The sequence below is a fragment of the Marinobacter sp. SS21 genome, from assembly GCF_028369065.1.
GTDB lineage: Bacteria > Pseudomonadota > Gammaproteobacteria > Pseudomonadales > Oleiphilaceae > Marinobacter.
In genome coordinates this window covers 285,011-341,834 of record NZ_JAQNDA010000003.1, presented here as the reverse complement: position 1 = coordinate 341,834, position 56,824 = coordinate 285,011, and the positions used below count along the sequence as shown (strand labels likewise).

The window sequence follows — 56,824 nt, the reverse complement described above, 5'->3', positions numbered from 1 at the left end:
ATGGTCGAATTCAATCCCGCGCTGAGGGCGTTAAGATTCCGTCGGCTGATCGATCTCTCCGAGAAGCGATGGTTGCCTCGCCACCTGACGCGGCGGGAGCATATCCGGCTCTACCTTATTTACATGCTGGAGTCTGAGAAAGCGTACAATCGGTTGCAGAAAGCCTTTTTCGAAGGCAACCAACAGGCAATCGACGAGGGCTGGGAAACGGTTGCCGCAGAGCCCGAGCCGAGACCTTGACAAGCGCTGGACTCAAACGTATGTTTCAAACAGACGTTTGTTTTGAACTTGGGATTCACATGGCGCAGTCTGATACGGTTGATCGCATCCTCGATGCGGCAGAGGAACTTTTCGCTGAACGGGGGTTTTCCGAAACGTCCCTCAGGATGATCACTAGCAAGGCGGGAGTCAACCTGGCGGCGGTGAATTATCATTTTGGTTCCAAGAATGCGCTGATACAAGCGGTGTTTGCCCGTTTCCTGACTCCCTTCTGCCAAACCCTGGAGACGGCCTTCGATGACCTGGAAGCCAGTTGTCGGGATACCCCGCCCAGTCTTGACCAATCCCTCTGGGCGTTGACTGAAAGTGCTGTGCGTATGCCGCAACGCAATGAGAAGGGCATTTCCATTTTTATGCGCCTGCTGGGGCTGGCCTATACCCAATCCCAGGGGCACTTGCGGAAATTTCTCGAACAAGAGTACAGCGAGGCCTTTGGCCGCTTCATGGCGCTGCTGAAGGGCGCCACGCCGCAGCTGTCGGCGGTCGACCGTTACTGGCGCATCCAGTTCATGCTGGGCGCCACCGCGTTCACCATGTCCAGCAGCGATGCCCTGCGGGACATTCTGCAAAACAAACTCGGTGTCGAAACCACGGTGCAGGAGATCGCCGCCCGTCTGGTGCCCTTCCTTGCCGCCGGGTTACAGGCCGATGCGGCGGTACCAACGCTCATTTCAAAACCTTCAGTTGCCTGATTCCCTGGCTGTCAGTTACGCTCCCGGGTGTCCCGTCGGGTTAATTCGCTGACCTACTGCTTGGCTCAGAACCCTCTGGGACAAACCTTTCGGAAACTCAGTAGGTCAGCGAATTAACCAGATGGAACACTGGCATTTCCAGGAAAGATAACCCAGCGAGCAATTATCGTGGCAGCAGCTACCCTACCGCGCCTGGAGATAGATCTTGGCGCCCAGACCCTGACGCTGTTTGACGTTGCCGACAGGCCTGCAGCGGTCTATCCCATTTCAACCGCCCTTAACGGTGCCGGAGAACGGCAGGATTCCGGTTGCACGCCACGGGGTGAGCATTATGTGCGGGCCTGCATTGGTGCTGGTCAGCCGATAAATGCGGTTTTCTCAGCGCGTCGACCGACCGGTGAAGTCTATTCAGCGCAGTTAGCGGCGCGTTTTCCCGAGCGGGACTGGATCCTCACCCGGATTCTCTGGCTCTGTGGCCGGGAGTGGGGTCGGAATCGTGGTCCTGGGGTCGATAGTTTCAGACGCTTCATATACATTCACGGCACGCCGGATAGCGAGCCCATGGGGCTGCCGCGCTCCCATGGCTGTGTGCGCATGCGCAATGAAGACCTGGTGCAGCTGTTCGCACGGGTGACGCCCGGTACGCCGGTTTTGATTCAATAGCTGATTCAATAGTTGATCCAATAGCCGTCGACCGGTGCTTGCTTCGCCAGACCCAAAGTCTGGCTCGATTCAGCATACTCTGAAGGAAAAGTGATGTGATGGAAGAAGACGTTCCAGGATTGATGGTCAACTGGGTGGACAGCTGGCAGACGCTGTCTGAAACCTGGCGGGTGACCCTGGCGGTGTTTGCCATGGTCCTGTTCACGGCGGTGGTGGCCTATCTGGTTAGTAAGGTCATTCTATTCATGGAGCGGCGTTTTTCGGCCACCCGCAATCTGTGGGATGACGCCTTCCTGCACGCGGTTCGTAAGCCGGCGGTCGGGTTTGTCTGGCTGCAGGGCATATACTGGTCAGCGGAGTTGGCCTACCACTACTCCCAGGCTGAGATCTTCACAGCCAATGATGACCTGTTAAGCCTGGGCTTTATCTGGTTGCTGGTATGGACGCTGTTGGGATTGATCCGCCAGGGCGAAATCATGCTGGCGTCGCCCGAACGGGTGCAGCGGCCGATGGATTACACGACGCTGACCACCATCAGCAAGTTACTCCGGGCGGTGGTCATCATCACCGCCGCGCTGATCGTGATGCAGTCGCTGGGCTACAGCATCTCCGGTGTATTGGCATTCGGCGGCGTTGGCGGTATCGCCATTGGCTTTGCCGCAAAGGATCTGCTCGCCAATTTTTTTGGCGGTTTCATCATTCAGCTGGATCGCCCCTTCAAAGTGGGTGACTGGATTCGCTCCCCGGACCGCAACATCGAAGGTACCGTCGAGCAGATTGGTTGGCGGTTGACCACCATTCGTACCTTCGACAAGCGTCCGCTCTATGTGCCAAATGCCGCTTTCACCACCATCGCGGTGGAGAACCCCTCCCGCATGAATAATCGCCGGATATCGGAGACCGTGGGCATCCGGTACGCCGACGTGAGCCAGATGGCGCCGATCGTATCGGAGATCCGTTCCATGCTGGAATCTCACGACGAGATTGATACCAGTCAGACCTTGATCGTAAACTTCCTCGCCTTCAATGCGTCGTCGCTGGATATCATGATCTATACCTTTACCAAGACCACGGAGTGGGTGAAATTCCACGCCATCAAGCAGGATGTGTTGCTGAAAATCAGTCAGATCATCGAGAGCCACGGCGCTGAAGTCGCCTTCCCGACGCGCACTTTGCATCTGCCGGACACTCTCCGTTTGGCCGCCGCTGACGACCTGATGACAGCGGGCGCAGCCGCCGCCCACCAGGCCGAAGGAGGCCACGTATCATGACCGTATCGAGTTCCGCCAGTCCGTGCCGTGTCGGCATCATCGGGGGCACTGGCCTGACCCAATTAAGCGGCTTGTCCATCTCCGGTGAGCGGGAAGTGGACACGCCCTGGGGCGAACCCTCGGCGCCTTTGGTGTTTGGCACGCTCGACGGCCAGGGTGTGGTGTTTCTGGCTCGCCATGGCGACCCACACCGGATACCGCCGCATCAGGTGAATTACCGCGCCAATCTGTGGGCACTCCGGGAAGCGGGCGTGGAAACCGTGGTCGGCGTTAATGCGGTAGGCGGCATTCATTCGGAAATGGGGCCCGCCCGAGTGGTGGTACCCGACCAGTTGATCGACTACACCTGGGGCCGTCCCAGCACCTATTTCGAGGGTGAGCTGGAGTCTACCACCCACATCGACTTCACCCATCCCTATACCCCGAAGGCGCGGGAGATTCTGATTGAAAAAGCCCGGGCGGCCGGTCTCGGCTGTTCGGATTTCGGCGTGTACGCCGCCACCCAGGGTCCGCGACTGGAAACCGCTGCCGAGATCCGGCGGCTGGAACGGGACGGCTGTGATCTGGTGGGTATGACGGGTATGCCGGAAGCGGTCCTGGCGATGGAGTTGAAGATGAACTACGTCTGCCTCGCCCTGGTGGTGAACTGGGCTGCGGGCAAGACCGATCACATCATCACCATGGAAGAGATTGACGCGGCGATCGATCAGGGCATGTCTGGGGTCAAACGGATTCTGGCGGATTCGGTGGCCGAGCTGGGGAGCCTCTGAACAACTTCGGATCATCTCTGGCGTTCAGGGTATCTAGAGACGATTTGGTGCTGTTCAGGGGCTCGCCAGGCCGGCTCGACACCGAGTTGGCGGGCGGCTAGCTCTCGATTTTCCGGAAAAAGACCAGTACGCCAATGGTGGGGGAGTCCAGGAAGTGGATTTCCTCACTGCGCATGCGCCGGGTTTCCCGTATCCAGGTCAGCAGTTCCGCTTTGGGTGTCGCCAAGGCCGCGCCTTGGATCTCACCGCCCTGGGCCATGGCTGCGACCGAGTCGTCCGCAGGAGCGCTGGCGTCGATGCTGGGCGTCGCTGCCGCCACCGGCTCAGGCGCTGGTCGCCAGTGATTCAGGGCCACGTTGACGTGCAGGAAGCGTTGACGGTCGATGGTAATGGTGCCCTCAATTTCCCGGTGACCGGCTTCCGCGAGCCAGTCACCGAGTGCGACTTGCAGGGGCTCGCCCTCGTAGTCGGGGGGGAATGCCTGATACCAGCCCGCAGTCAGCAGCACCCGATAGCGGCCGCTGTTGACCAGTCGGTTGGCCGCGCTACCCAAGCGCATTTCATTGGGCGCCACCAGGTTCAGTGTGGTGTGTGCATTGCCGGCGTAATCCTTGACCAGCAGCTTGCCGGGCAAATCCGGCGTCATCTCCACCGCTCGGCCTGCCATGCGTTCGGTCACCTGAACCGGATCGACAACTCTTTCCAGCAGGACGATTTCGGCTCGGTAGGCGTTATCGGCCTGAACCTGCTGGCTCTCCTGGGCGAGTGCCTGTGACGCCAGTAGCAGGGCAGCTGCAACCGTCAGTAGGGGGCGGACAAGCGGGTGAACGATCAGTCGCACTGGGGGGTCTCCATCATTAATGGTGTTTAGCCTGGGCGACGGTATTTGGCGCCAGCTGGTTGAGCATCTCCGAAACGCCAGAGAGTTTACCATCGGTTGTACCGTCCTTCAGCCTGAACGCAAAGCAACTGGCACCCTCGAGGCGGAATTGATCGGGCGACTGTTGCACTTTTTTAACCAGGACCAGGGGGTCCACCGGCGTGCTAGCGCCAAACTCCAGGCGCACCCATTCCTTGCCGGCGTCGATTTTGACGATCCCCAGCGCGTCTGCCTGCAAGCGGAGTTCCGTTTGTCGCACCAGGTTCTTGGCAGGGTCCGGCAGCAATCCAAAGCGGTCAATCATTTCTACCTGAAGGTCTTTTAATGCTTCTTTGTTGGTCACACTGGCGATTCGCTTATACAGCAGTAGCCGGTTGTGTACATCGGGCAGGTAATCGTCCGGAATCAGGGCGGGAATTCGCAGATTGATGTCGGTGCCGTGACTCAGGGGCAATTCCGCGTTGGGGGTTCGGCCTTCCCGGATGGCTTTGACCGCTTCGTCCAGCAATTGCATGTAGAGGGTAAAGCCAATGCTTTCGATCTGACCGCTTTGCTCCTCCCCCAGCAGTTCGCCGGCGCCACGAATTTCCAGGTCATGGGTGGCGAGCATGAAGCCCGCGCCCAGGTCCTGGGCCTCGGAGATGGCCTCAAGACGTTTCCTGGCATCGCTGGTAATGGCCTTTGGCGGCGGTGTGAGCAGGTAGGCGTAGGCCTGGTGGTGGGATCGCCCCACGCGCCCCCGGAGCTGATGCAGCTGGGCCAGGCCAAATTTGTCGGCCCGTTCGATAATGATGGTGTTGGCGCTGGGGATGTCGATGCCGGTCTCGATGATGGTGGTGCACACCAGCACGTTAAATCGCTTGTGGTAGAAGTCGGACATCACCTGCTCCAGCTCCCGCTCCCGCATTTGACCATGGGCGATGCCAACACGGGCTTCGGGGATAAGCTGGCGCAGGTCTTCCGCCACTTTCTGGATGGTATTCACTTCATTATGCAGGAAATAGACCTGGCCACCCCGTAGGATTTCCCGAAGAATGGCTTCCTTCACCATGGCATCATCCCGCTGTCGGACAAAGGTTTTCACCGACAGGCGTCGGGCAGGGGGGGTGGCAATGATGGAAAGGTCCCGGAGATGACCCATGGCCATATTCAGGGTGCGTGGAATGGGGGTGGCGGTGAGGTTGAGCATGTCCACCTCGGCCCGCAGTGATTTCAGCTTCTCTTTTTGCTGCACCCCGAACCGGTGCTCCTCGTCAATAATGACCAGGCCCAGATTCTTGAAGCGGATGTCCCCCTGCAGCAGCTTGTGGGTGCCGATGACGATGTCGGCCGTTCCGGTCTCAACGTTGGTCATGGTCTTGCTGGTCTGGGTGCCGGTGCGAAAACGGCTCAGTAACTCCACGTTGACCGGGGTGTCCACGAAGCGATCACGAAACGATTCGTAATGCTGCTGGGCCAGTAGTGTGGTGGGCACGAGCACCGCGACCTGTTTGCCTGAGTGGGTGGCGATGAAGGCGGCGCGCATGGCGACTTCGGTCTTGCCGAAGCCGACATCACCGCAGACCAGGCGGTCCATCGGGCGTGGGTTGGTCATATCGCCAATCACCGCCTCGATGGCAGTCTGCTGATCGGCGGTCTCCTCGAAGGGAAAGCCGGCGGCAAAGGCGCGGTAGGCTTCGGCGGGGTGGTCGAAGGCGACCCCTTCACGGGCTTCGCGGCGGGCATAGACATCCAGCAGCTCCGCTGCGGTATCTCGGATTTTTTCCAGGGCCTTCTGTTTGGCCTGGCTCCAGCGTTCGGTGCCAAGCTTGTGCAGCGGTGCGTGCTCGGTGTCGGCGCCGCTGTAGCGGGAAATAAGGTGAAGGCTGGCGACCGGGACGTAGAGTTTGGAGCCTCCGGCGTACTCCAGCATGAGGAATTCGGTGGCATCGCCGTCGACGTGGATGGTTTCCAGGCCCAGATAACGACCCACGCCGTGATCGATGTGAACGACTGGTGCGCCGATCCTCAGTTCGGATAGGTCGCGATAGCCGGCGTCGTCGGCGTCGGTGGGTTTTTGTCGGCGTCGGCGCTGCAGGACCCGCTCTCCGAACAGCGCCGCCTCGGTAATCACCGCCAGTCCCCGCTTGGGGAGGATCAGGCCGTCTTCCATCGGCGCGACTGTTATCGCGAGGGCGTCGGTGCCGTCACGGAAGGCCTGCCAATCGCCCAACGTCATCGGCTGTAGGCCATATTCGTTGAGATTCTCGATCAGCGCTTCCCGCCGGCCCGAGGATTCCGCACAGATCAGGATCCTGCCACCAAATTCCGCGACGAACTGCTTGAGGCGGACGGCCGGGTCGCTGCTGCGGCCGTCCATGGCGACGTTGGGAAGTGCTTCGCAGGCGCAGCGTACGGTCTGGGTGCTGGCCTGTGTCGCCGGCTCGGCGATGGCGGTCACCCTGGGGTAGGCCTTGAGGGCGGCAAACAGCTCCTCGGTGCGCAGGAATAACTCTGCGGGAGGCAGAATCGGGCGCAACCGATCGTGCCGCCGGTCCTCATAGCGGGCGAGGGTGTCGTGCTGGAACTGCTCGACCGCCTCGTTGAGCCCATCGGCGGTAAACACCCGGGTCTTTGGTGGCAGGTAGTCGAAGAGGGTGGCGGTATGGTCAAAAAACAGCGGCAGGTAATACTCAATGCCCGGCGGGGTGATGCCCTGGGTTACGTCCTGATAGATGGGAGCGTCCTTGTCGCCGTAAGGGAACTGCTCGAACCAGCGATTGCGGAATCCGGATCGGGCCTGCTTGTGCCATGGAAACTCATTGGCGGGCAACAGTTCGATGCGTTCGATGCGGTCGATGGAGCGCTGCGTCTCTGGATCGAAGGTCCGCAGAGTCTCGACCTCATTGTCGAACAGGTCAATCCGATAGGGCAGGTTGGCGCCCATGGGGTAGATGTCGAGAATGGCGCCGCGAACGGCGTAGTCGCCATGCTCGTAGACGTTTTCCGCATGGCGGTAGCCTGCGGCCTCAAGGGCCAGCCGCCAGGCGTCGATATCCAGGGTCTGGCCGACCTCCAGCAGCAGGGTGTTGCCTTGCAGGTAATTGGCTGGGGCGAGCCGGTGCATCAGTGTGCGCGCCGGCACCACCAGAATGCCATGGTGAGTGGCTGGCAGGCGGTGCAGGGTGCGAATCCGCCGTGACGTTATGTCCTGGTGGGGCGAAAACTGGTCGTAGGGCAGGGTTTCCCAGTCCGGCAGGGCGAGCAGCTCAAGGCCGTCGTCGGCAATCGCCGCCAGCTCATCCTCGAAGCCGAGGCCGAGGAAAAAGCGGATGGCTTGTTCCAGCACCTGTGCTTCGTCGGTGGTGCGGGTGATCACCAGGGTAAGGCCCCGGTGTTCCCGGGCGCTTTCACAGATGGCCAGTGCACAGCGGCTGCCGGCAAGGCCTGTCCAAAGGCGGTGATCCGCCGCCTGGGTCGGAAACTCGGGGGCCACCAAACGGCCATCGCTAGATCGGGGGTGTGCGCCTTGTGTCATGGCTATCGGGGTGCTCCTGCCGGCCGGTTCTCAACATCCGAAGTGGCGAGCTATTCTACCGGCCGTGGCTGACGCTGTCATGGCCGAGCGCGGTTGCGACTAGTTGCGACTAGACTGGTTGCGACTACATGGTACGGAGCAGCGACTTCGGGTGTGACCGAAAAGTCCGAGAGCCCCCATAGGCGGGGCCATTTGCGCTGGGCGCCATTCCATTGGATAATATGCCCCCAATTTCCAGGAGCCTCTGAATAACTCCTGAAGCTCCCAAGTGCTAACTGCAGAGGTTTAAGCGTGAGTCACGAACAGATTAACCAGCACCTGTCTAACTGGACGGAAAGGGAATCCACCGCCGAGGCGATGATCCCCCTGATCGGTCGCCTGTACCGCAAGAACAATGTGGTCACTTCCGTATACGGTCGCGCCATCATCAACCAGTCAGTCATCGGTATCCTTCGTGCTCACCGGTACGTTCGCCAGGTCGAAGACAGTGAGCTGTCTGTTCACGACACCCTGCCCATCCTCGAAGCGCTGGATGGCCTGGAGCTGGGTTGTGCCCACATCGATATCGGCAAGCTGGCGGTCAAGTATCGCGCCGAAGGTGGTTCCGAGTCTGTGGAAGAGTTCCTGAAGCGTGAAATTGCCCCGGTGGTTGGTCAGTACAGCGCTCAGTCCCAGGAAAATGCCGAAAACGGCACCAAGGATGTGGTCCTGTACGGCTTTGGTCGTATCGGTCGTCTGCTGGCCCGCATCCTGATCGAGAAGGCCGGTGGCGGTAACAATCTGCGCCTGCGGGCCATCGTGGTGCGTCAGGGCGGTGCCGAAAACGATCTCGAGAAGCGTGCCAGTCTGCTGCGCCGTGACTCGGTCCATGGTCCTTTCAATGGCACCATCTCCATCGATGAAGAGAACTCCGCCATCGTCGCCAACGGCAACTTCGTCAAGGTGATCTACTCCGACGGCCCGGACAAGGTGGATTACACCGAGTACGGTATCGACAACGCCATCGTGATTGACAACACCGGTAAGTGGCGTGATGAGGAAGGCCTGGGTCTGCACCTGAAATCAAAAGGTGTTAGCCGGGTTATCCTGACGGCGCCGGGCAAGGGCGACATCAAGAACATTGTCTACGGCATCAATAACGACTGGATCACCGAAGACGACAAGATTCTGTCTGCGGCGTCTTGCACCACCAACGCCATCACGCCGGTGCTGAAGGCGATCTATGACGAATATGGCATTGAGGATGGTCATGTCGAGACCGTTCACTCCTACACCAACGACCAGAATCTGATCGACAACTATCACAAGGGTAGTCGTCGTGGTCGCAGTGCGCCGCTGAACATGGTGATCACTGAGACTGGTGCCGCCAAGGCCGTATCTAAGGCGCTGCCGGAGTTGAAGGGCAAGCTGACGGGTAACGCCATCCGGGTGCCGACACCGAACGTGTCCATGGCAATTCTCAATCTTAACCTCCAGAAGGAAGTGACGGTCGAGAGCGTTAACGAGTACCTGCGTGAAATGGCGTTGCATTCCGAGTTGCAAAAGCAAATCGACTTTGTTAACTCTCCGGAGGTGGTGTCCACAGACTTCGTGGGCTCTCGCCACGCTGGCGTTGTTGATGCTCAGGCGACCATTGCCGGTGGCAAGCGGCTGATCCTGTATGTATGGTATGACAACGAGTTTGGCTACAGCGCCCAGGTTGTTCGTGTCGTCAATCAGATGGCCGGCGTGACCTATCCGGTGTTCCCCAAGCGCGCACGCTAAAGGCTGGGTGGCCTGTACTGACAGGCTGACCTTTGCTCCAGGAAACCCTCGCTGACTCAGGTCATCGAGGGTTTTCTTTTTGGTGGCAGCTCCTTAAGCCGTTGGCGTTTTAGGTGCAAAGTCGGAGTAGTTCCGGTGGAAAAGCCGTCGCCGAGTCTCTATAATTGGCGCGATTTTGGGTACGTCTGACACAGAAATCTTTTCAGTTCCTGCTGGCGACGAAGTCTGGCATTTATATGCCACTGGTGCGTCCGCCGCTTTGGTTTTTCCGATTTGGCGCAAGCCGCGGGAGAAGCCTGAGCCGCAGGGGTCAGGCGTGGCAAATCCATCGAAAAGTTTCTGATGATTGGACGAGGCTAATGATCAAGATCAAGAAAGGCCTGGATCTTCCCATCAGTGGCGCTCCCGAACAGACCATTACCGATGGCAAGCCCGTACGCCACGTGGCATTGATCGGTTTTGACTATAACGGCATGAAGCCGACAATGGCTGTTAAAGAGGGAGACCGCGTCAAGCGCGGTACGCTGCTGTTTACGGATAAGAAGACCGAGGGCGTGCGTTATACGTCACCCGCCGCAGGTGTGGTGAAAGAAGTTAACCGGGGTGAACGCCGCGTATTCCAGTCGATTGTCATCGAAATAGAAGGTGATGAGGCTGAAAGCTTTGCTCGATACGGCGATGCCGATATCGCTGGGCTTGAGCGGCAACAGGTTGTCGACAATCTGGTGCAGTCGGGCCTGTGGACGGCTTTTCGTACTCGCCCCTACAGCAAAGTTCCCGAGCTCGACGCGACGCCGAACTCCATCTTCGTGTCCGTGATGGATACCAACCCCCTGGCAGCTGATCCCACCGTGATCATTGGCGAAAACGGTGCGGCCTTCGAGAAGGGCTTAAAGCTGCTGGCCAAGTTGACCAACGGCAAGGTCTTTGTGACCGGCAAGCCAGGCTCCAATGTGCCAGTGCCGCAGTCTGACAAGGTAGAAGTCCACCAGTTTGACGGGGTCCATCCTGCTGGCAATGTCGGTACCCATATCCACTTCCTCGATCCCGTCAGTGTTCACAAGTCCGTCTGGAGCATCGGCTACCAGGATGTGATTGATATTGGCGAACTGTTTGAGACTGGTGAGCTGCGGGTTGAGCGCGTGGTTGCCCTGGCGGGTCCGAAAGCCGCCAAGCCTCGCCTGATTCGCACCCGTGTCGGCGCCAGCCTGGTCGAACTGACCGAAGGCGAGCTGGTCACCGCAGAGGAAGAGGTGCGCCTGATCTCCGGCTCCGTGTTCGGCGGTCGTCGTGGCACTGGCCCCTGTGCTTACCTGGGACGTTTCGCCAATCAGGTCTCGCTGCTTGAAGAAGGTTACAAGCGCGAGTTCATGGGTTGGCTGTCGCCGGGTACCAACAAGTTCTCCACCTTAAACATCTACCTGTCCAAGCTGTTAGGTGGCAAGAAGTTCGACTTCACCACCACCACCAACGGCAGTGAGCGGGCGATGGTTCCTGTCGGCTCTTATGAAGAGGTGATGCCTCTGGACATCCTGCCGACCCAGCTGCTGCGCTCCATTATTGTCGGTGATACGGAGACAGCGCAGAAGCTTGGCGTTCTGGAACTGGACGAGGAAGATCTGGCTCTGTGTACCTTCGTGTGCCCGGGTAAATATGAATACGGTCCGATTCTCCGTGAGAACCTGACCCGAATCGAGATCGAGGGCTAAGGCGATATGGGTATTCGTACGTATCTCGATGGCATCGAGCATCACTTTGAAAAGGGCGGCAAGTACGAGCGCTGGTATGCGCTGTACGAAGCCGTTGACACCATTTTCTACAGTCCTGGCAAGGTAACCTCCACCACGGCTCACGTTCGTGACGGAGTAGACCTGAAGCGACTGATGATCACCGTGTGGCTGTGTACTTTCCCGGCCATGTTCTTTGGCATGTGGAACATCGGTTTCCAGGCCAACAGCTACCTCGCGACCAACCCGGATGCCCTGATGGGCGACGGCGGTTTGCGCACGGCCTTTATCCAGGCCCTGGCCGGTAACGATGCCGCCAGCATCTGGGATAACTTCGTTTACGGCATGGCCTACTTCCTCCCCATTTACTTCGTCACCTTCGCGGTGGGTGGTTTCTGGGAAGTGCTGTTCGCCACGGTCCGCCGTCACGAAGTCAATGAAGGTTTCTTCGTGACGTCCGTTCTGTTCGCGCTGATCTGCCCGCCCACCATTCCGCTGTGGCAGGTGGCTCTGGGCATCACCTTTGGTGTAGTGATCGGCAAGGAAGTGTTCGGCGGTACTGGCAAGAACTTCCTGAATCCAGCCCTGACCGGCCGTGCTTTCCTGTACTTTGCCTACCCGGCTCAGATCTCAGGCGACACGGTCTGGAATGCAGTGGACGGCTTCAGTGGTGCGACAGCCTTGAGCTGGGCTGCCAGCGGCGGTGTCGAAGCGCTGGAACAGCAGATCGGCTGGATGAGCGCGTTTCTGGGGACCATCCAGGGCTCCATGGGTGAAACCTCCACGCTGGCTGTCCTCATTGGCGGCCTGATCCTGCTGATCATGAAAATCGCCTCCTACCGCATTGTTGGTGGGGTGTTGATCGGCATGATTGCGATGAGCCTGTTGCTCAACGCAGTGGGTTCCGATACCAACCCGATGTTTGATGTGCCAGCTCATTGGCACTTGGTGATCGGCGGTTTTGCCTTCGGCATGATGTTCATGGCGACGGACCCGGTTTCCGCGGCAATGACCAATACCGGCCGCTGGTGCTTCGGTATTCTCGTGGGTGTGATGACGGTGCTGATTCGCGTCATCAACCCGGCGTTCCCGGAAGGCATCATGCTGGCGATTCTGTTCGCCAACCTGTTCGCTCCGCTGATGGACCACTATGTGGTTCAGGCCAACATCAAACGGAGGCTTGCCCGTGTCTAAAGCCAAGGAAACCGTCTCCAGAACCCTGATCGTTGCGCTGGCATTGTGCATCGTCTGCTCAGTGGTGGTGTCCACCGCTGCGGTTATGCTCAAGCCTGCCCAGGTGACGAACCAGAACCTGGATATCAAGTCCAACATCCTGGCAGCTGCCGGCATGCTGCCCGCTGGCGCCAGCGCGGCCGAGATCGAAGAACAGTTCCAGCGCTTCGATGTGCGCCTGCTGGATCTCGATACTGGCGAGTACGTGGAGCCTCAAGCCGTTGGTTTCGAAGACGCCATGAAGTATGACATGTACCGGGCTGCTTCCGATCCCGCCTTGTCCGAGACCTTGGCGTCAGGTGAGGATCCCGCAGGAATCAAGCGTCGCCCGAATGTCGCCAAGATCTTCACCCTGAGTGAGAACGGCGAGTTGCAGCGGGTTGTGCTGCCGGTACACGGTTATGGCCTGTGGTCCACCCTGTACGGGTTCGTCTCGCTCGAAGGCGACGCCAACACCATCGAAGGCCTGGGTTTCTACGCACACGCGGAAACGCCGGGCCTGGGTGGCGAGGTCGACAATCCGCGCTGGAAACAACAGTGGGTCGGTAAGACCGTCTACGACGTCGACAACCTGATCCAGCCGCAGATTCGTCTCGTGAAAGGCGGCGTTGATCCTAACGATCAAAACAAGGAACACAAAGTCGATGCCCTGTCGGGTGCTACCCTGACCAGTCGTGGCGTTGAGCAGCTGCTCAACTACTGGATGGGTGAAAACGGCTATGCGACGTTCCTGAAAAAACTGCGTCAAGGGGAGGTCTGATCATGGCCGATACTTCAGCCAAGCAGGTTCTGCTCGAACCGATCTTCAGTAACAACCCGATTGCACTGCAGATCCTTGGTATCTGTTCAGCGCTGGCGGTGACCACGAGCCTGAACGTCACCATCGTCATGTGTATTTCGGTGATTGCCGTAACCGCGTTCTCCAACCTGGCGGTTTCGCTGGTCCGCACCCAGATCCCGAACAGTATCCGGATCATCGTGCAGATGACCATCATTGCCTCCCTGGTTATAGTGGTTGACCAGGTGCTCAAGGCTTACGCCTACGAAATCAGCAAGCAGCTGTCTGTGTTCGTTGGTCTGATCATCACCAACTGTATCGTGATGGGTCGCGCCGAGGGCTTCGCCATGAAGAACGGCCCCTGGCTGAGCTTCCTCGATGGGATCGGTAACGGTCTGGGCTACTCGGTGCTGCTGCTGTTCGTGGCGTTCTTCCGTGAGCTATTGGGCGCCGGTTCCCTGTTCGGTGTGTCGCTGATGCCGGTAGTTAACGAGGGCGGCTGGTACATCCCGAATGGTCTGCTGCTGCTGCCGCCGAGTGCGTTCTTCATCATTGGTCTGGCGATCTGGGGCCTGCGCGCCTGGAAGCCTGAGCAGGTGGAAGTGCCTGAGTACAAGATGTCTCGCCATAAAGCCAAGGAGGCCTTCTGATGGAACACTATATCAGTCTGATTCTGAAGGCCGTATTCGTTGAAAACATGGCGTTGGCGTTCTTCCTGGGGATGTGTACCTTCCTGGCCATCTCCAAGAAAATCGAAGCCGCTGTCGGTCTCGGCATCGCCGTGGTCGTTGTGCTGACCCTGACAGTGCCGGTCAACAACCTGATCTACAACAACATCCTGCGTGAAGGCGCGTTGGGCTGGGCGGGTCTGCCGAATATCGACCTGAGCTTCCTGGGGCTGCTGACCTATATCGGTGTTATCGCCGCGATGGTGCAGATCATGGAGATGGTGCTGGACAAGTACATTCCGGCGCTGTATTCGGCGTTGGGGGTGTTCCTGCCGCTGATCACCGTTAACTGCGCCATCATGGGTGCGTCCCTGTTCATGGTGGAGCGGGACTACACCTTCGGCGAGAGTGTGGTGTACGGCTTTGGCGCAGGCCTGGGCTGGGCCCTGGCGATTGTCGCGCTGGCCGGTATCCGTGAAAAACTCAAGTACAGCGACGTTCCGGAAGGCCTCCGTGGCCTGGGCATCACCTTCATTACCGTGGGTCTGATGTCGTTGGGCTTTATGTCGTTCTCTGGTATTTCACTGTAATCAATCCGGTGATTCGGTTTAACGAAAAGGCGAGACCATGAATACAGAAATTATTCTCGGCGTGGTCATGTTCACCGTTATCGTGCTGTCGCTTGTGGCGATTATCCTGGCGGCACGCTCGAAGCTGGTCAGCACCGGTGATGTGACTATTGAAATTAACGATGACCCAGAGCACATGCTGACCACCGAAGCCGGTGGAAAGCTGCTTGGGACACTGGCGGGCAGCGGTATCTTCCTGTCCTCCGCCTGCGGTGGCGGTGGTACCTGTGCCCAGTGTAAATGTAAGGTTCTGGAAGGTGGCGGTGCGATGCTGCCCACTGAAAAGACCCACTTCACCAACCGCGAGGAAAAAGAAGGCTGGCGCCTTTCCTGCCAGGTTCCGGTGAAGCAGAACATGAAGATCGAAGTGCCGGAAGAGTTCTTTGGCGTCAAGAAGTGGGAGTGTGAGGTTGTCTCCAACCACAACGTTGCCACTTTCATCAAGGAATTGGTGCTGAAGTTGCCCGAGGGTGAGGAAGTCGACTTCCGTGCCGGCGGCTACGTCCAGCTGGAGTGTCCTCCGTACGAAATCAACTTCAAGGATTTCGTCATCGAAGAGGAGTTCCACGAGGATTGGGACAAGCACGACATCTGGCGATACAAGGCGATCAACAAGGAAGAAACCATCCGCGCCTACTCCATGGCCAACTATCCGGAAGAGAAGGGTGTTCTCAAGTTCAATATCCGGATTGCCACGCCGCCTCCTGGCAGCGACCACCCGCCGGGCATCATGTCCAGCTACGTGTTCAACCTGAAGCCGGGTGACAAGGTAACGGTGATGGGGCCGTTTGGTGAGTTCTTCGCCAAGAAAACCGATGCCGAGATGGTGTTCATTGGTGGTGGTGCCGGTATGGCGCCCATGCGTTCGCACATCTTCGATCAGCTCAAGCGTTTGAACTCCGACCGGAAGATTACGTTCTGGTACGGTGCGCGCAGCGTGCGCGAGATGTTCTACGTCGAAGATTTCGACGGCCTGGCCTCTGAGAACGACAACTTCCAGTGGCACGTCGCGTTGTCTGATGCATTGCCAGAAGACAACTGGACCGGCTACACCGGTTTTATCCACAACGTGTTGTATGAGAACTATCTGAAGGACCACCCGGCTCCTGAAGATTGTGAGTTCTACATGTGTGGACCCCCAATCATGAACGCGTCCGTCATCAAGATGCTGAAGGATCTGGGTGTTGAGGACGAGAACATCATGCTGGATGACTTCGGGGGTTAAGCAAGCCTGATGACATTCCGCATGATCCGGCCCGTCAGGGGTGTGTTTGCCAGCGTCGTCCTGACGCTGGCGCTCGCGGCCCTGGCGGGTTGCTCGTTTCAGGAAGAGCCAAGAATCTGGGAGCTTTCAGGCCCTGTTTTTGGCACTCGTTATCATATCAACGTCGTATTGACCGAAGACCCGGATCGTCTGGAGAATCTGGGCCAGGGTATCGTCGAGGTACTGGCGCAAGTAGACGCTTCCATGTCCACCTGGCGGAGCGATTCGGAACTGTCGACGTTCAACCGCGCCCCGAACCAGCAGGCCTGGCATCCCATTTCTGCGGACTTGCACACGGTGTTGGCCGCGTCGCGTCAGATTTCCGAGTTCAGTGGGGGTGCCTTCGATATCACCGTTGGTCCAGTGGTCAACCTGTGGGGCTTCGGTCCAGAGGCTCGCCCGGAGACGGTGCCTGAGCCGGAAGTTCTGGCCCAACGCCTGGCTCAGATCGGCTACCGAAATATCGAACTGCAGGAAGCACCGCCGGCACTGCGCACACGCCGTTCGCAATATTTGGATCTTTCGGCCATCGCCAAAGGCTATGGCGTGGATGCGGTAGCCCGCTACCTGACTGAGCAGGGCATATCCGCGTTTCTGGTGGAAATCGGGGGCGAGGTTCGGGTTCAGGGCCGTAAGCCGGGTGGCGATGCCTGGCGGTTGGCCATCGAGGAACCGGTGTCTGAGCGCCGGATGATCAACCGGATTGTTGCCCTGGAACGCCATGGCATGGCGACCTCAGGCGATTATCGCAATTATTACGAAGCCAATGGCAAGCGTTTTTCCCATACCATTGACCCGCTTACTGGCCAGCCCATCAGCCATAACCTGGCGTCTGTGACGGTTATCGCAGAAAACTGTATGCTGGCAGATGGGATAGCGACTGCCTTTAATGTCATGGGTTATCAGAAAGCCCGCGAACTGGCAGTGCGTGAGAATATTGCCGCTTACTTTATCATTCGCGGAGAAGGTGGTTTCGAATCACATTTTACCCCGGCATTTTCCGCCTATCTGGTGGAATGACCGGGCTGAGAGGGTAGGACAATGGGTACGTTTCTGCTGGTTTTTGTCATCGTTGGTATTTTGCTGGTGGCGATGTCCATCGGGGTTATTCTCGGGCGCAAACCCATCAGCGGCACCTGCGGGGGAATTGGCGCGCTGGGCATCGATGGTGCCTGTGAAATCTGTGGTGGCAACACCAAGAAGTGCAAGGAAGAAAATGATCGCCTGGCCAGTGAAGGCAAGACCGCCGAAGCCTTGGCCTATGATGCAAGCAAAACCAAACAATAATTGGTACAAGGCCGAATAGCCCCCCGGCGCTCTGCGATTCGCTGGGAGAACCCAACACACAAGGTGTATTCGGTGTTGGCCTGGGAAACGATGTAGATAGGGAGTAACTGCAAGCATGGCAGAGCATCATTACGACGTCGTCGTTATCGGCGCGGGCCCTTCCGGGGAGGGCGCGGCGATGAATGCGGCGAAGAATGGCAAACGGGTCGCAATCATAGAAGACAAGCCGACGGTGGGTGGCAACTGTACGCATTGGGGCACCATTCCATCCAAGGCGCTTCGGCATTCCGTCAAGCAGATCATCACCTTCAACACCAATCAGATGTTCCGGGATATCGGCGAACCGCGTTGGTTTTCCTTTCCCCGGGTATTGCAAAATGCCCAGCGGGTGATTGGCAAGCAGGTCAAACTGCGCACTCAGTTCTATGCCCGTAACAAGATTGACCTGATCAGCGGCAAAGCCCGGTTTCTCGATGCCAATCGGGTGGAGGTGCGTGGCAGTCAGAGCGGTGACATTCTTCACGCCGAGACCATTGTTATTGCCACGGGGTCGCGGCCCTATCTGCCGCCAGATGTGAATTTCCGCCATCGCCGCATTTATAACAGCGACACCATTCTTAAGCTTTCCCACACCCCCCGCACGCTGATCATCTATGGCGCCGGTGTTATCGGCTCGGAGTACGCGTCCATCTTCGCTGGGCTGGGGGTCAAGGTGGATCTGATCAACCCGGGCAGCCGGCTGTTGACGTTTCTGGATGACGAGATATCGGACGCGCTCAGTTACCACCTGCGCAACAACGGGGTGTTGGTGCGACACAACGAGCAGTATGAATCGGTGGAAGGCGACGATCACGGCGTGGTGCTGTCGTTGCAGTCCGGCAAAAAAATTCGTGCCGATGCGTTTTTGTGGTGCAACGGCCGTACCGGAAACACCGACAAGCTGGGCCTGGAAAATGTTGGTCTGGAAGCCAATGGGCGCGGTCAATTGACGGTCGATGAGCATTACCGAACCGAGGTGCCTCACATCTATGCCGCCGGGGACGTGATCGGCTGGCCCAGTCTGGCTAGTGCGGCCTACGATCAGGGCCGGTCAGCGGCCTCGGACATCGTACACGACCAGTATTTCCGCTACGTATCGGATGTGCCTACGGGGATCTATACCATTCCCGAGATCAGCTCGGTTGGCAAGACCGAGAGAGAGCTGACTGAAGCCAAAGTGCCGTACGAGGTTGGCCAGGCGTTTTTCAAGGATTTGGCCAGAGCCCAGATTACCGGCGAAGCGGTCGGCATGCTGAAGATTCTGTTCCACCGCGAAAGCCGGGAAATTTTGGGCATTCACTGTTTCGGGGACCAGGCGGCAGAGATCGTTCATATCGGGCAAGCCATTATGAATCAGCCCGGTGACGCCAATTCGCTCGACTATTTCATCAACACCACCTTCAATTACCCAACCATGGCCGAAGCCTATCGGGTTGCGGCACTTAATGGCCTGAACCGGATCTTCTGATCCCGCCGCGGTGGCCTGCGGTGATTCACCGCCGGGCCACCCACTTCGACGAAAAATCTCTGCCAGGGCCGAGGTTACTCACTGACCGATAGCGACGGCCGTTCCGCATCATTGTCGCCATGGGACGCGGCTTGCAGTGTCAGGTGCGGCAAGGCGCCGGTGCGGTTGTCGAAGAAAATTCGGGTACTGGTGGGAAAATCCGTGATGATGCTGTCGACGCCCTGGGATTCCAGCGCCACCATGTCGTGAATGCGGTTGACGGTCCAGGTTGACACGTGCAGGTCATGGCGATGGGCCTCGGCCACCAGTGTATCGCTGCAGAGCTTCCAGTTCAGGATCAGATAATTGCAGTTCAGCCGCTTGGCCACGCTGATGGGCTTGGGAAATCGTCGATCGATGACCACACCAATCTGGATGCGCCGATCCCGCCGGTGAACTTCCTGAAGGAACCAGGTGTCGGCAGAGGTGATCACCACGCGTTGGTACAGGTGCTGGCGTTGGATCAGCTCGGTGAGCCGATTACCCAGCACATTGAGGCGCTGGCGTTTGTCGCTCTTGACCTCGAGTTGCAAGTGTTTGAACTCGGGAATGGCGGCCAGCACATCCTCCAGTGAAGGGATGCCCGTTGGTGTCGGCCACTTGGCGGCATGATGGCGGGCATCCATCCGGCGGAGTTCATCGGCGGGGTGGTCGGCAACCTTGCCGGGCTTTCCGGTGGTGCGTTCCAGGCACAGATCGTGAATTACCATGGGTAGGCCGTCACTGGACAGCACCAGGTCAAATTCGAAGTGGCGAATACCCTGCCGATAGGCATGCACGAAGCCGGCGAGAGTGTTTTCTGGCGCCTCTCCCTTGGCGCCCCGATGGCCGTAGACAATCATAATACCGCTTTACCCACCTAAGCCGTTGAGTTGTATCTTGCCGTGCAGCACCTGGCGTTTTTTCCAGGTCTCATGGCACAGCTGTATGTCTTCCAGGTACGCCGGCAGTTCTTCCAGCAACAGCGCTTGAGGGCCGTCCACCAGCGCCTTTTCCGGCATCGGGTGGAAGTCCACCAGTACCATGTTGGCGCCGGCGATGACGCCCTGCGCGGTCACATGCATCAGGTCGAGGATGCCATCCGGCGCGTGCTCCCGGCTGCCTACCGAGTGTGAAGGGTCTATGCATACCGGCATTCGGGTGAGACGTTTTACCACCGGCACGTGGGCGAAGTCCACCATGTTTCGGTGTGGGTTGCCGGCTTCGGTCTTCATGCCCCGGAGGCAGAACACGACCTTGGCATTACCTTCGCTGGCGAGGTATTCGGCGGCATTGAGCGACTCGTCGAGGGTGATCCCAAAGCCACGTTTGAGCAGCACCGGGTAGGTGCTCTGGCGGCCAATGGCCTTAAGCAATTCGAAATTCTGAGTGTTGCGAGTGCCCACCTGAAGCATCACACCGGTAGGGCGGCCAAGTTTTTCCAGGCAGGTGTCGATCTCCTCAATATGGCTTTCGTGGGTAATCTCCATGGCGATGACCTTGATGCCATGTTTGCCGGCCTTCTCGAACACCCAGGGCAAGCAGCCCTTACCATGGCCCTGGAACGAATAGGGATTGGTGCGGGGCTTGTAGGCGCCCATGCGGGTACACAGCTGGCCGTGTGCCTCCAGGGTCTGCATCATGATCTCGACATGGTCGGGGGTGTCGACGGCGCACAGGCCGGCAAAGACGTTGAGGCTGTCCTGATCGAAGGTGACGTCATTATAGGTAAAGCCACTGAGCCGATGGTCATCGCGGTGGCGACCGAGGATGCGGTATTCATCGGAGATGCGAATGACCCGTTCCACCGCCGGCAGTGCCATGATGTCTTCCTGGTTCAATGACTTGGTGTCGCCGAGCAGATAGATTTCGGTGAGTCGCTGCTTGGCCCCTTGAACCTCATGAACCCGTACGGAGATCCCGGGCAGGTTCTCCAGAAAGTGCAGGGTTTGCCGATATTCCTCGCTGTCGAGCTGTGTATCCGGGTGAAGAATGGCCAGCATAGCGGCCTCCTTATCCTCGTGCTGCGTGAGCCTGCTCGGCGTTGTGCTTCGCCTGGATGTACTCACGATGGTTAAGATGGAGCAGGTCGGCCATGCGGCGAATCAGGTGTTCTTCGTAGTGGTCGATGTGTCCATCGGCGAAGGCCACTAGCCAGATACTTTGCAGCAGTGCCTGCTTGGCGACCTGGTCGAGTTGGGCATTGATCAGGCCGGTAAACTGATACAGCGACGTCGCGTCATCGGCTTGGGCCAGGGCATCGTCCAGTATGTCCTGTGCTTCCTTGGGACTGACTTCGTGTGCCTTTATCGCGCTGTCCAGCATGGCCTGGAGCTCACGGTCGTCCTGCTGGCGATCGGCACGCGCCACCTGCACCATCAGGGCGGTGGCGGCCACCGCTAACTGGTGCTGGCTGGGCGACGACTCGGCGCTGGCGGTCGCAAAAAATTGTTTCAACTTGTCGATCATTGAGTGCTAACCCATCTCTCTGCCGGCGCGATCAATCGAAAGTGCCCGCCGGGGCTCAGGCGGCCGCGGCCAGGCGGCGGACACGGTTTTCCAGTTCAACCTGGTCGGCAGCAAACCGGCGAATGCCGTCGGCGAGTTTCTCCGTGGCCATGGCATCTTCATTGGACTCCCAGCGGAACATGGCTTCGGTCATGTTAACGGGGCGATCACCGTTTCGGGCCGCCTCGCTGGATAGCCGGCGTGTCAACTGGCCGGAATCTTCCGCCAGCTCCTGAAGCAGGGGAGGACTGATGGTCAACCGGTCGCAGCCTGCCAACATTTCAATCTCGCCAGTATTGCGGAAACTGGCGCCCATCACGACGGTGTCGTAGTGGTGGGTCTTGTAGTAATTGTAGATTCGCGAGACGGAAAGCACGCCTGGATCTTCGGCTGCGGGGAAGGCGTCCCGGTCGCTGTTGGCCAGGTGCCAGTCGAGAATTCGGCCCACAAAGGGCGAGATCAGGTATGCCCCGGCATCGGCACAGGCAGCTGCCTGGGTGAAAGAGAAGAGCAGCGTCAGATTGCAGTGGATGCCGTCCTTCTCCAGTTGCTCGGCGGCCCGGATGCCTTCCCAGGTGGAGGCGATCTTGATCAGGATACGCTTGGTATCCACGCCACGCTGATCGTAGAGTTCAATCAAACGGCGGGCGCGGGCCAGGGTTGCGCTGGTGTCAAAGGACAGTCGGGCATCGACTTCGGTAGAGACTACGCCAGGGATCAGGTTGAGGATCTGGGCTCCGGCCCGTACCGCCAGCATGTCGGTCGCATAGCTCAGCTGCTCGCTGTCACTGCCGCCCTGGCGCCGGGCGTCGTCGACGGCCGCATCCAGCATCGGGCGGTAACTATCGGCGGCGGCGGCCTTGAGCAGCAGCGACGGGTTGGTGGTCGCATCCTGAGGCCGCCAATGGGCGATAGCATCCAGGTCGCCGGTGTCGGCGACCACGGTGGTCATGGTCTTGAGCTGGTCGAGTTTGCTGGTCATTCGTCCTGTCATCCTGAACTTTGTTATGGGGGAACCTCCAACGGGCGGTTCCTCTGGGCAACAGTATTGCGCGCCGTTACGTCTACAATAACCGGGCAATTTGACAGGAACAAGAAGCGCAAAGACCGGCAGGCAGCACCATGAGCGTTTGGTAACGCAGGTGCTTGAGATTTCAGGTGGCCAGCTCGGGGCCGGCGAACCGGGCGGGTGCTTCCGGTACCAGGGCCATGGCCTTTTCCACAACATCCAGCCCGGCTCCGGGCTTATGGGCGTTCTCACTAATGTGGCGACGGAATTGACGACCACCAGGCTGGCCGTGGAACAATCCCAGCAAGTGGCGGGTCATGTGGCCCAGTTGGACGCCGCGGGACAGTTCCTCTTCAAGGAAGGGCATCATCGCTCTCAGCGCGTCATGACGAGACGTTATCGGGGCTGCCGCGGAAAAAAATGTTGGGTCGACCCCGGCCAGCAACCATGGGTTGTGATAAGCCTCCCGTCCCAGCATCACGCCATCGGTGTGGGCGAGGTGGTGGTGGCACTCCTCGAACGTTTTGATGCCGCCATTGATGAGGATCTCCAGCTGCGGGTACTTCTCCTTCAGACGATAGACCCAGTCGTACTTCAGCGGCGGAACTTCCCGGTTCTCTTTCGGGCTCAGACCGTCGAGAATCGCGATGCGGGCATGCACAATGAACGTCTGGCACCCGGCCTCTGACACCGTCTCGATGAATTCGCACAGATCGTCCCAGGATTCCCGGCCATCAATGCCAATGCGATGCTTCACGGTGACCGGCAACGACGTGGCCTCCTGCATGGCCCGAACGCCTTCCGCCACTTTCTGCGGGTAGCCCATCAGGCAGGCTCCGATCATGTTGTTCTGCACCCGGTCGCTGGGGCAGCCCACGTTCAGGTTCACTTCATCAAATCCGAACTTCTCCGCCAGTGCCGCGCAGTGGGCCAGTTCCCTGGCATCGCTGCCGCCTAACTGCAGGGCCAGCGGGTACTCCGCCTCGTCGTGGCGGAGGAATCGCTCGGTATCGCCATGGATCAGCGCCCCGGTGGTGACCATTTCGGTGTACAGCAGGGTATGGCGGCTAAGGATGCGGGCCAGATAGCGGTAGTGGGTGGTGGTCCAATCCATCATTGGCGCTACGCAGAAGCGACGGGAGAAACCAGTTTGGAGTCGGGGGGCGGTGGCTTGGGACATGAAGGGCCTTGCACAACAGGAGCGGATGGATGGCACTGACGCCATTGTATCGTACCGCGACTGCTATTGCGCTAGCCGGAAGATCCCGCGCAGGGCATGCGGGAATGGTTAAAGAACACGATGGCTAGGGAGCGACAGGCGCGCGCGCCTAATAAATGAAAAAATCAGTTAAATTAACTGCGTTGTGTATGTTTTATTTAAAAAGAGTAATAAAATGTGACCAAAATCTCAGTAAATACAATAATGTTCTGGCTGCTGGCTCATTGTGGCGTGTTTTTATCCCATCCAATGCACGTTCAAGCCAAAAGCATTTCCAAACCAAAGCGTCTTCTAAAAATGGGGGCTGCTACTGCCCAGTCTTGGTTTAATCGCGTGGCCGCAGGGTTTGGATACGCAGATGGTTATATGAGCATTAATGCTCAGAGGCTTTTTACAGCCCCTGACAACCAGGCAAGGACACAGGCCAGCTATGGTTGAGGTTAACTCGCAGCTTCTCATCTTGCTCACGGGCATTGGCTCGGCCGGTACCGCTGTGGCGGTAACCTGGTGGTGGCTGGTGCATCGCGTCCGCAGATCGCAGCGCAAGGCCTTGGACACGCTGAATGAGGCGGCGATGCTCAAGCGGAGCCTGTTCCAGGCCCAGGCGGATCTTCGCGAGGTTCTCAACGAATCTCCGTTTCTGGTTTTACTTTTCGATCGCCACAGTCACCAGGTGTCGTTCGCCAATAAAGCGGCAAGGGTCTATTTCTCAGCCGCGAACGTTCAGGACGACATTTCCCGGTGTGAGCTCGCTTCGGGGTCCGGCGATTTCGACAGTGACTTTGACGAACTCATCGGCGACTACGTCCAACAGCACCAGACGGGTAGCCCGTCGGTCACTTCGTCCATGCGCCAGCTCCGGTTTGGGGGCCAGCGCTACTGGTTTTCCATCAGCATCAGTTACATTAATGTGCTACCGGGTGCTCCTGTGTGCTGCATTCTGGATGACTGCAGTCGGCAGACCGAAACCGAACAGAAGCTCCAGATCTACCGAGGCGTAACCGATCGCGTCGCCAATCATGATTCGTTGGAAATTACACTTCGGGATATTTGCCGCTTCGGCGAGGCGTTGTTTCAGGGCGCCCGGTGTGGCGTCTGTGTGCTGGATCAGAGGCATGCCATTGTGGCGCACCAGGGCAGTCATGACGATGGCGTACTGGAATCGTTGTCGGCAAAAGAGTCTCATGGCATTACTCAGGTAGCGCTGGCAAGCGAGCGGCGGGTAATCTGCGAAGATATTCAATCCGACGCACGTATTTCCCGGGTGCTCAAGAACCAGTTGCACAGCTGGGGCTATCAGGCCTGGGTCGCGGAGCCTATTCTGGATTTCAATGGCAGAGTACTGGGCGTGCTGGAGCTTTTCTGGCCCGAGTTGCCCGCAGCCGACCACGTTATGTCGGAGAATCTGGACCAACTCAAGGCGCTTACCCAGATTGCCATTGCGAGTGCCCAGACCGTTACCCGAGTGCGCCAGGACGCCGCGGACGAGGCCTTCACCCGCGACCTCGCGGACGAATTCCGGGAAACGGAACCGTCCCAAATGTTGGCGACGCTTCCGAGGGCGTTGGAACGGATTGGCAGTTATCTCAATCTGCGTTCGTCGGAGCTGGATCTTTGGATGCTGGACGCCGACTCCAACAGTTACCGCTCCGTCAGTGCGATTGATGATGGGGCCCATCGTCGATTAATTCCGGAGCATCGACTTAACGGCTGGCTGGAGAGCGCGCTCAGGGAACGTCTGCAACGTTCGGCGCCATCCGAGCTGCGGGAAAGCAGCTACCGGTTCTGCCGGGAACAGTCTCATTTCCGTCACCTGCTGAGTAACCTCAGCCGTCATGCCGCTCTTGGAATCGAGTCGATCATTCTGTTTCCGCTGCAGTCAGGTTCGCGTCTGGAAGGCTTTGTTACGGTGATGGAGGGCTCGGACGCGAATCTGCGTGCTTTACGTGTCATTGACAGCCTGATTCATTTGTTCCGGGATGTGCTAAGTCGGAATCGACTTATCGAGGGCGATGCGGTCAACGTGCACAAAGATTCGCTGACCGGGTTGTTCAACCGGCAGAAAATGTTTGAACTGCTCTCCTACGAAGCAGTGCGGGCAAAGCGCTATAAGACCAGGTTTACATTGGTCCTGGTGGATGTCGATGATCTGGGCCGAATCAACGACCGCTACGGGCATGACGCTGGCGACCAGGTTATCCAATCGGTCGGCGCTGTGCTCGCGGCGTCGGTTCGATCGTCCGATGTGGTGGGGCGATTAGCGGGAGACCGCTATATGGTGTTGCTGTTGGAAACCGCCGTGCCGGGTGCCGTCAAGGTTGCAGACACTTTGCGTGGCAGAATCGAGCAACTTGAAGTTGGCGCCATATCCGGGATTTCGGCCAGTGCCGGAATTGTCGGTAATGGCGAAGGTGAATCGGCCCAGGACTTGTTGGCGCGAGCCGAACAGCACATGTTGGAAGCCAAGCGCCGTGGCCGGGGCAGCGTTATGGTCGAGGGCGGCGACGTATCGGTCGCAATAGATTGAGCAGGTGAGGACAGGCCGCGAGTTGCGGTCGCCGAACGGTTAGATAGGGCAGATAGGGTTGGATGGATTCATAGTCGCCGGCTTGGCGGGAGCGGTAGGCCTGCTGCTGTTGCTTCAGCAGCTTAGGGTGCACCAGTATCAGCAGCATTCCGTGTCGTTGGGGTTGCGGAATGAGCGGCTGACTCGGGACCTGAAGCTTGAGTCCTCGGAGATCGAGGGCGTGCTCGGCAATGTGTTGTGGGCGGTGGTGATCCTGGATGCCCGCGGTGACCGTGCCCTGTACGCCAATGCGGCCGCAATCAGTTTGTTTGGCGTCACCGATACCGATGCCCTCAACCGATTATGGTTTGGTGACACAGGCTTGTGGCCGGGGGGCGTCAAATCCCGCAACCGTTTCTGCCAGTGGCTGGCTCAGGTGTCCTGGGGAGACAGCGCCCGTGGACAGTGGCAATTGCCAATGGAGGACGGTCGAATGGCCCTTGTGGATCTGTCAGCCAGTCGAACCCGGTTCCGGCAGCAGTCTGCGCTTTTGCTGGCTGCGATGGACATTGCGCCGTTCATCGCAGCCAGGGAGGAGGTGGCAGGCAAGAATCGGGTGTTGAACGCTTTGGTGGTGGATCGCCCGCTACCCGATTCCCTGGACCTGATTACCGCCTTGGTCGAGCAGCAAGTCTCTGGCAGCCGATGTTGCGTCCTGGTGTTAAACCGGCAACAACGGTTGTTGTCTTGTGTCGGTCAGGCTGGCTTTGCCAGCGCTTACCGGCAATACATTGGTGACACCCCGTGCCAGTATGGTGCCACCAGCGCTGGGACAGCGGCCTACACCAACAAACAGGTCCTTTGTAACGATCCATTGGCGGATGCCTCTTGGCAGCTGCAGCGGGCAGGCTTGAACCAGCTAGGGGTGGCCGCGGTCTGGGCCGTGCCGTTCGTGGATTCCTCGGGTGGTGTGTGTGGGGTGCTCAGTCTGTGTTTCGGCAGCGCCTTCGAACCCTCGGAGCAGCAAGCGGAAGATTTGGGGACGATATTACACCTGTGCAGTCTGGCGGTTGAACGGGACTATCAGCAGGCCCGATTGGCGCGAATCCTGAGCAGCGAGAAATTTATCCGGGAGATCGGAGCTCAAATCCATGGCCTATCGACCGAGCATTACGCGGATGAACTGAAAGCCATCTTGGCTCAGGCCTGCCGGTATCTCGACATATCCAGTATGGCGCTGTGGTCCTCCCAGGGCCCAAACAAAGCGGCCCTGCAACTGTTGTGTGAGACGGAAGAAATCCCGGCGTTTACCGAGGCGATCCCATTGGCCGGGGTTGACGCGTTGATGGACGAGGCCGGCAGCCGATACCTGTATCCCGGACAAAGCGAGCACTATCAAAAACTTTGCCTCGACAATCTGGACTGGCCGCTGTTCCTGATGGCGATATCAGCGAACGGCAGCAGCCTGGATGGTTTGTTGGTGGTCTCTGCGGGTATAGACCGGTTGCCTTCGGACATTGAAAGCTATCTGGAAATCATCTCGGACATGCTGGCGAATGCCCTTGGCAAGATCTGGCTGATGGAGGCACTGTCCAAGAAGGCGGCATCGGACCGGACTGAGAAAGAGAAGCTGGAAGGTGAACTAGACGTTGCCAAGGATATTCAGGCGGCGATGATACCCGGAGGGGGCCGCTACGGGCGCAGCATTCAGGGTTGGTGCATTCGCGCGCGGCTGAGGCCAGCCAGAGCCGTTGGTGGCGATTTTTTCAGTGACATCACCTTGCCGGACGGACGTGTTTTTGTTGCGGTCGGGGATGTCTCTGACAAAGGCGTGCCGGCGGCACTGTTCATGTCCAAGGTGGTGACCATTCTTAACTTCCTGACCAAAGACAAGGTGGATCTGTCATCGCTCATGGGCCGGCTGAACAATGAGTTGGCGATTGAAAACGACAGCTGCATGTTTGCCACCCTTGTGGGGGTAGTGTTGGATACCCGAAATGGCCAAATCGAATATTGCAGCGCCGGCCACTGTGCCCCGTTGCTGGTTCGGCAAGGTATGTCCCCGGTTTTCCTGACGGACGAGAACGGCCCACCGGTCGGTCTCTATGAAGATGCCGAATTTCCGTCCCACCGTATGTCTTTGCCCGCTCAGGCCAGTCTGGTGCTCTACAGCGACGGCGTTACCGAGGCGTTGAACCAGTCTGGGGAGGTATTTGGCGAGGACCGGCTCGCGGAGTTGGCCAACCTGACATTCGGGCATCAGAAAAATCTGGTCGAAAGTATCGACACCATGGTGCGGGCCTACGCGGGAGAGTCGCCGCAATCTGATGATCTGACTATCATGGTTGTGAATAGAAGCTAACGGAAGGCCAGCAATAATGAGTAGTCGCATTGAGTTGGATGTTCAGCAGAGTCTGGACGGCGTATTGGCTTGGATGACCGGCCGTCTTCATTTACTCGGCGTCGGGCCCTCGCACGCGCATGACTGCAAGGTCATTGTTGATGAGTATGTCGCCAATTTGAGCACCCATGGGCGCGTATCGAAAAAGTCCCAGATATGGTCGCTGGAAGTGGTTCGGGACAATGACGATCTACTGCTGAGGTTTCGCGATAACGGGGGGGCGTTCGACCCAACCTGCCACGATGTCAGCGTGGATGAAAAAGGAATCGCCGACCGCCCAGTGGGCGGTTTGGGACTGTTGTTGATCAAAGAATTGTCGGACACGCAGGTGTATCGCTACCGCGATGGCCAGAACTGTCTTGACGTAAAAATACACCTCACAAGGGAAAAGTGAATGGCGCTCGAAATCGAAGTCACCATAGCCGATAAGCAGGCGGTTAAGGTTCTCCTGGCAGGATCCCTGGATAGCCAGACCTCACCGGACCTGGAGCGGGAACTGGCCCACCGGGTGAGTGAGGACACCCGAACCCTGGCTATCGACATGAGTAATCTGGCATTCATCAGTTCCGCAGGACTGCGGATCATCTTCAAGAACCTCAAGACGCTGAAGCGTCAAGGCGGCAAACTGAGCGTCTCCGGCATGTCTCCGAGCATTCGCAAAGTGTTTGAGATTGTGAAGGTCATGCCGGACTTGACGGTGTTTGCAGACGAAGCCGAGATGGACGAATATCTGTCAGCCATTCAGGAGCGGTATCGAGAGGCGTGAAGGCGGCGGTGCCATCGGCCTGGTGTAGCAATGGGTTACAGATCGTTACCAAATTCAATATTGCAGTTGAATGCAGCTGAACGAAGGCGGATTCGTTCGCGTACGGCTGACCCAAATGAACCGTGAGCCCAATAACTGCAAGGCCAGTGGGGGCATTCGAATTTAAGAATCATATCTGCACGTTCGTGACCGTTTGCAGGAGATCCGCCCAAAAGGTCAAAAAACGAGCCTCAATCAGGCTTGTTCCAGGGGGCAACCAAGCCTAATCTTGCACATGTCCTGCAACCGCCTGCCATCTGGACATCACGTTCACGGCGGCTATGGAACACCTTCACCATCGTTAAATAATACGGAGATTACGATGACCGAATTGAGCTCTTCCGATAAGAAAATCCTGCCTGCCTTTCTTATGTGTTTCTTCCTCGGCTGTTTTGGCGTTCACCGCTTCTACGTCGGCAAGATTGGCACCGGCCTGCTGCAGATCGTCACGTTGGGTGGTTTGGGAATCTGGGCACTGATCGACTGGATCATGATTATGTGCGGCGCCTTTTCTGACAAGCAGGGCAACAAGTTGACGGAATGGACCTGATCCATTCATAGACAGTCCCATGGCCTGGCTCCCCGCATCGCCCTAGGCGGACTGGACCAGGCCCTCCTCCCCCTCAAGAAAGAACCTCGCTACTCAGTTGGACGAATCCACCATGACCGTTCCCAGTCACGCTGCCCCGTCACCCTCAGTACCAACCGATTCAACCGAAGGCCGATATCCGCGCCATGAACCGGTGTCTTTCTCCGGCCAGGCTGGAGAGTTCTTCGGCATCTGGTTCGTGAACAACATGCTGACCTGGATGACGCTGGGGATATACTCGGCCTGGGCGAAGGTGCGCACCCTGCAGTACTTCTATGGCAACACAGAAGTGGCCGGTGGCGCCTTTCAATTTACCGCCACACCCTGGCAGATTCTGAAAAGCCGACTGATCGCCTTCGGCCTGCTGGTCGTATTTGTCATTGCTGAAAACTATCCCGCTGACTGGGCGCTGTATGTCTATGTGGGCTTTATCGCAATTTATCTGGCCCTGGCGCCGGTGCTGACGGTGCTGGTGATGTCATTCCAATTGCGCCATTCCACCTGGCGGGGGATCAGCTTCAGATTCAACAAGGACTACCGCGGGGCCTACCGAGTCTACCTACCACCGCTGGTCATGTTGCTGCTGTTGGCTGGCAGCATCGCGCTGCCGTTCTACGAACAGGAAGCGAAAAGCCTGATGGCAGGCACTCCGGTCGCCCAAGCCGCCGAGACCGAGGCAATGACAGCACCACAAGCTGGAGAGGTCGCTGACAGCAGCTCCGACCAAGGGCCGGTCAAACACAAGCCCGGCAAGCTTGCGGGTAAGAAGGGTATGACTGAACTGGATGAGCTGGACTTGAATGGCTATCTGTTCATACCCGCCGGCATTATGCTGGCCCTGTTTCTGTTGATACTGCCGTACTTCGATTTCATCAACCAGCGCTTCCTGGCGAGGAACGTACGATTTGGCGTTGCGCTGGTGAATTACTCCGGGCAGGCCTCGGATTACTACCGGATCTATTGGAAATGGATCCTCGCCACGGCGCTGCTGGCGTCGTTATGGGCTGGAGCCATTGGCGCCCCGGTAACCCTTGGCGCGCTCGTATGGACCGCGCTCATCGTGCTGAGCCTGTTGTATATTCCGCTCAGCAAGGCGTACCTCAAGAGCCGGCGATACAACTTACTGTTTGGCAAGTGTGACATTGACCACGGCCATTTCCGACTACACAGCAACGTACCGTTCCTCAAACTGGCCTGGGTGTTGATTACCAACTCCATCATGGTCTCCATCACGTTCGGTTTGATGACCGCGTGGGCAAAGGTTCGTACCGCCCGGGTGATCCTGGAGAGTATGGCGCTTGAGGCGAACGCCTCCCTGGATCAATTCGTTGCCGCGCAGGAAGAGAAGCAATCGGCGTTGGCCGAGGAAGTGGCTGATATCTTTGACGTGGATGTCGCATTTTAGGGGTGGGTGAGCTGCGGTCATGAGTCAGTCTATCAACGGCGTGTATTACGATGGGAAAAGCTCTCGTCGCAATGCCTGCCGTCTTTACGTTACAACAGCTGGCCAGGTCCAGATCGACGGCATCCAGCATGATGCCATCGCCTTTCAGGATATCCAGGTTCCAGCGAGGGTTGGCAACAGCGCCCGGACGCTCATTCTTCCGGATGGCGGCCGATTCGAGACCAGCGACAATCCAGGTCTGGATGTGTTGGTCAGCACCCATGGTCGCAGGCGTGGCGGTATCAGCCTGCATCTGATGGAGCGCAAGCTTCGGGTGATCCTGCCCTTGCTATTGCTCTGCGTGGTGATGGTCTACCTCGCGGTGACCCGAGGCATACCCTGGGCAAGTGAGCAGCTGGCGTATAGGCTCTCCGCCGAGTGGTCAGATGCGCTCGGGGCGTCGGTCCTTGAGCGACTGGACGCCTATTACTTTTCCCCGACAGTACTGTCCAAACCGGTGCAGGAGGAATACCGCCAACTGTTGGACTCGTACCTGCCTGCTCACACCGATTTTTCCTACACGCTGCTGTTTCGCCATGGCGATTTGATTGGTGCCAATGCCTTCGCGTTACCGGACGGCACCATCGTGGTGACCGATCAACTGGTGAAGCTGGCGGATACCCCGGAGGAAGTGCTGGCGGTGATGTTGCATGAAATTGGTCATGTCGAGCGACGTCACTCGTTGCGCGCGCTACTGGAGAGCAGTGGCGTGGCGCTTCTGTTTATGTTGCTCACCGGTGATGCGGAGTTTGTTCAGGAATGGGTGGTGGCGTTGCCGCCGCTGTTGCTGCAGGCAAAATTCTCCCGCGACCATGAGTGGGAAGCCGACAGCTATGCCCTTGAGAGGATGTCGTCCCAGGGTATCGATCCCGAGCACTTCGCGTCGATGATGGAAAAGCTGGTCGGGCAGGGCGGCTCAGAGTCGAGCCCTTCGGAGGAGGAGGAGGAGGCGCAAGATCCCCAACCAGTACCGGATTGGCTGAACTACCTTTCCACCCACCCCGCCAGTGAGTTGCGGATTCAGCGCTTCCGCCAGGCTTCCGAGGCGTTACAGGGTTCTACCCGGTGACCGCCGTCAGCTTGGCTCCATCGCCCGAGACGGGCCGGTACGGGCGACGGAGCCAAGCCTCGGTTCAGAAGGCCGCGTTCACGCGAATGGCTCCGGGCAAGCTGTTGAACTCGCCATCGGCATAGAACAGTGGCACCACATCTAATGTAAGCCGTTGGTGATAGATCCAGCGAACGCCAGCAACGACCGTGTTGTCGGCATCGTCCTCGGTGGTTATGACCGCTTCCACCAAGGGGCGGAAACGGCCCACCTCAGTATCGGCCAGGACGAAGTCTGCCCCTAACCCAAGCTCGAAGAAGGTGTCGTCGCGATTATCGTCGGCAACGATGAGCTGAGGCTGCGCCGTGAAGCGAATGGAATCCACCCTCAGGCTTGCGGTGGCACCAAAGAGGAAATTGGTGAAATCCTGTCGAGTGTTCCCGTCCTCGTCCTCAGAATCGATGTGGGCAATCCCCGCTAGCGCGGCCCAGCTGACAGCCCTGTTTTGACCAACCCTGAATTCAGGAAGGCCATATTTGACCAGGGCTTCGTTTGTGGCGCTGTCGCTCAAATCGGCATTGAAGATGATTTCTGCCCCCGGCACACCCAGCCGAATACCGCCGCCGGTCGTGAGGTCGCCGCTGCCGGTAAACAGATCGACCGAGGCATTGCCTGAGCCGGACAGGAAACCGTGCTCAAGCAGAAAACCCCGTGTCGGCTCCCGAAGCGCTGACGCTTGGCCATCTTGCGCGAGCAGAGGACTGGGTGATGCCGCCATCAGCGACAGAGTAATCGTTGCGGGAATACGAAGTTTCATTGTGACCTCCTTGTAGTAAACAAAAACCGTAACCAAAAACAGTAACCATATCTGGTAAACAAAAATGGTAATGATCAATGGTAGTGATAGATCGTAGTGCTAGATCGTAGTGACCGCTAATGCTTAGCGATGGAGTCCATGGATGGTGGCTACGGATGGTGCCTATGGATGGCGTCGATGAATTCAGTCATTGAGCGCCGGAACCATTGTCCCTGAAGTACAGCCTGGGTGCCTGTGACCGGATCGGCAGTTCGTCGAACACCCGGTAGCGGCGGTTCATAAAGACAGGGGCGCCCTGGTGGGCTAGTCTTAAAACAAGACCGCAAGTTGGAGGCTGATTATGTCGCTGGAACAACTGCGCGACCAGGTCTGTGCCAGCCTGATGATGTTGGCGCCAGAGTTGGAGGGCTCGGCCGTTTTGGTGGATGAGTGTCTCGCCAGCGCCCGGCAAACCTTTCATGACGACGTCATCGCCCGATTCAGTCCTGAAGCCTGGGCGCGAATCACTTTGATATACCACAAGCATTTTCTCGATACCGGTTGTGATGTCGCCGTGGCGGACATCGTCGTTGAGGTGATTCGGGATGCCATCAACACCAGCCGACTGGACATGCTGACCTTGAAGTTAGCCCAGGACCGGCGCTATCAGCAAGAAAAGAACAAACCGGCACCCTCTTTGAGTATCGTCAGGGATTCCGGCTCCAGTGACCGGTGATGCCGGCATCGGCTTATTCGATGCTCAGGCCATTATGAAACGCCACAAAGTGCCGGGCGACCAGCTCCGGGGCTTCCACTTGGGGGTAGTGACCGATGCCCGGTAATACGGTGACGTCGGGATCGGCGATCAACTGGCGGTACCTTTCCGCCATATGCTCACCGGATATTGGGTCAACGGGGCCATTAATCAGTTTCACCGGAACCTTGGTATCCAGTAACGCGCCCACCCAGCGCTCACGGAATTGTCGTCGCTGGGGCATGTAATGAATCAGCTTGTGCATGATGCCAACACCATCATTGCGAGTGATCAGTTCCCAGAACACGTCGACTTCCTCTGCGCTGGGCGGGGTACCGGGACCAAAGATGCTGGCCAGGCTGCCGGCAAGCTTGCGTTTGCTGGAGAGCCGGGCAACCAGGAAGCCAACGGGCGATAGCAGCAGTTTTTGCAGCAGTAATGGCTGATGGGTCTCGGGGAAAAGCCCACCATTGAGTAGACAGGCGCTCAGAACCTTCAACGGAGTGTCGTTAGGGGCGTTGCCCTCCCTCCGCTCTAGGTCCCGGGCAATGAGTTCCTGGGCCACCGTGTCGCCATAGTCATGGGCCAGGATGTGGTATTCGCTAACCTGCTGATCCCGCAACCAGGTTTCGATGAGAGTGGCCTGGTCATGAATGAGGTAGCTGAAGTTCCTGGGCTTGGCCGAGTCACCAAAGCCGATCATGTCGACGGCATACAGCGCGAACCTGGATTCCAGCTCGGGCCAGATTTTGCTCCAGTCCCAGGATGAGGTTGGGAATCCATGGATCAGCACAAGCGCCGGCCCGTTCGGGTTTCCGCCGGTACGGGTGAATATCGGCATGCCTTCGAAAGTAAAGGTCGTACCCGCCTGCCGCCACGCGTCTAAATCAATCATAGTTTGAGCCATCTCTATTACGTTGCTACCAAGGAACCGCGGATTAGCTCCGAATCGCCTCTGCGCGCGCTGCACCTTTTTGCCAGATTCAGCGATTACTGCAAAGTCGCGCCTGGATTGTGAATGACTCTGAGTGCCAGCGGAGTTGATCGGAGGCTCCCTAAAGGTAGCCTATTCCTGGCCGTTGCAGCGCGTCAATCATCGATGCCTCTCGTTATTCCTGCAATCAATTGCTATGGTTGAGCGGCAAAGTTAATGAAGGAAAGCAACTGTGAGCTGGATGCAATTCACTCTCGAGGCGATGGACCGGCTAATATGGCCTTTGGCCATTCTGGCGGTATTGCTGCTGATGCGCCGGCCCATGGCGCAGCTGATTCCACTGGCCAAGCGCTTTAAGTTCCAGGGACTGGAAGTCGAGTTCCAGCAGGAACTCCGAGCGGCCTCACTCAAGGCAAAGGCGGCATTCCCCGAGCTGATCGCAGACCGCAAATGCCTCTTGCTCTCGAGCGCCGATCACTTGCCCAATGCCTCGCTGCTCGAGGCCTGGCAGGCGGTGGACGAAGCGGCCGAGGTGGTGGTCAGGCAGCGAAGGCTGAAGGTGGACCTGAACTCCGAGACCCGCTACAAGGATATCGAGTCGGTGTTGGTGGCGCAGGGGCTGATCGATACCAAAAAAGCTAAGCTGTTCAGTGAACTGCGTCAGCTGAGAAACAAGGTGGCCCACGCCCGTGGGTTTGTGGTGGGCAAGGCGGCGGCCATGCAATACATCGAATTATGCTTTCGCCTGGTTGATCATCTCGAACGGCTGCAGGTTGGGGTGATTGAGGGGGGCGAGGAGGGAGAGGGCGTTGAAGAGGGCAAGGGTGATACCGCCGGAGTCGTTTGACGAGCTGCTGGCGCGGGTACGGCGGTGCACCATCTGCGCCGCCGATTTGCCGAACGAACCCAGGCCGGTAATTCAGGCCAGCGAATCTTCCCGTATTCTTGTTGTTGGCCAGGCGCCAGGCCGGCGCGTCCACGAGACCGGACTGCCGTTTAACGATCCCAGTGGCGATCGCCTTCGGGACTGGCTGGGGATCAGCCGCGACACCTTCTACGATGCCCGCAGCCTTGCGATACTGCCAATGGGGTTCTGCTATCCGGGTACGGGGCGCTCTGGCGATCTGCCGCCCCGACCGGAGTGCGCGCCGGCCTGGCGGGAGTTGCTGTTGAGCCGGTTGACCAAAATTCGCCTGACCCTGGTGATTGGTCAGTACGCCCACGCCTACCACATTCCTGGGCCCAAGCGTTCGGTCACCGAGACGGTTCGCCACTGGGCCGACTATTGGCCGGAGGTGGTACCGCTGCCGCATCCCAGTCCCCGGAACAATCTGTGGTTAAGACGTAACCCCTGGTTTGAGGCGGAAGTCGTGCCGGCGCTTCGACAGCAGGTGGCTCAGGTATTGGCGCTGCCCGATGACTGAGACGCTGGCTCGGTGACGTTGGCCATCAGATAATCCACCAGCATGCGAACCTTGGTGGATTGGTGGCGGGCGTGCGGGTACACGGCCCAAATGCCTTCCTCCGGCTCCTGATAGGGTTCCAGCATCGATATCAAGCGTCCGGCCTGGAGATGGGCCTCCACGTAATAGTCGGGCAGTTGGACCAGTCCGATCCCCTTGAGCGCGGCGTCGGTCAGCGCCTTACCGGAATTGCAGTGAAGTCGGCCGTGGACGCGGATGATGCGTTCCCTGCCTTGATCGCGAAACCGCCAGAAATCGTTCGATCCCACCAGGCAATTATGACGGTCCAGTTCGGACAGGCTGTGTGGGCGTCCATGGGTACGAATGTATTCCGGCGAACCACACACATGCAGAGTGCGGGTGGCCAGCTTTCGGGCAACCAGCGACGAGTCCTGTAGCCGGCCCAGCCGTATGGCGAGGTCGAATCCGCCGTCCACCAGGTCCACGGTCCGGTTGGTCAGCTCCATGTGGAGCGATAGCTCCGGGTAGCGGGCAACGAAAGTGTTGACCAGTGGTGCGATCACTTCTTCGCCGTAGGTCACCGGCGCGGTCAGCTTGATGCTCCCCCGGGGCGTGTTATGGAGATTGGTGACCGCTCGCTCGGCTTCTTCGAGTCCGTCCAGCGCCGAACGGCAACGTTGATAGTAGAGATTGCCGACTTCGGTGAGCGAGACCTTGCGGGTTGTGCGGTGGAACAGTTTGCAGGCCAACCGTTCTTCCAGGTTACGAACCTGGCGGCTGACGTGGGCCGTTGACGCCCCAAGCCGTTTCCCGGCCTGCGTGAAACTCTCGGTTTCTGCCACCGCGACGAATTCGGAGACGCCTTCCCATGGATTTATTATTGCCATGCTGTAAAAGTGATTTGTCAAAAGCTCATGTTATCAACAATCGTGGAATAAATATAATGGCTATCAACGGTGACGGACCGGCGAAACCCGCTGGCTCGATTACACTTCAAAGATCGCCCCATCCTTAGATAAGCCGAGCGAGGAAATCGTCATGACTGACCAGTTCATCAAATCAAAAGCCGCTGTGGCCTGGGGGCCGAACCAGCCCATGACCATCGAAGAAGTGGACGTCATGCTTCCCCGGGCAGGTGAAGTGCTGGTGCGCATCGTCGCCAGTGGCGTCTGCCACACCGACGCCTTTACCCTTTCCGGTGAGGATCCCGAGGGCATCTTTCCCGCTATCCTCGGCCACGAAGGTGGTGGAATCGTCGAGCAGGTGGGCGAGGGCGTAACCAGCGTCAAGCCTGGTGACCATGTCATTCCGCTCTACACCCCGGAGTGTGGCGAATGCAAGTTTTGCCTGTCCGGCAAGACCAATCTGTGTCAGAAGATCCGTGCTACCCAGGGCAAGGGCTTGATGCCGGATGGAACCACGCGTTTCTACAAGGACGGTCAGCCGATCTATCACTACATGGGGTGCTCGACCTTTTCCGAATACACCGTGTTGCCGGAAATCTCGTTGGCCAAGGTGAACCCACAGGCGTCGCTCGAAGAGGTGTGTCTGCTCGGTTGTGGCGTGACCACTGGCATGGGGGCGGTGATGAACACCGCTAAGGTGGAAGAAGGCGCCACGGTGGCCATCTTCGGTCTCGGTGGCATCGGCTTGTCGGCAGTGATAGGTGCCACCATGGCCAAGGCTAGCCGTATCATCGGGATTGATCTCAATGAGGACAAGTTTGAGCTGGCACGGAAACTCGGGGCAACCGATTGCATCAATCCCAAGGATTACGACAAGCCCATCCAGGACGTGATTGTGGAGTTAACGGATGGCGGTGTGGATTACTCGTTCGAGTGTATCGGCAACGTCAACGTGATGCGTTCGGCACTGGAGTGCTGCCATAAAGGTTGGGGTGAGTCGGTCATTATCGGAGTGGCCGGCGCGGGGCAGGAGATCTCCACGCGGCCGTTCCAATTGGTGACAGGCCGAGTCTGGCGAGGCACCGCGTTTGGCGGGGTCAAGGGACGCTCCGAACTGCCCGAGTATGTCGAGCGCTACCTGGCCGGTGAGTTCCGCTTGGACGATTTCATTACCCACACCATGGGGCTGGAGGACATTAATCGGGCCTTCGACTTGATGCACGAAGGCAAGAGCATTCGCAGCGTCATCCATTTCGACCGTTGATTTGACACAGGGTGTTGGGGCGGTTATGACCGCCCTCGGCCCCGGAGGCCTGGTAATGAAGGACGACATCACAACGCACGTTGAGTGCATCAGCGAAAACAAGAGCTTTGGCGGGTGGCACAAACAATACCGACACCACTCGTCGGTGTTGAACTGCTCAATGCGGTTTGCTCTCTATTTGCCACCCGACGCCATGTTGGGGGAGAAGGTTCCCGTGCTGTACTGGCTGTCAGGTCTTACCTGTACCGACGAGAACTTCATGCAGAAAGCGGGTGCCCAGCGTCTGGCTTCGGAGTTGGGCATGGCGATCGTGGCACCGGACACCAGCCCGCGTGGCGAGGCAGTTCCGGATGATCCAGAGCAAGCTTACGACCTGGGATTGGGCGCGGGTTTCTATGTCAATGCCACCGAGGCTCCCTGGCGCGAGCATTATCGCATGTACGATTACGTGGTGGAGGAGCTGCCTGCGCTGATCGAAGGTCATTTCCCCGTCAGCCACCACCGCGCCATCAGTGGTCACTCCATGGGCGGGCACGGTGCCCTGGTCATCGCCCTGCGCAACCCTGGCCGTTACGCCTCGGTGTCTGCGTTCAGTCCGATCAGTCACCCGATGAACAGTCCCTGGGGACAAAAGGCCTTTGAAGCTTACCTGGGTAAGGACCGAGGGACGTGGGAAAACTATGATGCCAGCATGCTGCTTCGTGGTGTTGAACAGCCGGCCCCGGCGCTGGTGGATCAGGGGCTGGCCGATGAGTTTCTGGAGCGGGAACTGCAGCCCCAGGCACTCGAGTCGGCTGCCGTTGCCAACGGCTATCCGTTAACGCTGCGACGGCATGAGGGCTATGACCATAGCTATTACTTTATCGCCAGCTTCATTGAAGACCACCTTAGGTTTCATGCGGGACACCTGGGAATCCGATAGGTGAAGAGGCTCCGGCAACCACCGATCGCGATCCGTCCCTATCGGCCGTCCGACTCAGGAGCTTTGATGACTCTGTTCGTGGCGTCGGTATCGGGACTGGCCTCGGCCGACTACGATGAGCGGCAGATAGAGGCCTGGCTGTCGGCCGTTGGGGACAGTCAGGGTTGGCGGTCTCGTCTTGCCAACGGGATGACACTGGTGGCTGAAGTTGAAAGTGTCATTGCCGGCTTTATTGCATTCTCGTCACAGGGGCATGTCGACCTGTTGTTCACCCTCTCCGAATTTGCCCGCTGTGGCGTTGCTTCTCACCTTTACCGACAGGCTGAAGAACGTCTTCGACGGACCGGAGTGGGCGTTGTTGATACTGAGGCAAGCAAGGTGGCGCAGCCCTTTTTTGAAACGATGGGATTTAAAACGATTGAAAAGGAAGTGGTTGAGGTCGCGGGCGTCGCGCTGGCCCGGTTTCGGATGCGGAAAAAATTGTCAAAGCCGTGAGGTGCCTGTTGTAAGTCCGGTTGGCCGAATCTAAACTCCAGTTAATTATTCGGACAGCGATTCCTCCGCAACTAGCCTCGCGCCGACATACACAGCAATTGATTGCGTTCCGTGTCCATACAAGGGAATTGTACGAACACCAATGACATCCACGGATTACAGCGTTCAAGTTATTCAGTCCCGGCAAGAACTGACCGCATTGAGAGCCGATTGGGACCAGCTCTTTGCCCGTTTGGCGGAGCCGGCGTTTTACCACGACTGGCGTTGGCACGAATGTTTGAGTCGGCGGTTGTTCTCGGATATTGCCTACTACTGCATCCGCCACCGGGCGGAACTGGTCGCCGTTGTGCCGCTGCGCCCCAAGAAAGCCGGGCGCTCGCTGCAGCTCCCGGTCAGCAGGCAGACCGATCTTACCGATATTCTGTTGCACCCGGGGCATTGCAACGAGGCCGTGTTGTACACCCTGTTTCGTGGCGTGACGGACCAGGTTGGTCGCTGGCAGCATGTGGTGTTTGAGCGGGTGCCGAAAGGCTCCTCCGCCTTTCAGTTGGCCCAGCTGCATCGACGTTCTATGCATGCCGACCGGATGTCCAAGAACAGTTTCTTCCAGACCCAGTCTGTGGGGGATCTCAAGACCCTGTCGAAAAAACACCTGAAGAACGTCAACCGATTTCAACGCAAGCTGATTCAAGACACCGGTGACCTTCTGTTCGAGCATCGACGATCGGACGCCCAGAGCATCGAAGATTTTCTTCACATAGAGCACAGTGGCTGGAAGGGGTCTCGGGGTAAATGCTCGAGTATTCTTTCCGATTCGGACGTGACGGGGTTTTACCGGGACGTTGCCCAGTCGTTCGCTGAAACCGGTCAGCTTTGCTTGAGCTTTGCCAGTGTAAATCAGAAACGGATATCGGGTCAGTTTGCCATCCTGACGGGGCAGCGGCAGGCATTGCTCAAATTGTCCTATTTGCCCGAGTACGGGGACTATGCGCCGGGTAACCTGCTGCTGAATGACACGCTTCAGGCTGCGGCCCGTGATGTCCAGGTCGACGAACTCAACTTGCTAACTGGCCCCGGCTGGGCGGATCGCTGGCACCCCAGCTCCACAGACGTGTACCTGCTTTCGCTGTTCAATAACACCCTGAGGGGCTGGCTAGGTTACGGCCTCCTCCGGTTGAAGGATTTTTTGCGGCCTTTCAAGTTACGCATTATCAATAGGAGTACAAAGTGAGGGTGATGTACCCACAAATTTCCAGATTCCTGGCCGCTGTTGCTGTGGCCGCTGCCATTTATCTGGCTGGCCTGTTCATCGGTGACTGGCTACTGGGGAGTCGGGAGCTCGGGTATCAATGGCAATTTGAATCGAAGCGCCAGCTTGTACTGCAATTGGCAGAACACGCCGGAATAGCGGGAAGCGCTATCCTAATCGGCTTGCTCTGCTCGATGTTACTCTATCGCTATAATCGCTATGCCGGACGTTTGGCCCTGGGTGTAGTGATCACAGGCTTTGCCTATCTGGCGGAATGGAACTGGCAGCTCGGTCTGCTATGGACGCTGGCGCTTGTCGCTGCACTGGCCGTCACACGGGGGGCTCGGCTTTGAAATCGGTAATCACTACGACGTTGCTGGTCAATTTTGCCTTGACTACTCCCGCAGTCGCCAAAGACTATTCGTTGCTGTTTGGTGGCGGCCCAAGCCCAGAGCGCACGGAGTTTTCCATTGAGTCCAATGTCCTGTGGTTCGACACACTATTTGAGCGGGCAGGATTTGATGGCGCTACCACGGTCTTCGGTAGCGGAGGGCGCAACGCAAAGGAAATCCACTACCTGGCTCCCGTTGACGTCACCGAGCCCCACGCGGCCTTGGCCCTGGTGTTTGATAGTGCCGAGGTAAACAGCCGTCGGTTTCGGGCCAGTGAGGTTCGCTCCGAGCCCCCCACACCCCTCACGCGTGATGGCCTCGCCAGCCAGCTCAATCGTCATATCGGCGCCTTGGGGGAAGGCGATAGCCTGCTACTGACCTACAGTGGTCACGGCGGAAAGGGGCAGCGCCCACAGGACAACTTCCTGTTTCTTTGGGACAACACGGCGATGTCGGTGGATGACATGCAGCGTAGCCTCCTTGAGGCTGACCAAGGCGCGACGATTCGCTTTGTGTTGCCCCAATGTTTCTCCGGCGCTTTTACCCGTCTGCCATTCCGAAATATGAATCCGCAGGAGGGCGTGATCAAAGGCCCAGAAATCTGTGGCTTTACCTCGGTGAGCGACGATCAGTTGTCCGAAGGCTGTACCGCCAGCGTGAATTCCGAAGACTTTCGGGACTATGCCTCGTTTTTTTACGGTGCCATTTCCGGCTCGGATCGCAGGGGGCAACCACTTGACGGTGACGCTGATATGGATGCCAGTGGCCGGGTGTCCCTGCGTGAGGCCCACCTTTATACCCTGGGGCATGTCATCAGCACCGATATCCCAAGATCAACCAGCGAAGAATATCTGTTGGCCGTTGAGCCGTGGTCCCAACGTTGGGCTTCGTATCGATCGGCATCGGCTGACAATGAGTTTATCGAGGTGGCTGAGCGCCTTGCCTATGATTTCGAAAACCGTGTCGGCGAACACGCGTTCCTGAAGGAAACCAGCAAGCGGCTGCTGCAACAGTCTGCGAGTGTCACCAGGGGCGAACAGGCGGTCAGCCACACTCGCGGCGAAATCCACGGCCTCCAGCATCAGCTCAGGGAGCAGCTGTTTATGCGGTGGCCAGAGTTATCGGCTCCCTACACCGAAGCCTATCATCGCGTTGTCAGTTCCGAACTCGGCGCCATCGAAACCTGGTTGCGGCAGTGGCCGGAATTTAACGAGCTGGCAGAAGCCCAGCAGCGCTATGATCATCTGGTGTTCGAGCTGATTGAGCAGCAACGCCAATTGGCGAGGCTGCAACGCATTCAACGAATGCTTAAGCTGGGCCGGCTGCATGACTATGCGATGCATGAAGGTGACGTCCGGATGCGCCAGGACTATCTGGCATTAAGGGCTTGTGAGGATTGGGAGATTCCCCAGGAACGCTGAGTCCTGTGCTCGGTCGGGAAGGTCTGATTTTTGGGTGGTGCCATTAAGGGGCCATAAATCAGTACCCCTGACGGTCATCCTGCTATTCGTCCATGACGTCCGGTACCGGGATATTTCCTCGATGACGTCGATCCAACCACTATCGGCGGCCGTTGCATCTGAACGCTGAATGTCAGCGAATTCAAGGCGCCCCTGGGAATGCCCCGGGTAGTGATTTGTACCGGTTTCCGTCCGAATCGGGGAATTTTGGCGGGCAGCAAATGCAGAACCGGCTTATGCTTAATAGTACGTACCCAGGCAAGCACTCATAATAGTGGGTACTCATAGATTGTGGGTACTCATAAATTGTGGGTACCGGTAGAACGTGGCCCGATCATAGATGATGGGGCTTGATAGAAAGCGAGTGCTCGTAGAAATTGAGTGCTCATAGAAAGTAGGTAGGCATAGTAAATACTCATAGCAGGAACTCGAAAGCGAGTTGTTACGCAATAGCCCTGTCGCTGACATCCCCACCGGGTAACCAAAGCTGTTGAGTTCAGCAGGGAGGAAGTCAATGAGTGATCGCAAAACCGAACTGCAAGTACTGAAGGCGGACTTGCTCGCCCGCCTCAAACGCTACCAGGCCCATCAACATCGGGAAGACGGCGCCATCCCGCGGGATTTCGCCGAACAGGCCATAGAGACCCAAAACGATGAGGTCGTCGATGGGCTCGAAGCGGAATCGCGAGCCGAGCTGGCTCAGGTGAATCACGCCCTTGAGCGCATTGAGGCAGGGGAGGGTGATGACTGCGAGCGTTGTGGCAAGCCCATTGACCCTCGGCGCCTGCAGATCCTTCCCTACACCACCTTCTGTGTCAGCTGTGCCGAAGCCAGGTGATGAGGTGCGCCGGAAATGGTGGCGCGGGTGTTTCTCTAGCCGCTCTCAAACCGTGGGCTGATGCATCGGCTCGAACCGGGGCTTCATACGGATGACCACTGGAGAGGCGACCTTGCCGCTACGGACGCTTAGTCAGAATCAGTCGCTTCCCATAGCCGGCTGAGGAGATCCAGGCTGCGTTGAACCAGTTCTCAGATTCTGGCCCGATGACCCTATTTGCGGGTATAGATTTGAGGCACAGTTATCTTTCAGTCCCGTGCTTATGGGGTATCGTACGGTAACAAGATGTAACGGTGATGTGGCAGGCTTTCCAAGTGTAACAAAGTCTCACCTACGCGGCCTATGCCGTCCGCTTCAGGCAATCATCATCCATGACAATAATTAGAAGGATAACCACTTAATCATGCTGCTGGTGCTGGCTGGATCCCTCATGACCTTCGCTATCGTGCAGGAGGCAACGGTTGTAGAGCCTCATGAGCGGGGTGTGGTGATCATTGAGCAGGATATCGATGCCAGCCCCATCGAGCTGCGATCCGACGTGGTGGTTGAACCACTGATCGAACAGCGTTACCGCAATATTGTTCGTCAGGCCTACGACTACAGTTGCGGCAGTGCTGCGCTGACCACCGTGTTGGCCTACTATCTGGGTCGGAACCTGACTGAGCGCCAGGTGATGGAAGGCCTGCTGCACTATGGCGAGAGTGAGCGCATCGTGGAGCGAAGGGCGTTCTCCATGCTGGATATGAAACGGCTGGTGACGGCTCTTGGCTATCCATCGGGGGGCTTTCGCGCCACCGTTGAAGATCTGATCGATCTGGATCATCCCGCCATCGTTCCGATTCACCACGCTGGATTCAAGCATTTTGTCGTACTGCGGACCATTCGTGACGGGCGGGTGTATCTGGCGGACCCCTCGGTGGGCAACATCTCGTTCACACTGAGCCAGTTTGAAGAAAAGTGGGATGACAATGTGCTTTTCATTGTGTTTCCGGGCAGCGAGCAGCCATTCGATGCCCTGGAGCTGAAGGAAGAAGACCTGCGCTTTGTGGATGACCAGACGATGACGTTGCTGGCGTATGAGCAGATTCCGGTATTCCATGAGGCAACCGAACGACGCATCCAGAATCTGCTGGAACAACAGAAGAATAATCCCGACGGCACCGTGGAGAATACCCGAAAACACCTTCATTACCGTCGCAATTAAAACCCCGGAATCCAGACCCGGGCGTTAGAACCAAATATAAGTACAAAGTAGGGAGTTGGGATGAATCGTTGGTTGGTGCGAGGCTGTATCCTTTGTTCGATGGCCAGTTTGCTGCCGACCTGGGCGGCGGCCCAGGAAGGGGGCGTGGACAGAGCCCGGGAGGCCCTTGCCCAGCAGGAAGGGGATGAAGATGCCTCCCAGCAGCTGGAAGAAGTGTTCCAGGCGGCTGAGAAAAACTACTCACTGCAGAAGAAAGGCAGCCACTCGCTCAACTATTCCCTGGATTACTCCTACACCAGCGACCAGCGACTGGATCTGGCGATTACGGGCGGCAGTGTGCAGAACCTGGATGTGGTGCCCTCCGCCACCCACAGTTTCACCAACGCCTTTGCCTACGATTACGGCCTGCTCGATAATTTGACGGTTGGTACTCGAGTGCCTCTGGTGGTGAAGTACGATACCCAGGACGAGCTGAATGTTTACGATCTCGGCGACGTCTCCTTTACTGCCCGGTGGCAGCCGCTGGCCTACGTGCCCGGCAAGATGAGCACCACCCTGTTTGGCTCCTTATCCACCAAGACTGGCGTAAGCCCCTACGAAATCGACATCAGGCGACAACTGTCCACCGGCAGCGGCTACTACACCGTTTCCGGTGGTGCCAGCCTGTCCAAGGTGCTGGACCCGGTGGTGATCTTCGGATCTACCAGCGTGTCCTACAACTTCCCTGAAGAAGATCTGAACCAGGTGCGTGGCGCCCGCTTGCTGGAAAAAGTCGAGCCGGGCTTTGGCCTCTCCGGATCGGCGGGCTTTGCCTACTCGCTTTCCTACGACATTTCCCTGAGCGTGTCCGCTCAGATCAGCTACAGCGACGAAACCGTGCTGACGTTCAGCGATGGCTCGGAAGCTGTGGCCCAGGATCAGGTGACCGGATTTCTCAGCATGTCTTTGGGTACCCGGGTGAGTGACACCACCATCGTGAATACCAGCCTGGGTATCGGGCTCACCGAAGATGCCCCGGACTTTTCCCTGGGGTTGTCCCTACCCATCAATTTCTCCGGCCTCAAAGACTGATGGGAGCTGATGGCGCATTCGGGAAGGGAATAATCTCATGGCAATGCTGAGCCGAAAAAAACAGTTTCTCGGGTTGATGGTGGCTGCTAGCGTCACTTGCGGTGCTCACGCGCAAATGACGCAGAACCTCACCATCCACCCCAAGGCGCTGGCGCTGGGGAACGCCGTTACGGCGGACCCCCCTGGTGTGATGGCCATTCATTACAATCCGGCGGGATTGAGTAAGCTGGATGACCGGCAACTCGAAGTAAACCTGATGAGTGTTTACCTCGACATCGATGCCGACTTCCACGCCCCTGACGGCTACGAAATCTTTGGGATAGACGGTCTGGAGATCGATCCCAATACCGGCGAGCAGCGGGACCCGGTAGCCAATTCTCACAGCCATACCAACAACGTTGCATTGTATGTGCCCGGTTACGGCATCCTGCGAACGCCACCGGGGCCAGCCATAGCCCCGTCTGCGGGGATCAGCATCAAGCGCCCGGGGTCCAAACTGACCTTTGGTAACGCCTTTTACCTCCCGATGGCCGCTGGCTTCTATCGCGATGCGGATGATCCCGGCCGTTATCAGCCCAGGGCGACCGCGCTACAGCGGACAACCTACCTCTCTCCTACGGTTGCCTACGAGATCAACGATGAATGGGCCGTTGGCGTGGGTATCCACCTGTCCCACATGGGGATCGCGGCAGACCAGTTCATGCGTGCCCCCAACATGCTGCTGGGTGTGGCGGAGATTCTCCAGGATGCGTTTAACTGCGAATCCGGCAATGAGCCCCTGCAGCCGTGGATTGCCCTGTGTGGGGGTAATGTCGGTCCCTGGGACGATATCGGTGCGCTTAACATCAACGTCCAGGAGACCCTGTCGCCAACCTATGCGGTGGGGGTGATGTGGGAGCCCACCGACTGGTTCAGTTGGGGCGCCAGTTATACCTCCGAAGCGGACATGAATCTCAAGGGCAGCTTTGAGATTGAATACACCGACGACTGGTCCGGGTTCTGGCAGCGACTCAACGGGTCGGTTATTGGGGCGATCACCTCGGCCATTCTCAGCCTGCCCTCGGGTGCCCCCAGGGAGGCGGGGAATGTGAGTATGGATCTGGTGTATCCCCAGCACTTTCAGACCGGGATCAGCGTGGATGTCCATCCCAAGTTGACCCTGAACGTGGATGTTGGCTGGACCGATTACAAGCAATGGGACGCCTTTGTGTTCCAGTTTGATCGCAACCTGGAATTCCTGAATGCGGCGCGAATCCTGTCGCCGGACAACGCCACCTCCAATTCGCTACGGCTTCCACTGGGCTTCACGGACCAATGGAACTGGGCCTTTGGAGCGGAGTTTCACGCCTCTTCGCGGCTCGATTTACGGGCGGGGGTGGAGATCCGGGACTCGGTCATTCCCGATGATCAGCGCCAGATTATGGCCCCTTTCGGTGGGGCCAATCTCTACAGTGTCGGCCTGGGCTATCGCTGGGACAAGGACACCGAGATCGACATGAACCTAAGCTACCTGCATTCGATTGAGACCATCCCGGCGGACACCAGTTGTAACGTTAACTGCGACAACATTACCAACATCATCTACAACCCTTACGCCGGCCTGGACATCAAAACCTCGCTACGGGTGGTGATGGCCGGCCTCAGTTTCCGGACAAAGTTCTGATAGGGTAAGGGTTGGCTTGGATACAGGGCAGAACTGATATGGGCACGCGCCGAGCAGTGAGGCGGAGTTGTCTGGCGCTGGTACTGACACTGACGGCCGTTGGGCTGACAGGTTGTCAGTCGGCGGGCGGTCTCCAGGGGCAGGGCGCAGATTATTTCACCTGGGTGGACGAACAGGGCCGGGTTCGCCAGACCCCGATTGGGTCGAAACCGGACGAGGCGGTAGATGAGCGCCCCATCGAAGTGGTCGCCGCCCAGGCGCCAGCCCCAGCCCAACCTGCGCCAGCGGAGCACGACCAATACAATCTGGAAAATTACCCGGATGGCAACGAGTTAGAGGCAGCTGGCTTTGTCCGGGAAGGGGCGCCTCAGCCCTACTTCACCTGGCGTGATGCGCAAGGAAACGTCCGGGTAAGCTACTACCGCCCAGACACCAAGGCGATGGACGAGGACGCCACAGTCATGCCGCCCGTGGCGCTGACGCCCGCCAGTATCTACCACGCCAGTGACCGCGCGCCCTTGCAGCCTGGGGCAGGAGACACGCCAGCGGCGTTTCGGGTGCTCGGTATCGAAGCACCGAAGCAAAGCGAGTTCCAGCGCTGGGCCAGTCAATGCTGTGAGCGACTTGGGTTGATCCAGGTTGAGGAATGGCAGTCGGGACGCGAATTCTCGGTGCGTGTGGATGGCGAGTCGCCAACGCACGACTTTTCGAGCGGTCGGAGTCGGTATCGGCTGATTCGCCTGCCGCCGGACGAGCTGCCCCCGAGCTTTGTGCTGCGGCTCAGATCCTTCAACGATGAGGGTTTGTTCGTGCCCTCGGTGGCCTTTCTCGACAGCAGTCTTGAACCGGTCAGGATCGTCACCGACCTGGTTGCTGCCTATACTCCAGAGTCCTGGCACAGTCACGGTTACCTGCAAGCGTACTTGCCGGTCTTTCCGGCCCGTGGAGAGCGCTGGTTGCTGCTCTACACCAGAGACACCGATCTGAACAACCAAACCGTCGTGGATGACGGCCCCCGGCCAAGGGTCATACCGCACCGGCAAGCGGGATTGCTTGGCTTGCGCGCGACTTCGGAATGAGGACGACACTGAGGCGTCGGCGTCTTCGCTGAGGGTTATTGACCTATCCCGCCATCGCCATCTCAATCGGCGCTGGATACCTGCTGGAAGTGGGCCTTGATGAGAGCGAAGGCTTCATTGAGCGCCTGAATTCGCTGGGTGTCGCCACCCCGGTCCGGGTGTGATCTCATGACCGCGCGCCGAAACTGGCGCTTCACGGTGTCCAGTTGGTCGGGAAGACTCTCGAAGCCGAGGACCCGGGCAGCCTGCTGCAGTTCGTTCGCGTCCGGTGGTTGGCCAATCCGGCCGGACCAGAAATTGGTCATCAACCGCTCGATCGCTTGCTCCGACAGACCGTATTGGCTCAGGTCCAGATAGAACGCACGTAACCCATCGGGTGTATCCGGTAGTCCATTGCCGGCGACCGTGGTATTGGCGCCCAGTTGAATGCGCAGTGGTGAAATTGCCAGGGATTCGCCCCGTGTGGCTACCTGATCCCGCAGCCGGTACAGGGTGTGGAACACCAGGAAGTGCACCGGGTAAAGTTGCGCCGGCGTTGAGAAATCGACTGCTGCCAGCAGGTGCCAGGGATCGGCTTGCAAGGTCTTGATCAGATCCAGCTCGGATATGCCCGCAGGATGATCCCGTAGCACCCTTTCAATCGCGACCAGTAGCTGTTGGACCAACTCAGACAGCAAGTGTTGACCGGATGGATCCTCAGGCGACTGGGGTAGTGCGTTGCTGGCGTTCATGGCCAACAGGTTACTGGAGAGCGAGTGGTCATGAAAGCTCTGTCATATGCTCCAGGCCGCCGAGAAACAGGCGTGAGGCAAATTTTGCCGCTCGGCGGGATTCGAGTTCTCCGGCCTGCGGATCGACGTTAGCCCGGTGCGCCACTTTGACCGACAGTTCCAGCGCCACGCCGAAGAAGGCCGCACAAAGGTAATCGACATCCACCGAGGGAAGCAGACCGCGGTCGATGGCTGAGCGCACGTCATCCTCCAGGCTCAGCATGGTGAGGCCCATGATGCCGGAGCCAAACAACTTCTTGATTGCCTGATCATTGCGGTGCGCCAGTTCGTATACCAGCGGGTCTCGCGCCGTGGAACGAAACAGGGCCAGGTAGGTGGATTCGATGAACTCCTCGGTCGTGTCGGCGCTTCGCCTCAGTTGGCTGAGGGCGTCGTTCTGATGATTGAGGAAATCGGTCAGCAGGGCGACAAATATGTCCTCTTTGCTGGCGAAATAATTGTAGAAGGTACCGGCGGCGAGTCGTGTCTGGCGCACAATGTCGCGGATGGTGGTGTTCTCGAATCCTTTTTCACGAAAACAGGTGCGCGCGGCCTCCAGAATGGCTTTGCGGTTGTTGATGCGATTGCGTTCCCGCTTGCCCAGCGGACGGTGGTGGGTTTCCAGTATATCCATAACTGTATCCTGTCCTTGGATTTCAGGCCCGAGTATAATGCCTCGCTCATTGACCTATCGAACTTAGCATGTAGGCCTGACGTAATGACTGTGTCTGACGACGTATCCACGACCAAGCCGTTCGAACCGCCGGCGGCGGAAGCGGCCCAGAAACAGAAGCTCGAACTCAACAAGCTCCAGAAGCGCCTGCGCCGGGATGTGGGGCAGGCCATTGCCGATTTCTCCATGATTGAAGCTGGCGACAAGGTCATGTGCTGCCTAAGCGGCGGCAAAGACTCCTACGCCATGCTGGATATCCTGCTCAATCTGCAGAAAAGTGCGCCGGTCTCCTTCGAGCTTATTGCGGTCAACCTGGATCAAAAGCAACCTGGATTTCCCGAAGAGGTTCTGCCGGAATACTTGGCCAAGCTAGGTATTGAGTATCATATTATAGAAAAAGATACTTACAGTATTGTCAAAGAAAAAGTTCCCGAAGGGAAGACCACCTGCGGCCTTTGCTCACGGCTACGTCGTGGAATTCTCTACAATTTTGCCGAAGAGCATGGGGTCACAAAAATTGCCTTGGGCCACCACCGGGACGATTTGCTGGAAACCCTGTTCCTCAACATGTTCTATGGCGGCAAGCTGAAAACCATGCCGCCCATGCTTCACAGTGACGACGGGCGTAATACGGTCATCCGGCCGCTGGCCTACTGTCGGGAAAAAGACATCGCCAGCTACGCTGTCCTGAGAGATTTTCCCATCATCCCCTGCAATCTGTGTGGATCTCAAGAGAATCTGCAACGCCAGGTGATCAAGGAGATGCTGCAGGGCTGGGACAAACAGAATCCCGGTCGGCTGGAGAGTATGTTCCGCGCCATCTGCAACGTCGAACCGTCCCACCTGGCCGACACCAGCCTGTTCGATTTTCGTAACGGTCGATTGTCGGCGGGGCGTTATGACGACGCGGTCAGTGCCGAGGCTGAGCAGGATTATGGTCGCCTGGATGTGCTGAATATCTAACTGAGCCTCCGAATTCCCCTGTCAGATCAGTGCCGAGAGCGGCAGCGTCCAGATTCCGAAGGCGATCAACAGCAGCCCCGTCAGTTTTCGGAAGCCCTGGTGTTGCTGGAGACGGCGAATGCCGGCGGCGGCATAGCCGGTGGCGAGCATGGAGGGCAGGGTCCCCAGGCCAAAGCACAGCATGGTTGCCGCCGCCGACGGTACCGAGGGCTGGAGCGCGGCCCAGCCCAGGGTGCTGTACACCAGTCCGCAAGGTAGCCAGCCCCACAGCCCCCCCAGCGCCAGCGCCTGGCTCGGTCGTTGTACCGGGATGAAACGGCGGGTGAGGGGGGACAGGCGCTGCCAGAGTGGGGCGCCCAGCTTCTCCACGTAGCGAACCCCTTGCCACCACTGCCCCATCGACAGTCCCATCAGGATCAGCAGGACTCCGGCCGCGGTTCGCAGGTACGGAGCGAGCTGTGCCCACTGGCTGGCGGCCCCGGTACTCAGAATTGCGATGAGTGACGCCAGCACCACATAGCTACCGATACGCCCGCCGTTGAACGCCAGCAACATCAGGCTCTGACGGATTCTAAAACCCCGGCCCAGGGGTAAGCTCATGGATAGGGAGGCGCTGATCCCCCCGCACATGCCAAGGCAGTGCGTGCTTCCCAGCAAGCCAATCAGAAAGGCGCTGGAAAAACCCAGGTAAAGCTCGCCCGCCATCAACCGGTGTGATCTTTGCTGGAATCGTTGACGCGGTTTGGCAGTCCATCGCGGGTGTGCTCGGCCATTGCGCCGTCGTTCCTGCGCGCCTCGTCCGGGATCAGATCCCTGTCATCGTCGTAGAGGATGCGGTGCGCAGGGCCTTCCAGATCGTCGTACTGGCCATTCTTGACGGCCCAGGAAAACAGCACGATGCCCAGGGCAACCAGGATCAGGGAGACCGGGACCAGAATCATAACGATATGCACTATCAAACCTCGTTTGGTGGGTCCCGATCGGAGAACTGCGACCGGGGACCAGCTAGGGAGCCTTTGGCCATTCTACCTCAATGTTCGGCCATGCTTCAGCTTCGGGAGCTTGCGCACGGCCAAGTCGGAGCGCGTTTAGCACCACCACCAGCGAACTGAGTGACATGCCGATGGCAGCCAACCAGGGGGGGACCAGGCCGGCGGCCGCCAGTGGCAGCGCGCACAGGTTGTAGCCCAGGGCCCAAGCCATGTTCTGGCGAATAACCCGGCGGGTGTCCTTCGCGGTGGCGAGTGCCTGGACCAGCTGTTTCAGCTGGCCGTTCAGCAAAATGGCATCGGCCCTGAGCTGGGTCAGGTCGGCAGCACTGCCCATGGCTACCGACACCCCGGCCCCGGCCATCGAGGGCAGATCGTTGAGGCCGTCACCCACCATTAGAATGTGATGTCCCTGCGCCCTCAACTGCTCCAGATGGCTCAGCTTGGCTTCCGGCGAACACTGGCCGAAGGCGTCGTCAATGCCTACCTGGTGAGCGATCCGGTCAACGTGGCCGGAACGATCGCCGCTCAGCAGGACACTGCGGATGCCTCGGTTTCGTAAGGCGGTGACGGTGCTTGCGGCATCTTCTCGCGGCTGATCGTCGAGCACAAAACAGCCCAGCCAGCGGTCCTTCGTGCCTAGCCAGATGACGATGCCGTGATGATCCGGGCAGTCCGGCACCGGGGCGTGGGTGTACTGGCGGACAAACTCGGCATGGCCGATGGCAACGGGCTGGTTCTGCCAGAGGCCTGACAGGCCCCCGCCTACATGGTTTTCGATCTGCGAGACCGCCGCTGCCCGATAGGGCCGGAAGACCTTGGCGATAGGGTGTTCGGAGGCCAGTTCAAGGCCAGCCGCGATCGCCTGGAGCTGGGCCTGATCGAGGTCGGAACAACTGTGGGTCAGTACCAGTGACAGCTCGCCACGGGTCAGAGTCCCGGTTTTATCAAATACAACGGTATCGATGGCATTCAGGGATTCCAGTGTGTGTCCCCGGCTGGGCAGGAAGCCGAGCCTGCGCAGCTTCATGGTGGCGCTGGTGATCGCCGTGGGTGTGGCCAGTGACAGGGCGCAGGGGCAGGTCACCACCAGTACCGACAGGGTGATATCGAAGGCATTGTCGGCGCCGGCCAGCCACCAGCCAAACCAGACCAGTGGTGACAGGATCAGGATACGGCTGACAAAGACCCCGGCGATGCGGTCTGCGGTTCTTGCTATGGTCGGCTTTTCCGCTTGCACCCGGTCCAGAATACGGAGAATGCCGGACAGGCGGGTGTTGGCGCCGCTGTTTTCGACGCGTACCGTCAGAGGGTTCTCGCCATTGATGCTGCCGGCATGGACCGAGTCGCCGGGAGCGCGGGTTTCGGGCAGGTACTCGCCGGTCAGGGCGGCTTCGTTCAGGGTCGAGCGACCCGACAGAATCACCCCGTCGACCGGCATGGTCTCACCGGGTTTGACTCGAATGCTGTCGCCGCGCTGCAACTCATGGGTAGCCACCAGCTCGGTATCATCGCCATTGACCCGAGCGGCGACGGTGGGCTGAACGCCCGCCAGCGCATTGCCCGTCAGGCCGGCGCGATACCGGGCCTGCATTTCAATGTAGCGTCCCAGCGACAGGAGGAAGGTGAACATGCAGACCGATTCGAAATAGACCTCGTCGCCACCGGCTGCCGTCACCCAGGCACTGGCCACGTACGCCAGTCCAATGGCGGTTGCCACCGGTACATCCATGGTGAGGTGGCGGCTGCGAAGATCTCTGAGCGCATTGCGGAAGAAAGGGCGGGCGCTGTAAAACACCACCGGAGTGGCCACCAGCAAGCTCACCCAGCGGAAAAACTGGATAAAGTCTGGCGACAGGTCATTGACCAGCTCAAAATACAGTGGAAACGCCAACATCATGCTCTGGGTCATGCCGATGCCGGCTACACACAGCCGAATCAGCGAACTGCGCTTTTCGGCCTTGAGCGCCAGTTCCGCTTCGTCAGCACGGTAGGGCTTGGCACGATAGCCCAGCTGGTGAATGGCGATCACCAGGTCGCTGAGCGATGACTGATCGGGCTGCCACACCAGCCTGGCCCGTTGGGTGGTGTGGTTGACCGAGAAGGCGATCACTCCGGGCCGATGTGCCAGGTGTTTTTCCAGAAGCCAGATGCAGGCGGCGCAGGTGATGCCCTCGATCAGCAGTTGGGCCTCCAGGCCTGCTTTGATCGGAGCCACAAACGACGATTGCAACAGCGGATGGTCCAGCTCTCTGAGCTGATCGAGCTCGGTCGGTGTGAGATCCCTGGGGGTAACGGCCGGCGCAGTTCGGTGCTGGTAAAAGCCACTCAATCCCTCGGCGTTGATGGTTTCGCACACCGAGCGGCAGCCGTAGCAGCAGAACGCCCGGGTGTCGCCGTCTAATTCGAGGGTAATGGGCGAATCGATCAGGACCGGTTCGCCACAGTGGAAACAATCCAATTCGCTCACCCGGCGTGATTGCCAGCGGCCTTGAGCATTAATGAATTGGTTGCAGGCAGGATCAGCTCGCCCTTGAGGCGCCAGTCGTTGTCTGGACCGCGCAGGTCAAGGTACCAACGGCCGTCCATGTTCCTGGGTAGCTGACCGGAAAAATCACTTTCTGAGACAGGGCTGAGCTGGATGGTACGGTCCCGTTCTTCCAGGGTAGGGTGGTAGACCTGAAGAATCAGATAGGGGTAGGCGAGGTCGGCGGCTGCTGCGTGCAGCGCCACCGCAATCTGATCATCGGAGATGTCGAGGTGGGCGCTCAGTCCCAATTCCGTGGCACGGGCATCCCGGGCCAGTTCGAGATTGATGGCCTTGCCTTCTTTGGAGTAATCGTCCGTCACCATTGCGTTTTCGGTCTTGATGGCCATGGTGATCATGAAGGCGCACCAGATGATGGCCGCTGTGGGAAAGATCAGCAGGAACCAGAACCAGGGCTGGCGGTACCAGGGGCTTACAGGGCTGTCTTGAGTCATCTTGGGTTCTCTCACGGGGGACCGTAGTCTGGTATTAGTCTCTGGGGCCGACAAATCGGCTTTCGGTTTCGACCGTCACCGTGGCATCGGTGAGGGACTGAAGCCGGAAGGTGATGGTGTTATTGCTGTCCGTCATTTTTTCTGGATCCACTTCCACCACCGCAGGCAGCGACAGGTGTTCGCCACTGGCCACCGAGACGTCCGTGCGCGAGGTCAGCGTCAGGGTCTCCAATCCGGATACCGAAACCCGATAGGTTTGCGGTATTTCACTGAGATTGCTGACCTTGAGGGTGTAGGAGTTTTCAACCATTCCGCGGCCGTTGTAATTAAACAGCGCGCCCCGGTCCCGCAGGACATCCAGTTCCGCTGACACCCGGGTGGTGAGGGTAAAGACAATGGCACCGATCATCAAACCGAGGGCCGCGCCATAGCCGAAGGTGCGTGGCCGCATCAACTTTGAGGTCATGCCCTCAAGCTCGTTTTCGGTGGTGTAGCGGATCAAGCCGCGGGGATAGTCCATTTTATCCATCACGCTGTCGCAGGCGTCGATACACAAGGCGCAGCCGATACACTCGTACTGCAGGCCGTCGCGAATGTCGATGCCGGTGGGGCAGACCTGGACACAGAGTCCGCAGTCGATGCAGTCCCCCAGGCCAAGATCGTCCTTGCTGGCGGATTTCTTGCGCCCGCCCCGGGGTTCGCCGCGATTGGGGTCGTAGGACACCACGCGGGTATCGGCATCGAACATCACCGACTGGAAACGCGCATAGGGGCACATATACAGGCACACCTGCTCCCGCATCCAGCCGGCGTTCAGGTAGGTGGCCGCGGTGAAGAAAATCACCCAGAAATACGCCCATCCATTGGCATCAAACGCAATCAGGTCGATGGCGAGTTCGCGGATGGGGTAGAAATAGCCAACGAAGGTCAGGCCGGTGGCCAGCGCAATGGTTAGCCAGGCGGTGTGCTTGAGTGACTTTTTGACCAGTTTTTCGGCAGAGTGGGGGGCTTTGTCCAGCTTCATGCGTTTGTTGCGGCTGCCTTCAATACGCTCTTCCACCCACATGAAGATAAAAGTCCACACGGTCTGAGGGCAGGTATAGCCGCACCAAACCCGGCCAAACAACGTGGTAATAAAGAACAGGCCGAACGCCGCAATGATCAGCATGCCCGATAGCAGGAAAAAATCCTGGGGAAAGAAGGTGACACCGAACAGGTGAAACTCGCGGGCGGGAAGATCGAAGTGAATCAGCGGTTGGCCGTTGACGGTGATCCAGCAGAACAGGAAATACATGCCCATCAGCCCCCACAGGCTAAAAAAGCGAAGGCGCTGGAAGAGGCCTTTGACCTCCTTGACGTAGATTTTCTTTCGGCTGGCGTAGAGCTCGACGGTCTCTGGTTTGTTATTGTTGTTGGCAGCGTCAGGGTTAGGGTCGATCTGCTTTACCGGAATCTGACTGCTCATTAATACCTCCCATTGAGGGGTCAACGCGCCGAATAGCTCGGGTGCAAACCGCCACG

55 protein-coding genes (1 of these 55 only partly in view) are annotated in these 56,824 nt (G+C 58.3%); 38 read left to right on the top strand and 17 right to left on the bottom strand.

Going from position 1 to position 56,824, the window contains the following annotated elements:
• The 5 genes from N6L25_RS06045 to N6L25_RS06025 all read left to right on the top strand — a co-directional run.
• Positions 1-240, top strand: the end of a protein-coding gene (locus N6L25_RS06045) for a hypothetical protein (protein WP_271978857.1). It extends 666 nt beyond the left edge of the window; only the last 240 of its 906 coding nucleotides appear in the window; the start codon falls outside the window, past its left edge; the stop codon is at positions 238-240.
• Positions 241-299: 59 nt separating this feature from the next.
• The gene (locus tag N6L25_RS06040; RefSeq protein WP_271978856.1) at positions 300-971 is read left to right on the top strand and encodes a TetR/AcrR family transcriptional regulator; all 672 of its coding nucleotides are present in this window, start codon (positions 300-302) and stop codon (positions 969-971) included.
• A 168-nt stretch (positions 972-1,139) separates the two neighbouring features.
• Positions 1,140-1,634 (top strand): L,D-transpeptidase family protein, encoded by a 495-nt coding sequence (locus N6L25_RS06035; RefSeq protein ID WP_442915210.1) that lies wholly within the window; start codon positions 1,140-1,142, stop codon positions 1,632-1,634.
• A gap of 98 nt (positions 1,635-1,732) precedes the next feature.
• Positions 1,733-2,905 carry a mechanosensitive ion channel family protein gene (locus tag N6L25_RS06030; RefSeq protein WP_271978855.1) on the top strand — a complete coding sequence of 391 codons (1,173 nt, stop codon included), beginning with the start codon at positions 1,733-1,735 and terminating at the stop codon, positions 2,903-2,905.
• The gene (locus N6L25_RS06025; protein WP_271978854.1) at positions 2,902-3,675 is read left to right on the top strand and encodes an S-methyl-5'-thioinosine phosphorylase; all 774 of its coding nucleotides are present in this window, start codon (positions 2,902-2,904) and stop codon (positions 3,673-3,675) included. Before N6L25_RS06030 ends, N6L25_RS06025 begins: the two co-directional genes overlap by 4 nt.
• Positions 3,676-3,772: 97 nt before the next feature.
• On the opposite strand, the gene N6L25_RS06020 is transcribed toward N6L25_RS06025, so the two are convergent.
• Positions 3,773-4,516, bottom strand: a complete 744-nt coding sequence (locus N6L25_RS06020; RefSeq protein WP_271978853.1) for a CsiV family protein — start codon at positions 4,514-4,516, stop codon at positions 3,773-3,775.
• 16 nt (positions 4,517-4,532) lie between these two features.
• Positions 4,533-8,072: a transcription-repair coupling factor gene (gene mfd / locus N6L25_RS06015; protein ID WP_271978852.1), complete on the bottom strand. Its 3,540-nt coding sequence runs from the start codon at positions 8,070-8,072 to the stop codon at positions 4,533-4,535.
• Positions 8,073-8,363: 291 nt separating this feature from the next.
• On the opposite strand from mfd, the gene N6L25_RS06010 reads away from it, so the two are divergent.
• The 10 genes from N6L25_RS06010 (at position 8,364) to sthA (ending at position 18,929) form a co-directional block, all read left to right on the top strand.
• The gene (locus tag N6L25_RS06010; RefSeq protein ID WP_271978851.1) at positions 8,364-9,836 is read left to right on the top strand and encodes a glyceraldehyde-3-phosphate dehydrogenase; all 1,473 of its coding nucleotides are present in this window, start codon (positions 8,364-8,366) and stop codon (positions 9,834-9,836) included.
• Between the two features lie 359 nt (positions 9,837-10,195).
• Positions 10,196-11,545, top strand: a complete 1,350-nt coding sequence (locus N6L25_RS06005) for a Na(+)-translocating NADH-quinone reductase subunit A (RefSeq protein ID WP_271978850.1) — start codon at positions 10,196-10,198, stop codon at positions 11,543-11,545.
• A gap of 6 nt (positions 11,546-11,551) precedes the next feature.
• A complete protein-coding gene (locus tag N6L25_RS06000) occupies positions 11,552-12,757 on the top strand; it encodes an NADH:ubiquinone reductase (Na(+)-transporting) subunit B (protein ID WP_271978849.1) in 1,206 nt (401 codons plus the stop codon).
• A complete protein-coding gene (locus N6L25_RS05995; RefSeq protein ID WP_271978848.1) occupies positions 12,750-13,556 on the top strand; it encodes a Na(+)-translocating NADH-quinone reductase subunit C in 807 nt (268 codons plus the stop codon). The genes N6L25_RS06000 and N6L25_RS05995 overlap by 8 nt, the downstream gene beginning before the upstream one ends.
• A gap of 2 nt (positions 13,557-13,558) precedes the next feature.
• The gene (locus N6L25_RS05990) at positions 13,559-14,224 is read left to right on the top strand and encodes an NADH:ubiquinone reductase (Na(+)-transporting) subunit D (protein WP_271978847.1); all 666 of its coding nucleotides are present in this window, start codon (positions 13,559-13,561) and stop codon (positions 14,222-14,224) included.
• On the top strand, positions 14,224-14,832 hold the full coding sequence (nqrE, locus tag N6L25_RS05985; protein ID WP_271978846.1) for an NADH:ubiquinone reductase (Na(+)-transporting) subunit E: 609 nt from the start codon (positions 14,224-14,226) through the stop codon (positions 14,830-14,832). Before N6L25_RS05990 ends, nqrE begins: the two co-directional genes overlap by 1 nt.
• A gap of 37 nt (positions 14,833-14,869) precedes the next feature.
• On the top strand, positions 14,870-16,096 hold the full coding sequence (gene nqrF, locus N6L25_RS05980) for an NADH:ubiquinone reductase (Na(+)-transporting) subunit F (protein ID WP_271978845.1): 1,227 nt from the start codon (positions 14,870-14,872) through the stop codon (positions 16,094-16,096).
• Positions 16,097-16,105: 9 nt separating this feature from the next.
• Positions 16,106-17,155 carry an FAD:protein FMN transferase gene (locus tag N6L25_RS05975; protein ID WP_271978844.1) on the top strand — a complete coding sequence of 350 codons (1,050 nt, stop codon included), beginning with the start codon at positions 16,106-16,108 and terminating at the stop codon, positions 17,153-17,155.
• Between the two features lie 21 nt (positions 17,156-17,176).
• Complete coding sequence (nqrM, locus tag N6L25_RS05970; RefSeq protein ID WP_271978843.1) at positions 17,177-17,422, top strand: (Na+)-NQR maturation NqrM; 246 nt, start codon at positions 17,177-17,179, stop codon at positions 17,420-17,422.
• Positions 17,423-17,537: 115 nt separating this feature from the next.
• Entirely contained in the window at positions 17,538-18,929 is a 1,392-nt protein-coding gene (sthA, locus tag N6L25_RS05965) for a Si-specific NAD(P)(+) transhydrogenase (RefSeq protein ID WP_271978842.1), read from the top strand.
• 74 nt (positions 18,930-19,003) lie between these two features.
• Here sthA and N6L25_RS05960 read toward each other — a convergent pair whose 3' ends face one another.
• From N6L25_RS05960 to dusA, 5 genes are all read right to left on the bottom strand, one after another.
• Positions 19,004-19,810, bottom strand: a complete 807-nt coding sequence (locus N6L25_RS05960; protein WP_271978840.1) for a glycerophosphodiester phosphodiesterase — start codon at positions 19,808-19,810, stop codon at positions 19,004-19,006.
• A gap of 9 nt (positions 19,811-19,819) precedes the next feature.
• Positions 19,820-20,950: a 3-deoxy-7-phosphoheptulonate synthase gene (locus tag N6L25_RS05955; RefSeq protein ID WP_271978839.1), complete on the bottom strand. Its 1,131-nt coding sequence runs from the start codon at positions 20,948-20,950 to the stop codon at positions 19,820-19,822.
• Between the two features lie 10 nt (positions 20,951-20,960).
• Positions 20,961-21,416 (bottom strand): tellurite resistance TerB family protein, encoded by a 456-nt coding sequence (locus tag N6L25_RS05950; protein ID WP_271978838.1) that lies wholly within the window; start codon positions 21,414-21,416, stop codon positions 20,961-20,963.
• Positions 21,417-21,471: 55 nt separating this feature from the next.
• Positions 21,472-22,437, bottom strand: coding sequence for a transaldolase (tal, locus tag N6L25_RS05945; protein ID WP_271978836.1), 966 nt, complete (start codon positions 22,435-22,437; stop codon positions 21,472-21,474).
• A gap of 172 nt (positions 22,438-22,609) precedes the next feature.
• Positions 22,610-23,644: a tRNA dihydrouridine(20/20a) synthase DusA gene (gene dusA, locus N6L25_RS05940; protein WP_271978835.1), complete on the bottom strand. Its 1,035-nt coding sequence runs from the start codon at positions 23,642-23,644 to the stop codon at positions 22,610-22,612.
• A 216-nt stretch (positions 23,645-23,860) separates the two neighbouring features.
• Between dusA and N6L25_RS05935 the strand changes: the two genes are divergently transcribed.
• The 8 genes from N6L25_RS05935 (at position 23,861) to N6L25_RS05900 (ending at position 32,497) form a co-directional block, all read left to right on the top strand.
• Positions 23,861-24,121 (top strand): hypothetical protein, encoded by a 261-nt coding sequence (locus N6L25_RS05935; protein ID WP_271978834.1) that lies wholly within the window; start codon positions 23,861-23,863, stop codon positions 24,119-24,121.
• On the top strand, positions 24,114-26,210 hold the full coding sequence (locus N6L25_RS05930; RefSeq protein ID WP_271978833.1) for a sensor domain-containing diguanylate cyclase: 2,097 nt from the start codon (positions 24,114-24,116) through the stop codon (positions 26,208-26,210). The genes N6L25_RS05935 and N6L25_RS05930 overlap by 8 nt, the downstream gene beginning before the upstream one ends.
• 58 nt (positions 26,211-26,268) lie before the next feature.
• Positions 26,269-28,551 carry a GAF domain-containing SpoIIE family protein phosphatase gene (locus tag N6L25_RS05925; RefSeq protein WP_271978832.1) on the top strand — a complete coding sequence of 761 codons (2,283 nt, stop codon included), beginning with the start codon at positions 26,269-26,271 and terminating at the stop codon, positions 28,549-28,551.
• A gap of 16 nt (positions 28,552-28,567) precedes the next feature.
• Complete coding sequence (locus N6L25_RS05920) at positions 28,568-28,984, top strand: ATP-binding protein (protein ID WP_271978831.1); 417 nt, start codon at positions 28,568-28,570, stop codon at positions 28,982-28,984.
• Positions 28,985-29,356 carry an STAS domain-containing protein gene (locus N6L25_RS05915; protein WP_271978830.1) on the top strand — a complete coding sequence of 124 codons (372 nt, stop codon included), beginning with the start codon at positions 28,985-28,987 and terminating at the stop codon, positions 29,354-29,356.
• 361 nt (positions 29,357-29,717) lie between these two features.
• Positions 29,718-29,945 carry a TM2 domain-containing protein gene (locus N6L25_RS05910; RefSeq protein ID WP_271978829.1) on the top strand — a complete coding sequence of 76 codons (228 nt, stop codon included), beginning with the start codon at positions 29,718-29,720 and terminating at the stop codon, positions 29,943-29,945.
• A 112-nt stretch (positions 29,946-30,057) separates the two neighbouring features.
• Positions 30,058-31,389, top strand: a complete 1,332-nt coding sequence (locus N6L25_RS05905; RefSeq protein WP_271978828.1) for a YjgN family protein — start codon at positions 30,058-30,060, stop codon at positions 31,387-31,389.
• A 19-nt stretch (positions 31,390-31,408) separates the two neighbouring features.
• A complete protein-coding gene (locus N6L25_RS05900) occupies positions 31,409-32,497 on the top strand; it encodes a M48 family metallopeptidase (RefSeq protein ID WP_271978827.1) in 1,089 nt (362 codons plus the stop codon).
• A gap of 64 nt (positions 32,498-32,561) precedes the next feature.
• Here the strand turns inward: N6L25_RS05900 and N6L25_RS05895 are convergent, their stop codons facing one another.
• Positions 32,562-33,293, bottom strand: coding sequence for a hypothetical protein (locus N6L25_RS05895; protein WP_271978826.1), 732 nt, complete (start codon positions 33,291-33,293; stop codon positions 32,562-32,564).
• A gap of 340 nt (positions 33,294-33,633) precedes the next feature.
• Here N6L25_RS05895 and N6L25_RS05890 point away from each other — a divergent pair, with 340 nt between their 5' ends.
• Positions 33,634-34,008 carry a hypothetical protein gene (locus N6L25_RS05890; protein ID WP_271978825.1) on the top strand — a complete coding sequence of 125 codons (375 nt, stop codon included), beginning with the start codon at positions 33,634-33,636 and terminating at the stop codon, positions 34,006-34,008.
• Between the two features lie 13 nt (positions 34,009-34,021).
• Here N6L25_RS05890 and N6L25_RS05885 read toward each other — a convergent pair whose 3' ends face one another.
• A complete protein-coding gene (locus N6L25_RS05885; protein WP_442915209.1) occupies positions 34,022-34,933 on the bottom strand; it encodes an alpha/beta fold hydrolase in 912 nt (303 codons plus the stop codon).
• 259 nt (positions 34,934-35,192) lie between these two features.
• On the opposite strand from N6L25_RS05885, the gene N6L25_RS05880 reads away from it, so the two are divergent.
• Both N6L25_RS05880 and N6L25_RS05875 read left to right on the top strand, forming a co-directional pair.
• Positions 35,193-35,807, top strand: a complete 615-nt coding sequence (locus N6L25_RS05880; protein WP_271978823.1) for a hypothetical protein — start codon at positions 35,193-35,195, stop codon at positions 35,805-35,807.
• Positions 35,770-36,384, top strand: a complete 615-nt coding sequence (locus N6L25_RS05875; RefSeq protein WP_271978822.1) for a uracil-DNA glycosylase family protein — start codon at positions 35,770-35,772, stop codon at positions 36,382-36,384. The genes N6L25_RS05880 and N6L25_RS05875 overlap by 38 nt, the downstream gene beginning before the upstream one ends.
• Here the strand turns inward: N6L25_RS05875 and N6L25_RS05870 are convergent.
• Entirely contained in the window at positions 36,357-37,271 is a 915-nt protein-coding gene (locus tag N6L25_RS05870) for a LysR substrate-binding domain-containing protein (protein WP_271978821.1), read from the bottom strand. The two genes, N6L25_RS05875 and N6L25_RS05870, sit on opposite strands and share 28 nt — an antisense overlap.
• A 151-nt stretch (positions 37,272-37,422) precedes the next feature.
• On the opposite strand from N6L25_RS05870, the gene N6L25_RS05865 reads away from it, so the two are divergent.
• The 11 genes from N6L25_RS05865 to N6L25_RS05815 all read left to right on the top strand — a co-directional run bounded on the left by N6L25_RS05865 (position 37,423) and on the right by N6L25_RS05815 (position 48,926).
• The gene (locus tag N6L25_RS05865; RefSeq protein ID WP_271978820.1) at positions 37,423-38,553 is read left to right on the top strand and encodes an S-(hydroxymethyl)glutathione dehydrogenase/class III alcohol dehydrogenase; all 1,131 of its coding nucleotides are present in this window, start codon (positions 37,423-37,425) and stop codon (positions 38,551-38,553) included.
• A 55-nt stretch (positions 38,554-38,608) separates the two neighbouring features.
• On the top strand, positions 38,609-39,475 hold the full coding sequence (fghA, locus tag N6L25_RS05860) for an S-formylglutathione hydrolase (protein ID WP_271978819.1): 867 nt from the start codon (positions 38,609-38,611) through the stop codon (positions 39,473-39,475).
• A gap of 66 nt (positions 39,476-39,541) precedes the next feature.
• The gene (locus N6L25_RS05855) at positions 39,542-39,970 is read left to right on the top strand and encodes a GNAT family N-acetyltransferase (protein ID WP_271978818.1); all 429 of its coding nucleotides are present in this window, start codon (positions 39,542-39,544) and stop codon (positions 39,968-39,970) included.
• A 142-nt stretch (positions 39,971-40,112) separates the two neighbouring features.
• Positions 40,113-41,201, top strand: coding sequence for a GNAT family N-acetyltransferase (locus N6L25_RS05850; protein ID WP_271978817.1), 1,089 nt, complete (start codon positions 40,113-40,115; stop codon positions 41,199-41,201).
• Between the two features lie 5 nt (positions 41,202-41,206).
• Entirely contained in the window at positions 41,207-41,572 is a 366-nt protein-coding gene (locus N6L25_RS05845; RefSeq protein WP_271978816.1) for a hypothetical protein, read from the top strand.
• Between the two features lie 38 nt (positions 41,573-41,610).
• A complete protein-coding gene (locus N6L25_RS05840) occupies positions 41,611-43,032 on the top strand; it encodes a hypothetical protein (RefSeq protein WP_271978815.1) in 1,422 nt (473 codons plus the stop codon).
• 553 nt (positions 43,033-43,585) lie between these two features.
• Positions 43,586-43,909, top strand: coding sequence for a TraR/DksA family transcriptional regulator (locus N6L25_RS05835; RefSeq protein WP_271978814.1), 324 nt, complete (start codon positions 43,586-43,588; stop codon positions 43,907-43,909).
• A 403-nt stretch (positions 43,910-44,312) separates the two neighbouring features.
• Positions 44,313-45,113, top strand: coding sequence for a C39 family peptidase (locus N6L25_RS05830; protein WP_334312386.1), 801 nt, complete (start codon positions 44,313-44,315; stop codon positions 45,111-45,113).
• A 60-nt stretch (positions 45,114-45,173) separates the two neighbouring features.
• Entirely contained in the window at positions 45,174-46,184 is a 1,011-nt protein-coding gene (locus N6L25_RS05825) for a transporter (RefSeq protein WP_271978812.1), read from the top strand.
• A gap of 37 nt (positions 46,185-46,221) precedes the next feature.
• Positions 46,222-47,847, top strand: coding sequence for an OmpP1/FadL family transporter (locus N6L25_RS05820; RefSeq protein ID WP_271978811.1), 1,626 nt, complete (start codon positions 46,222-46,224; stop codon positions 47,845-47,847).
• Positions 47,848-47,885: 38 nt separating this feature from the next.
• Complete coding sequence (locus tag N6L25_RS05815) at positions 47,886-48,926, top strand: MalM family protein (RefSeq protein WP_271978810.1); 1,041 nt, start codon at positions 47,886-47,888, stop codon at positions 48,924-48,926.
• A 62-nt stretch (positions 48,927-48,988) separates the two neighbouring features.
• Here N6L25_RS05815 and N6L25_RS05810 read toward each other — a convergent pair whose 3' ends face one another.
• Complete coding sequence (locus N6L25_RS05810) at positions 48,989-49,657, bottom strand: DNA-J related domain-containing protein (protein WP_271978809.1); 669 nt, start codon at positions 49,655-49,657, stop codon at positions 48,989-48,991.
• A 28-nt stretch (positions 49,658-49,685) separates the two neighbouring features.
• A complete protein-coding gene (locus tag N6L25_RS05805; protein WP_271978808.1) occupies positions 49,686-50,330 on the bottom strand; it encodes a TetR/AcrR family transcriptional regulator in 645 nt (214 codons plus the stop codon).
• A gap of 84 nt (positions 50,331-50,414) precedes the next feature.
• On the opposite strand from N6L25_RS05805, the gene ttcA reads away from it, so the two are divergent.
• On the top strand, positions 50,415-51,332 hold the full coding sequence (gene ttcA / locus N6L25_RS05800) for a tRNA 2-thiocytidine(32) synthetase TtcA (protein ID WP_271978807.1): 918 nt from the start codon (positions 50,415-50,417) through the stop codon (positions 51,330-51,332).
• Positions 51,333-51,353: 21 nt separating this feature from the next.
• Here the strand turns inward: ttcA and N6L25_RS05795 are convergent, their stop codons facing one another.
• From N6L25_RS05795 to ccoG, 5 genes are all read right to left on the bottom strand, one after another.
• On the bottom strand, positions 51,354-52,037 hold the full coding sequence (locus N6L25_RS05795) for a sulfite exporter TauE/SafE family protein (protein WP_271978806.1): 684 nt from the start codon (positions 52,035-52,037) through the stop codon (positions 51,354-51,356).
• The gene (gene ccoS, locus N6L25_RS05790; RefSeq protein WP_271978805.1) at positions 52,037-52,273 is read right to left on the bottom strand and encodes a cbb3-type cytochrome oxidase assembly protein CcoS; all 237 of its coding nucleotides are present in this window, start codon (positions 52,271-52,273) and stop codon (positions 52,037-52,039) included. Before ccoS ends, N6L25_RS05795 begins: the two co-directional genes overlap by 1 nt.
• 64 nt (positions 52,274-52,337) lie before the next feature.
• Positions 52,338-54,791 (bottom strand): heavy metal translocating P-type ATPase, encoded by a 2,454-nt coding sequence (locus N6L25_RS05785; RefSeq protein WP_271978804.1) that lies wholly within the window; start codon positions 54,789-54,791, stop codon positions 52,338-52,340.
• Entirely contained in the window at positions 54,788-55,303 is a 516-nt protein-coding gene (locus N6L25_RS05780) for a FixH family protein (protein WP_271978803.1), read from the bottom strand. Before N6L25_RS05780 ends, N6L25_RS05785 begins: the two co-directional genes overlap by 4 nt.
• A 34-nt stretch (positions 55,304-55,337) precedes the next feature.
• Positions 55,338-56,768 carry a cytochrome c oxidase accessory protein CcoG gene (gene ccoG, locus N6L25_RS05775; protein WP_271978802.1) on the bottom strand — a complete coding sequence of 477 codons (1,431 nt, stop codon included), beginning with the start codon at positions 56,766-56,768 and terminating at the stop codon, positions 55,338-55,340.
• Between the last annotated feature and the right edge of the window lie 56 nt (positions 56,769-56,824).

Bases quoted from the DNA above. Each gene is read 5' to 3' on its own strand.
- N6L25_RS06040 (WP_271978856.1), top strand. From the start codon at position 300: ATGGCGCAGTCTGATACGGTTGATCGCATCCTCGATGCGGCAGAGGAA.
- N6L25_RS06030 (WP_271978855.1), top strand. From the start codon at position 1,733: ATGGAAGAAGACGTTCCAGGATTGATGGTCAACTGGGTGGACAGCTGG.
- N6L25_RS06025 (WP_271978854.1), top strand. From the start codon at position 2,902: ATGACCGTATCGAGTTCCGCCAGTCCGTGCCGTGTCGGCATCATCGGG.
- mfd (WP_271978852.1), bottom strand. From the start codon at position 8,072: ATGACACAAGGCGCACACCCCCGATCTAGCGATGGCCGTTTGGTGGCC.
- N6L25_RS06005 (WP_271978850.1), top strand. From the start codon at position 10,196: ATGATCAAGATCAAGAAAGGCCTGGATCTTCCCATCAGTGGCGCTCCC.
- N6L25_RS06000 (WP_271978849.1), top strand. From the start codon at position 11,552: ATGGGTATTCGTACGTATCTCGATGGCATCGAGCATCACTTTGAAAAG.
- N6L25_RS05990 (WP_271978847.1), top strand. From the start codon at position 13,559: ATGGCCGATACTTCAGCCAAGCAGGTTCTGCTCGAACCGATCTTCAGT.
- nqrE (WP_271978846.1), top strand. From the start codon at position 14,224: ATGGAACACTATATCAGTCTGATTCTGAAGGCCGTATTCGTTGAAAAC.
- nqrF (WP_271978845.1), top strand. From the start codon at position 14,870: ATGAATACAGAAATTATTCTCGGCGTGGTCATGTTCACCGTTATCGTG.
- N6L25_RS05975 (WP_271978844.1), top strand. From the start codon at position 16,106: ATGACATTCCGCATGATCCGGCCCGTCAGGGGTGTGTTTGCCAGCGTC.
- nqrM (WP_271978843.1), top strand. From the start codon at position 17,177: ATGGGTACGTTTCTGCTGGTTTTTGTCATCGTTGGTATTTTGCTGGTG.
- sthA (WP_271978842.1), top strand. From the start codon at position 17,538: ATGGCAGAGCATCATTACGACGTCGTCGTTATCGGCGCGGGCCCTTCC.
- N6L25_RS05960 (WP_271978840.1), bottom strand. From the start codon at position 19,810: ATGATTGTCTACGGCCATCGGGGCGCCAAGGGAGAGGCGCCAGAAAAC.
- N6L25_RS05955 (WP_271978839.1), bottom strand. From the start codon at position 20,950: ATGCTGGCCATTCTTCACCCGGATACACAGCTCGACAGCGAGGAATAT.
- N6L25_RS05950 (WP_271978838.1), bottom strand. From the start codon at position 21,416: ATGATCGACAAGTTGAAACAATTTTTTGCGACCGCCAGCGCCGAGTCG.
- tal (WP_271978836.1), bottom strand. From the start codon at position 22,437: ATGACCAGCAAACTCGACCAGCTCAAGACCATGACCACCGTGGTCGCC.
- dusA (WP_271978835.1), bottom strand. From the start codon at position 23,644: ATGTCCCAAGCCACCGCCCCCCGACTCCAAACTGGTTTCTCCCGTCGC.
- N6L25_RS05930 (WP_271978833.1), top strand. From the start codon at position 24,114: ATGGTTGAGGTTAACTCGCAGCTTCTCATCTTGCTCACGGGCATTGGC.
- N6L25_RS05920 (WP_271978831.1), top strand. From the start codon at position 28,568: ATGAGTAGTCGCATTGAGTTGGATGTTCAGCAGAGTCTGGACGGCGTA.
- N6L25_RS05915 (WP_271978830.1), top strand. From the start codon at position 28,985: ATGGCGCTCGAAATCGAAGTCACCATAGCCGATAAGCAGGCGGTTAAG.
- N6L25_RS05910 (WP_271978829.1), top strand. From the start codon at position 29,718: ATGACCGAATTGAGCTCTTCCGATAAGAAAATCCTGCCTGCCTTTCTT.
- N6L25_RS05905 (WP_271978828.1), top strand. From the start codon at position 30,058: ATGACCGTTCCCAGTCACGCTGCCCCGTCACCCTCAGTACCAACCGAT.
- N6L25_RS05900 (WP_271978827.1), top strand. From the start codon at position 31,409: ATGAGTCAGTCTATCAACGGCGTGTATTACGATGGGAAAAGCTCTCGT.
- N6L25_RS05895 (WP_271978826.1), bottom strand. From the start codon at position 33,293: ATGAAACTTCGTATTCCCGCAACGATTACTCTGTCGCTGATGGCGGCA.
- N6L25_RS05890 (WP_271978825.1), top strand. From the start codon at position 33,634: ATGTCGCTGGAACAACTGCGCGACCAGGTCTGTGCCAGCCTGATGATG.
- N6L25_RS05885 (WP_442915209.1), bottom strand. From the start codon at position 34,933: ATGGCTCAAACTATGATTGATTTAGACGCGTGGCGGCAGGCGGGTACG.
- N6L25_RS05870 (WP_271978821.1), bottom strand. From the start codon at position 37,271: ATGGCAATAATAAATCCATGGGAAGGCGTCTCCGAATTCGTCGCGGTG.
- N6L25_RS05865 (WP_271978820.1), top strand. From the start codon at position 37,423: ATGACTGACCAGTTCATCAAATCAAAAGCCGCTGTGGCCTGGGGGCCG.
- fghA (WP_271978819.1), top strand. From the start codon at position 38,609: ATGAAGGACGACATCACAACGCACGTTGAGTGCATCAGCGAAAACAAG.
- N6L25_RS05855 (WP_271978818.1), top strand. From the start codon at position 39,542: ATGACTCTGTTCGTGGCGTCGGTATCGGGACTGGCCTCGGCCGACTAC.
- N6L25_RS05850 (WP_271978817.1), top strand. From the start codon at position 40,113: ATGACATCCACGGATTACAGCGTTCAAGTTATTCAGTCCCGGCAAGAA.
- N6L25_RS05845 (WP_271978816.1), top strand. From the start codon at position 41,207: ATGTACCCACAAATTTCCAGATTCCTGGCCGCTGTTGCTGTGGCCGCT.
- N6L25_RS05835 (WP_271978814.1), top strand. From the start codon at position 43,586: ATGAGTGATCGCAAAACCGAACTGCAAGTACTGAAGGCGGACTTGCTC.
- N6L25_RS05830 (WP_334312386.1), top strand. From the start codon at position 44,313: ATGCTGCTGGTGCTGGCTGGATCCCTCATGACCTTCGCTATCGTGCAG.
- N6L25_RS05825 (WP_271978812.1), top strand. From the start codon at position 45,174: ATGAATCGTTGGTTGGTGCGAGGCTGTATCCTTTGTTCGATGGCCAGT.
- N6L25_RS05820 (WP_271978811.1), top strand. From the start codon at position 46,222: ATGGCAATGCTGAGCCGAAAAAAACAGTTTCTCGGGTTGATGGTGGCT.
- N6L25_RS05815 (WP_271978810.1), top strand. From the start codon at position 47,886: ATGGGCACGCGCCGAGCAGTGAGGCGGAGTTGTCTGGCGCTGGTACTG.
- N6L25_RS05810 (WP_271978809.1), bottom strand. From the start codon at position 49,657: ATGAACGCCAGCAACGCACTACCCCAGTCGCCTGAGGATCCATCCGGT.
- N6L25_RS05805 (WP_271978808.1), bottom strand. From the start codon at position 50,330: ATGGATATACTGGAAACCCACCACCGTCCGCTGGGCAAGCGGGAACGC.
- ttcA (WP_271978807.1), top strand. From the start codon at position 50,415: ATGACTGTGTCTGACGACGTATCCACGACCAAGCCGTTCGAACCGCCG.
- N6L25_RS05795 (WP_271978806.1), bottom strand. From the start codon at position 52,037: ATGGCGGGCGAGCTTTACCTGGGTTTTTCCAGCGCCTTTCTGATTGGC.
- ccoS (WP_271978805.1), bottom strand. From the start codon at position 52,273: ATGATTCTGGTCCCGGTCTCCCTGATCCTGGTTGCCCTGGGCATCGTG.
- N6L25_RS05780 (WP_271978803.1), bottom strand. From the start codon at position 55,303: ATGACTCAAGACAGCCCTGTAAGCCCCTGGTACCGCCAGCCCTGGTTC.
- ccoG (WP_271978802.1), bottom strand. From the start codon at position 56,768: ATGAGCAGTCAGATTCCGGTAAAGCAGATCGACCCTAACCCTGACGCT.